Annotated in this window: 56 protein-coding genes, 1 tRNA gene, 1 pseudogene and 1 riboswitch (2 of these 59 cut by a window edge); of the genes and pseudogenes, 32 read left to right on the top strand and 26 right to left on the bottom strand. The window is 72.9% G+C overall.

Annotation, left to right across the window (positions count from 1 at the left end; all coding sequences use genetic code 11):
• Positions 1–131: the start of an SDR family NAD(P)-dependent oxidoreductase gene (locus LDL48_RS28765; protein WP_225258362.1), read on the bottom strand. 553 nt of this gene lie to the left of the window's left edge; 131 of the gene's 684 nt are visible here — the first part of the coding sequence; it begins with the start codon at positions 129–131; its stop codon lies beyond the left edge, outside the window.
• 552 nt (positions 132–683) lie between these two features.
• Here LDL48_RS28765 and LDL48_RS28760 point away from each other — a divergent pair.
• Positions 684–1,685, top strand: a complete 1,002-nt coding sequence (locus LDL48_RS28760; RefSeq protein ID WP_225258361.1) for a sigma-70 family RNA polymerase sigma factor — start codon at positions 684–686, stop codon at positions 1,683–1,685.
• A 60-nt stretch (positions 1,686–1,745) separates the two neighbouring features.
• Here the strand turns inward: LDL48_RS28760 and LDL48_RS28755 are convergent, their stop codons facing one another.
• From LDL48_RS28755 to LDL48_RS28745, 3 genes are all read right to left on the bottom strand, one after another.
• Positions 1,746–2,633, bottom strand: coding sequence for a C40 family peptidase (locus LDL48_RS28755; protein ID WP_225258360.1), 888 nt, complete (start codon positions 2,631–2,633; stop codon positions 1,746–1,748).
• Between the two features lie 86 nt (positions 2,634–2,719).
• Positions 2,720–2,852, bottom strand: a riboswitch (cyclic di-AMP (ydaO/yuaA leader).
• A gap of 234 nt (positions 2,853–3,086) precedes the next feature.
• Entirely contained in the window at positions 3,087–3,404 is a 318-nt protein-coding gene (locus tag LDL48_RS28750) for a DUF3817 domain-containing protein (RefSeq protein ID WP_225258359.1), read from the bottom strand.
• A 36-nt stretch (positions 3,405–3,440) separates the two neighbouring features.
• Positions 3,441–3,845 (bottom strand): hypothetical protein, encoded by a 405-nt coding sequence (locus tag LDL48_RS28745; RefSeq protein WP_225258358.1) that lies wholly within the window; start codon positions 3,843–3,845, stop codon positions 3,441–3,443.
• 94 nt (positions 3,846–3,939) lie between these two features.
• Between LDL48_RS28745 and LDL48_RS28740 the strand changes: the two genes are divergently transcribed.
• A complete protein-coding gene (locus LDL48_RS28740; RefSeq protein WP_225258357.1) occupies positions 3,940–4,182 on the top strand; it encodes a DUF6158 family protein in 243 nt (80 codons plus the stop codon).
• A gap of 11 nt (positions 4,183–4,193) precedes the next feature.
• Positions 4,194–4,796, top strand: coding sequence for a DUF1360 domain-containing protein (locus LDL48_RS28735; protein ID WP_372472210.1), 603 nt, complete (start codon positions 4,194–4,196; stop codon positions 4,794–4,796).
• A gap of 59 nt (positions 4,797–4,855) precedes the next feature.
• On the opposite strand, the gene LDL48_RS28730 is transcribed toward LDL48_RS28735, so the two are convergent.
• Together LDL48_RS28730 and LDL48_RS28725 are read right to left on the bottom strand one after the other, a co-directional pair.
• A complete protein-coding gene (locus LDL48_RS28730; protein ID WP_225258356.1) occupies positions 4,856–5,035 on the bottom strand; it encodes a hypothetical protein in 180 nt (59 codons plus the stop codon).
• Between the two features lie 17 nt (positions 5,036–5,052).
• Positions 5,053–5,250: a hypothetical protein gene (locus tag LDL48_RS28725; RefSeq protein WP_225258355.1), complete on the bottom strand. Its 198-nt coding sequence runs from the start codon at positions 5,248–5,250 to the stop codon at positions 5,053–5,055.
• A 290-nt stretch (positions 5,251–5,540) separates the two neighbouring features.
• Between LDL48_RS28725 and LDL48_RS28720 the strand changes: the two genes are divergently transcribed.
• From LDL48_RS28720 to LDL48_RS28710, 3 genes are all read left to right on the top strand, one after another.
• Positions 5,541–5,753 carry a hypothetical protein gene (locus LDL48_RS28720; RefSeq protein ID WP_225258354.1) on the top strand — a complete coding sequence of 71 codons (213 nt, stop codon included), beginning with the start codon at positions 5,541–5,543 and terminating at the stop codon, positions 5,751–5,753.
• A gap of 101 nt (positions 5,754–5,854) precedes the next feature.
• Positions 5,855–6,604 carry a GAF and ANTAR domain-containing protein gene (locus tag LDL48_RS28715; RefSeq protein WP_225258353.1) on the top strand — a complete coding sequence of 250 codons (750 nt, stop codon included), beginning with the start codon at positions 5,855–5,857 and terminating at the stop codon, positions 6,602–6,604.
• Between the two features lie 142 nt (positions 6,605–6,746).
• Positions 6,747–7,874: an MFS transporter gene (locus LDL48_RS28710; protein ID WP_225258352.1), complete on the top strand. Its 1,128-nt coding sequence runs from the start codon at positions 6,747–6,749 to the stop codon at positions 7,872–7,874.
• 10 nt (positions 7,875–7,884) lie between these two features.
• Here LDL48_RS28710 and LDL48_RS28705 read toward each other — a convergent pair whose 3' ends face one another.
• Genes LDL48_RS28705 through LDL48_RS28690 form a run of 4 tightly spaced genes read right to left on the bottom strand, consistent with a single transcriptional unit; the run spans position 7,885 to position 11,065 of the window.
• Entirely contained in the window at positions 7,885–8,187 is a 303-nt protein-coding gene (locus LDL48_RS28705) for an antibiotic biosynthesis monooxygenase family protein (RefSeq protein ID WP_225258351.1), read from the bottom strand.
• 52 nt (positions 8,188–8,239) lie between these two features.
• Positions 8,240–9,931 (bottom strand): MDR family MFS transporter, encoded by a 1,692-nt coding sequence (locus LDL48_RS28700; RefSeq protein ID WP_225258350.1) that lies wholly within the window; start codon positions 9,929–9,931, stop codon positions 8,240–8,242.
• Complete coding sequence (locus LDL48_RS28695; protein WP_225258349.1) at positions 9,928–10,398, bottom strand: MarR family winged helix-turn-helix transcriptional regulator; 471 nt, start codon at positions 10,396–10,398, stop codon at positions 9,928–9,930. The genes LDL48_RS28700 and LDL48_RS28695 overlap by 4 nt, the downstream gene beginning before the upstream one ends.
• A gap of 52 nt (positions 10,399–10,450) precedes the next feature.
• Positions 10,451–11,065 (bottom strand): class I SAM-dependent methyltransferase, encoded by a 615-nt coding sequence (locus LDL48_RS28690; RefSeq protein WP_225258408.1) that lies wholly within the window; start codon positions 11,063–11,065, stop codon positions 10,451–10,453.
• Between the two features lie 399 nt (positions 11,066–11,464).
• On the opposite strand from LDL48_RS28690, the gene LDL48_RS28685 reads away from it, so the two are divergent.
• Both LDL48_RS28685 and LDL48_RS28680 read left to right on the top strand, forming a co-directional pair.
• Positions 11,465–12,106 (top strand): response regulator, encoded by a 642-nt coding sequence (locus LDL48_RS28685; protein WP_225258348.1) that lies wholly within the window; start codon positions 11,465–11,467, stop codon positions 12,104–12,106.
• 114 nt (positions 12,107–12,220) lie between these two features.
• Entirely contained in the window at positions 12,221–13,735 is a 1,515-nt protein-coding gene (locus LDL48_RS28680) for a hypothetical protein (RefSeq protein WP_225258347.1), read from the top strand.
• A gap of 54 nt (positions 13,736–13,789) precedes the next feature.
• Here the strand turns inward: LDL48_RS28680 and LDL48_RS28675 are convergent, their stop codons facing one another.
• The 3 genes from LDL48_RS28675 to LDL48_RS28665 form a co-directional block, all read right to left on the bottom strand.
• Positions 13,790–15,145, bottom strand: coding sequence for an FAD-binding oxidoreductase (locus tag LDL48_RS28675; RefSeq protein ID WP_225258346.1), 1,356 nt, complete (start codon positions 15,143–15,145; stop codon positions 13,790–13,792).
• A 43-nt stretch (positions 15,146–15,188) separates the two neighbouring features.
• The gene (serA, locus tag LDL48_RS28670; RefSeq protein WP_225258345.1) at positions 15,189–16,403 is read right to left on the bottom strand and encodes a phosphoglycerate dehydrogenase; all 1,215 of its coding nucleotides are present in this window, start codon (positions 16,401–16,403) and stop codon (positions 15,189–15,191) included.
• Positions 16,404–16,479: 76 nt separating this feature from the next.
• On the bottom strand, positions 16,480–17,436 hold the full coding sequence (locus LDL48_RS28665; RefSeq protein ID WP_225258344.1) for a phosphotransferase: 957 nt from the start codon (positions 17,434–17,436) through the stop codon (positions 16,480–16,482).
• Between the two features lie 110 nt (positions 17,437–17,546).
• On the opposite strand from LDL48_RS28665, the gene LDL48_RS28660 reads away from it, so the two are divergent.
• Both LDL48_RS28660 and LDL48_RS28655 read left to right on the top strand, forming a co-directional pair.
• Positions 17,547–18,563, top strand: a complete 1,017-nt coding sequence (locus LDL48_RS28660) for an ATP-binding cassette domain-containing protein (protein WP_225258343.1) — start codon at positions 17,547–17,549, stop codon at positions 18,561–18,563.
• Positions 18,560–19,408, top strand: coding sequence for an ABC transporter permease (locus LDL48_RS28655; RefSeq protein WP_225258342.1), 849 nt, complete (start codon positions 18,560–18,562; stop codon positions 19,406–19,408). The genes LDL48_RS28660 and LDL48_RS28655 overlap by 4 nt, the downstream gene beginning before the upstream one ends.
• A 1,520-nt stretch (positions 19,409–20,928) precedes the next feature.
• Here the strand turns inward: LDL48_RS28655 and LDL48_RS28650 are convergent.
• The 7 genes from LDL48_RS28650 to LDL48_RS28620 all read right to left on the bottom strand — a co-directional run bounded on the left by LDL48_RS28650 (position 20,929) and on the right by LDL48_RS28620 (position 27,468).
• On the bottom strand, positions 20,929–22,182 hold the full coding sequence (locus LDL48_RS28650; protein WP_225258341.1) for a glycosyltransferase 87 family protein: 1,254 nt from the start codon (positions 22,180–22,182) through the stop codon (positions 20,929–20,931).
• A 54-nt stretch (positions 22,183–22,236) separates the two neighbouring features.
• On the bottom strand, positions 22,237–23,571 hold the full coding sequence (locus LDL48_RS28645; RefSeq protein WP_225258340.1) for a hypothetical protein: 1,335 nt from the start codon (positions 23,569–23,571) through the stop codon (positions 22,237–22,239).
• Between the two features lie 461 nt (positions 23,572–24,032).
• A complete protein-coding gene (locus tag LDL48_RS28640) occupies positions 24,033–24,359 on the bottom strand; it encodes a PadR family transcriptional regulator (protein ID WP_225258339.1) in 327 nt (108 codons plus the stop codon).
• Positions 24,360–24,419: 60 nt separating this feature from the next.
• Complete coding sequence (locus LDL48_RS28635) at positions 24,420–24,995, bottom strand: hypothetical protein (protein ID WP_225258338.1); 576 nt, start codon at positions 24,993–24,995, stop codon at positions 24,420–24,422.
• Positions 24,996–25,029: 34 nt separating this feature from the next.
• Positions 25,030–25,665, bottom strand: coding sequence for a dihydrofolate reductase family protein (locus tag LDL48_RS28630; RefSeq protein ID WP_225258337.1), 636 nt, complete (start codon positions 25,663–25,665; stop codon positions 25,030–25,032).
• A 34-nt stretch (positions 25,666–25,699) separates the two neighbouring features.
• Positions 25,700–26,815, bottom strand: coding sequence for a sensor histidine kinase (locus LDL48_RS28625; RefSeq protein WP_225258336.1), 1,116 nt, complete (start codon positions 26,813–26,815; stop codon positions 25,700–25,702).
• Positions 26,812–27,468, bottom strand: a complete 657-nt coding sequence (locus LDL48_RS28620; RefSeq protein ID WP_225258335.1) for a response regulator transcription factor — start codon at positions 27,466–27,468, stop codon at positions 26,812–26,814. The genes LDL48_RS28625 and LDL48_RS28620 overlap by 4 nt, the downstream gene beginning before the upstream one ends.
• 116 nt (positions 27,469–27,584) lie before the next feature.
• Here LDL48_RS28620 and LDL48_RS28615 point away from each other — a divergent pair, with 116 nt between their 5' ends.
• The 7 genes from LDL48_RS28615 (at position 27,585) to LDL48_RS28585 (ending at position 32,098) form a co-directional block, all read left to right on the top strand.
• Positions 27,585–28,121 carry a hypothetical protein gene (locus LDL48_RS28615; RefSeq protein ID WP_225258334.1) on the top strand — a complete coding sequence of 179 codons (537 nt, stop codon included), beginning with the start codon at positions 27,585–27,587 and terminating at the stop codon, positions 28,119–28,121.
• A complete protein-coding gene (locus tag LDL48_RS28610; RefSeq protein WP_225258333.1) occupies positions 28,118–29,176 on the top strand; it encodes a peptidoglycan-binding protein in 1,059 nt (352 codons plus the stop codon). The genes LDL48_RS28615 and LDL48_RS28610 overlap by 4 nt, the downstream gene beginning before the upstream one ends.
• Before the next feature lie 5 nt (positions 29,177–29,181).
• On the top strand, positions 29,182–29,832 hold the full coding sequence (locus LDL48_RS28605; protein WP_225258407.1) for an ABC transporter ATP-binding protein: 651 nt from the start codon (positions 29,182–29,184) through the stop codon (positions 29,830–29,832).
• Positions 29,832–31,025: an ABC transporter permease gene (locus LDL48_RS28600; RefSeq protein WP_225258332.1), complete on the top strand. Its 1,194-nt coding sequence runs from the start codon at positions 29,832–29,834 to the stop codon at positions 31,023–31,025. The genes LDL48_RS28605 and LDL48_RS28600 overlap by 1 nt, the downstream gene beginning before the upstream one ends.
• 52 nt (positions 31,026–31,077) lie before the next feature.
• The gene (locus LDL48_RS28595; protein WP_225258331.1) at positions 31,078–31,332 is read left to right on the top strand and encodes a hypothetical protein; all 255 of its coding nucleotides are present in this window, start codon (positions 31,078–31,080) and stop codon (positions 31,330–31,332) included.
• Positions 31,333–31,509: 177 nt separating this feature from the next.
• Positions 31,510–31,653, top strand: a complete 144-nt coding sequence (locus LDL48_RS28590) for a hypothetical protein (protein WP_225258330.1) — start codon at positions 31,510–31,512, stop codon at positions 31,651–31,653.
• Positions 31,643–32,098, top strand: a complete 456-nt coding sequence (locus LDL48_RS28585) for a hypothetical protein (protein WP_225258329.1) — start codon at positions 31,643–31,645, stop codon at positions 32,096–32,098. The genes LDL48_RS28590 and LDL48_RS28585 overlap by 11 nt, the downstream gene beginning before the upstream one ends.
• A 30-nt stretch (positions 32,099–32,128) precedes the next feature.
• On the opposite strand, the gene LDL48_RS28580 is transcribed toward LDL48_RS28585, so the two are convergent.
• Positions 32,129–32,201: transfer RNA gene (locus LDL48_RS28580), tRNA-Arg, on the bottom strand.
• Between the two features lie 15 nt (positions 32,202–32,216).
• On the bottom strand, positions 32,217–33,236 hold the full coding sequence (locus LDL48_RS28575) for an alpha/beta hydrolase (protein WP_225258328.1): 1,020 nt from the start codon (positions 33,234–33,236) through the stop codon (positions 32,217–32,219).
• 167 nt (positions 33,237–33,403) lie between these two features.
• Between LDL48_RS28575 and ssb the strand changes: the two genes are divergently transcribed.
• The 9 genes and pseudogenes from ssb (at position 33,404) to LDL48_RS28530 (ending at position 43,795) form a co-directional block, all read left to right on the top strand.
• Entirely contained in the window at positions 33,404–34,114 is a 711-nt protein-coding gene (gene ssb / locus LDL48_RS28570; RefSeq protein WP_225258327.1) for a single-stranded DNA-binding protein, read from the top strand.
• A 129-nt stretch (positions 34,115–34,243) separates the two neighbouring features.
• Positions 34,244–35,237 (top strand): annotated as a pseudogene (locus LDL48_RS28565) (cobalamin biosynthesis protein); the annotation flags it as partial.
• A 340-nt stretch (positions 35,238–35,577) separates the two neighbouring features.
• Complete coding sequence (locus LDL48_RS28560; protein ID WP_225258326.1) at positions 35,578–37,158, top strand: cobyric acid synthase; 1,581 nt, start codon at positions 35,578–35,580, stop codon at positions 37,156–37,158.
• Positions 37,155–37,781 carry a uridine kinase family protein gene (locus tag LDL48_RS28555; protein WP_225258325.1) on the top strand — a complete coding sequence of 209 codons (627 nt, stop codon included), beginning with the start codon at positions 37,155–37,157 and terminating at the stop codon, positions 37,779–37,781. The genes LDL48_RS28560 and LDL48_RS28555 overlap by 4 nt, the downstream gene beginning before the upstream one ends.
• 23 nt (positions 37,782–37,804) lie before the next feature.
• Entirely contained in the window at positions 37,805–38,881 is a 1,077-nt protein-coding gene (locus tag LDL48_RS28550) for a M48 family metallopeptidase (protein WP_225258324.1), read from the top strand.
• Positions 38,882–39,030: 149 nt separating this feature from the next.
• Positions 39,031–40,380 (top strand): dipeptidase, encoded by a 1,350-nt coding sequence (locus LDL48_RS28545; protein WP_225258323.1) that lies wholly within the window; start codon positions 39,031–39,033, stop codon positions 40,378–40,380.
• A 10-nt stretch (positions 40,381–40,390) separates the two neighbouring features.
• Positions 40,391–41,854: an FAD-dependent monooxygenase gene (locus tag LDL48_RS28540; RefSeq protein ID WP_225258322.1), complete on the top strand. Its 1,464-nt coding sequence runs from the start codon at positions 40,391–40,393 to the stop codon at positions 41,852–41,854.
• A 66-nt stretch (positions 41,855–41,920) separates the two neighbouring features.
• Positions 41,921–42,127 (top strand): hypothetical protein, encoded by a 207-nt coding sequence (locus LDL48_RS28535; protein ID WP_225258321.1) that lies wholly within the window; start codon positions 41,921–41,923, stop codon positions 42,125–42,127.
• A 135-nt stretch (positions 42,128–42,262) separates the two neighbouring features.
• A complete protein-coding gene (locus tag LDL48_RS28530) occupies positions 42,263–43,795 on the top strand; it encodes an ATP-dependent DNA ligase (protein ID WP_225258320.1) in 1,533 nt (510 codons plus the stop codon).
• A gap of 7 nt (positions 43,796–43,802) precedes the next feature.
• Here LDL48_RS28530 and LDL48_RS28525 read toward each other — a convergent pair whose 3' ends face one another.
• The gene (locus LDL48_RS28525) at positions 43,803–44,225 is read right to left on the bottom strand and encodes a hypothetical protein (protein ID WP_225258406.1); all 423 of its coding nucleotides are present in this window, start codon (positions 44,223–44,225) and stop codon (positions 43,803–43,805) included.
• Between the two features lie 12 nt (positions 44,226–44,237).
• Entirely contained in the window at positions 44,238–45,071 is an 834-nt protein-coding gene (locus LDL48_RS28520) for an SURF1 family cytochrome oxidase biogenesis protein (RefSeq protein ID WP_225258319.1), read from the bottom strand.
• A 271-nt stretch (positions 45,072–45,342) separates the two neighbouring features.
• Here LDL48_RS28520 and LDL48_RS28515 point away from each other — a divergent pair, with 271 nt between their 5' ends.
• The gene (locus LDL48_RS28515; RefSeq protein ID WP_225258318.1) at positions 45,343–46,965 is read left to right on the top strand and encodes a cobyrinic acid a,c-diamide synthase CobB; all 1,623 of its coding nucleotides are present in this window, start codon (positions 45,343–45,345) and stop codon (positions 46,963–46,965) included.
• A gap of 36 nt (positions 46,966–47,001) precedes the next feature.
• Positions 47,002–47,655 (top strand): TIGR03086 family metal-binding protein, encoded by a 654-nt coding sequence (locus LDL48_RS28510; protein WP_225258317.1) that lies wholly within the window; start codon positions 47,002–47,004, stop codon positions 47,653–47,655.
• A gap of 142 nt (positions 47,656–47,797) precedes the next feature.
• Here the strand turns inward: LDL48_RS28510 and LDL48_RS28505 are convergent, their stop codons facing one another.
• Positions 47,798–50,089 (bottom strand): transglycosylase domain-containing protein, encoded by a 2,292-nt coding sequence (locus LDL48_RS28505; protein WP_225258316.1) that lies wholly within the window; start codon positions 50,087–50,089, stop codon positions 47,798–47,800.
• Between the two features lie 83 nt (positions 50,090–50,172).
• On the opposite strand from LDL48_RS28505, the gene cobC reads away from it, so the two are divergent.
• From cobC to LDL48_RS28485, 4 genes are read left to right on the top strand one after another with little or no spacing between them, the layout of a single operon-like run.
• On the top strand, positions 50,173–51,231 hold the full coding sequence (gene cobC, locus LDL48_RS28500) for an Rv2231c family histidinol phosphate aminotransferase CobC (RefSeq protein ID WP_225258315.1): 1,059 nt from the start codon (positions 50,173–50,175) through the stop codon (positions 51,229–51,231).
• Positions 51,228–52,280: a nicotinate-nucleotide--dimethylbenzimidazole phosphoribosyltransferase gene (gene cobT, locus LDL48_RS28495; protein WP_225258314.1), complete on the top strand. Its 1,053-nt coding sequence runs from the start codon at positions 51,228–51,230 to the stop codon at positions 52,278–52,280. The genes cobC and cobT overlap by 4 nt, the downstream gene beginning before the upstream one ends.
• A 44-nt stretch (positions 52,281–52,324) precedes the next feature.
• Entirely contained in the window at positions 52,325–53,464 is a 1,140-nt protein-coding gene (cobA, locus tag LDL48_RS28490) for a uroporphyrinogen-III C-methyltransferase (protein WP_255629279.1), read from the top strand.
• Between the two features lie 28 nt (positions 53,465–53,492).
• The gene (locus LDL48_RS28485) at positions 53,493–53,867 is read left to right on the top strand and encodes a VOC family protein (RefSeq protein ID WP_225258312.1); all 375 of its coding nucleotides are present in this window, start codon (positions 53,493–53,495) and stop codon (positions 53,865–53,867) included.
• On the opposite strand, the gene LDL48_RS28480 is transcribed toward LDL48_RS28485, so the two are convergent.
• On the bottom strand, positions 53,825–54,375 hold the 3' portion of the coding sequence (locus LDL48_RS28480; protein ID WP_225258311.1) for a zinc-binding alcohol dehydrogenase family protein. It continues 460 nt past the right edge of the window; 551 of the gene's 1,011 nt are visible here — the last part of the coding sequence; its start codon lies off the right edge, out of view — the gene reads right to left on this strand; the stop codon is at positions 53,825–53,827. The genes LDL48_RS28485 and LDL48_RS28480 overlap by 43 nt on opposite strands.

Here is a 54,375-nt window from a genome sequence, read left to right as displayed (position 1 = left end):
GCGGGCAGCCGGTCCGCACTGCCGGGACGGATCGGGGCCACCACCCGCCACCCGTCGGTAACGAAAGTGCGAACGACGGCGGCGCCGAGGCCGCCGGTTCCTCCGGTGATGACTACGCTGCGTTCCGCCATGGATGCACCGTAGCGCCCGACGGTGGCTGTGCTTTTCGTCACGTCGGGAGATCGATGCCGGCGGTGTCCGGCACGCGGGCGTCACCCGTCCGTGGGTCCCCCGGATGGGCGAGTGAACTGCGCCGCAGCGTGCCGCATTGTGTCTGTGATCGGAGTTCCGCGGCCGTGACTTGCGCAATCCGCGTGGCAATCGGGTCAGGACGGGCGGCAACCGGTCGATCCTGCACGTGAACCCAAACGGCTACCGGGCCGTACTGGGTGGTGACGGACGTCGCAGCCCCAGTCGTGATGCCCGTCGCTGTGAGGGATGGGAACCGATGGTGTTATGAGAGTCGGGCGAAGGGTATGCGTCTCTGTATGCATCCAGCGCCGGGTGCGGCTCCGAATGCTTCAGTGAGGGCCTCTTCAGTAAGTATGCACGCGGCTCTCAGCTAGCGCTCAGGCATTCGTGACACTTTCGACTCACCAACCGGAATCAGTGCAGGGCGCGATCTGTTGTTTACAGGTGTCAGCAACCGCAACGCACGATCTGCTGACGTTACGGGAGGGCTGATGGACACAGGTATTGCCCGTAACAGGGTTAGTGAAGGCAATGAGGGGACCGTGGGCAACGTGGAGAAGAACACCGTGATGCGGACCGATGAGGTCGCCGAGGAGCGCGACCTCGTCGGAGTCTACCTGCACGAGATCTCCCGGACGCCGCTGTTGGACGCCGCCCGAGAGGTTGATCTCTCCAAGGCAATCGAGGCCGGTCTCTATGCCGAGCACCTCCTCGAGGAGGGAACCGTCCGCCGCGGCATCAGCCGGGAGGAACTGGAGCGCCTGGTCGTCGAGGGTCAGCGGGCGAAGGACCTGTTCATCCGGGCGAACCTGCGACTCGTCGTGTCGATCGCCCGCCGGTACGTGCGCTCGGGCATGCCGATGCTGGACCTGATCCAGGAGGGCAACACGGGCCTGGTCCGCGCCGTGGAGAAGTTCGACTACGAGCGCGGCTACAAGTTCAGCACCTACGCCACCTGGTGGATCCGCCAGGCGATCAGCCGGGCGATCGCGCAGCAGGAGCGCACCGTGCGCCTGCCCGTGCACCTCGTCGAGGACGTCAACCGGATGCGCAACGTCACCCGCCAGCTGGTGCGTGAACTCGGCGCCGACCCGGAACCGGAGCAGATCGCGAAGGCGCTCGGCGTGACCGTGGAGCGCGTCAACGAGCTCACCCGCTGGGCCCAGGACACCGTGTCGCTGGACACGCCGGTCGGCGACGACGGCGACACCAACCTGGGCGACCTGGTTGCCGACAGCGACGCGCCGTCGCCCGAGGAGATCGTGCTGACCGCCCTGGAGCGGCAGCGCATCGAGGGCCTGCTCAACCACCTCGACGACCGGTCGGCGGGCATCATGCGCGCCCGCTACGGGCTCGAGGACGGGCGGGAGCACTCGCTGACCGAGGTGGCGTCGCGGTTCTCGCTGTCCCGCGAGCGCATCCGCCAGCTGGAGATCCAGGCGCTGGGCCGGCTGCGTGAGCTGGCCCGGGCCGAGGGCCTGCAGGCGGCCTGATCCACCGTACGCAAAAGGGCCGGTTCCCCACCGAGGGAACCGGCCCTTGACGCTGCCCGGCTATCTCACCCGGCCGTAGCTGTGCGGCGTCATGATGTCCATGTCCCGCTTCTTCACCGGCTGACCGGCGCGCGAGGCATCGATGATCTGGCCGCCACCGACGTACAGGCCGACGTGTTTGAGACTGCGGTAGAACACCAGATCGCCCGGTTGGAGATCGGAGCGGCTGATCCGGATGGTGGCGCTGTACTGCGCGGAGGCTTGGTGGGGCAACGACTTGCCACCCTTGTTCCACGCCGCCATCGTCAGACCGGAGCAGTCGTACGTGTTGGGTCCGGCGTCGCCGAATCCGTACATCTTGCCGATCTGGTTGTAGGCGAAGCTCACCGCCTTGCCGGCCGAGCCGGGGATGGACGGGATGTCGCCGGTGTACCGGCTGCCCTTTTCGGTGGGCGAGCCGTACGCGGCGGTGCGCATCTTGTACAGCTTCTTGAGGTCCGCCTGGATCTTCTTCTTGCGCTTGTCCAGCTCTTTGGCCTCGGCGTTCTGCTTCGCCCTGGTGGCCTCGAGGGCGGTCTGCCGCTCCCGATAGGTCTTCGTGGTCTCCAGGTACGCGTTGATCTCGCGCTGCCGGGTGCGCGACATCTGCTCGACGACGCTCATCCGTTCGAGCAGGCTCCCGGGACCCTCCAGGATGACGTTCACGGTGCCTACCTGGCCGCCCTTGTAGGCGGAGGCGGCGATGACGCCGAGCTGGGCGGCGGCCGCGTCGTGTGCCTTCTTGGCCGGCGCGATCGAGGCGGCGAGTTTCTTCTCGTCCGAGGCCGTCTTCTTCAGGCTGATGCGCAGCTTGTTGTACGCCTCGGTGACGTCCTCGAGGTCGTCGGACGCCTTGTCGATCTTCTTGTTGATCTCATCCTTGGACGGGGCCGCGTGGGCCGCCGTCATGGTGCCTCCGGAGATCGCGACCGCCAGGACGGCGACCACCAGGGCCCGGAGCCTCGTGCGGGCGTGTGACAACGGTATGTGGCCTTTCTTCCGCTATGGCCGCCTACCGGGTTAGCTGACAGATTCGGGCGGGAAGAAGGCCCTACCGCGCGAGCGCGGATTCACCTCAGTAACTCGGTGGGTCCCCGGTTCGCCGGGCGTCGCGGGCGTCGGCCCGGGGGGTGGGCCCACGTCGCGCCGCCTCGGTGATTCGGCAGCATCGACCCGGCGCCACGTCAGTGCGATGGCTGCGGACCGGATCAACCGCATCAACTTATCGATGTTCGGAATTAGCGCAAGAGGCGGGGTAGTGACTTGCACCAATAGCGTGAGTCATCCGAATGATCCCGATAACGCGGAGCTATTGCGAGGTTTCGTAGCGTCACATAAACGCGACAAAAAGAGTTGACCGGACTATTCGACTAGGGCCGGCTCCCGGTTGCCCACCCAGGTCCGGGTGACCTTGCGTTCCGCCCAGAACGACAGGAACGGAACCGTGCCGGCCAGCATCACCAGCGCCATCCGCCCCAGCGACCAGCCCGCCCGGCGGCCCAGGTCGAACGTCAGGACCAGGTAGACCATGAACAGGAAGCCGTGGAACGGGCCCACCGCCGCGACCACGGTGTCGTTGTCGCCTAGGTACTTGAGCGGCATGCCGACCACGACCAGCGCAATCAGGACCACGCCGACGATCCAGGCGATGATCCGGTATCGGGTGAGGGCTCCCTGCACGATCCACGTCCTTCTGGTCTGTTCGTCGCTGCGGCGTTACCGGGCGGGGCCCGGATAGTCGGCCGGTCCGGCGCCGGGGTGGGCGGCCAGCCAGGCAAGATAATCGTTGTACGCGTCCAGTTCCGGGTCGGTGCCGGTCGCCGGGGCCGCTCGGCTCGCCACCCGGATCGGGCGGCCGATGCCCACCGGAGCGTCCGGGTCCGGTGCGGCCGGCGGCGGCGCGACCGGCTGCCCGGCCCGGTGCTCGTGCTGCACCTCGCGGATCCAGAGGAACACCACGAACCCCGCGAAGACCGGCCACTGGAACGCGTAACCCCAGCTCAGCGAGTTGCCGTCGGCGGCGCGGGTGTACTGCCACCAGCCCAGTCCCAGAAAGCCGCCGGTGAGCACGAGCGCGACCGCGTGACGTGCGATCCACGCCGGGGTCAACAGCCCTTTCATGCCCCGAGCGTACCGGCGCGGGTTTGGCATCGGCCCGCCCGGGCAACCGTGCTGGCACAGGGTTATCGCGCTTGAGAGGTGCGGGAGGTACGACATGGCCGAGGACGGCGACGACGTGATGGTCTCCGAGACGGGCATCGACCCGGCCGGGCTCGCCGACGACGATCTGTTCCGCGAACTGGGCAGCCTGCACCGGACCCGGCTGCACACGCTGCGGCACGGTCCGGACGCGGCGCTGGAGAACCACTTCCGGCGGACGGCCGAGCTGGAGGCCGAGTATCTGACCCGGTTCCCCGGCCGGGAGGTCGACCCGAGCCGTCTGACCCAGGACTTCTGAGGAGAACTCCGATGCTGCGATCCGTCCGGGCCGGGCTCACCGGTCTGCGCAAGGCGTACGCGCCGCACGAGCACCGACCGCTGGACGGCTACGTGGTGGCGATGGGCGGATTCGGCGTCCTGGCCGCCAGCCTGGCCGCCGCGGCGAAGGTCACCGGCAAGCCGGTGCCGGACCGCCCGTCGGCCCAGGACGTGGTGCTGATCTCCCTGGCCACGCACAAGGTGAGCCGGTTGATCGCCAAGGACGCGGTGACCAGCCCGCTGCGCGCGCCGTTCACCCGGTACGCCGAGCCGAGCGGCGCGGCCGAACTCAACGAGGAGGTACGCGATCAGGGCAGCTCGATCCGCCACTCGATCGGCGAACTGATCACCTGCCCGTTCTGCATGGCCGTGTGGGTGGCCACCGGCTTCACCGGCGGGCTGGTGCTGGCGCCCCGGCTCACCCGGCTGGCCGCGACCGCGATGACCGCGGTGGCGGTGTCCGACTTCCTCCAGATGGCGTACAGCATCGCCAAGGAGGCGGCCGAGGGCGACGGCCCCGAGCCGGAGGAGTCCGAGCCGGAGGAGTCCGGATCCGCGCCGGCGCTGAACGGGCGGAGCCCGGCCCAGGCCTGAGCCGACGAGAACGGCCCCGGCGCGGACGCCGGGGCCGTTCTCGTACGTATGGGGTGGACTTACGGCGGGCCGTCGGAGTCCATGCCGCTCCATCCCTTCGGGCTCTCCGACTCGGCGTCGTCCCGTTCGCCGGGGATGGTCTTGTCCACCACCGTGTCGGCGTGCTCGGACGCGAAGTCGCTGTCGCCGTCCGTGACGTCCTCGTCGCCGAACGCCTCGAGGTGCTCGTGCTGGGTCATGGTGTGGCCTCCGGTCGTCAGGGAAGTGTGCGCAGTGCCTCGGCCGCCTCGTCCTGGGCGTACTCGCCCTCGGGCAGGGCGTCGATCCGGGTCAGCGCGGTCGCCGGCAGGTCCGCGGCCAGGGCGCCGCGCTGCAGGTCGGCACTGGTCAGGCGCTCCTGGCCGACGTAGGCGTCGTCGAGGAACTCGTCCAGTACGCGGAAATCGTCACTCACGGCAGGTCGTCTACCCGCAGTCCGGCTGGGCAAACGATCGGTGTGGCCTGGGTCACATCGGCTGATGGAATCGCGGCGGGGCGCCGACAGTTGTGACGGGTGTCGGTGTGTCCAGTGTCCCCGGGCCTCACCCATTGCCTTCACGGAATACCGTTCGGCTGGAGCCGTGTTGAGCCACTCGCCGCGAGGCGACATGCACACCGACACCCTGCGCCGCCTCCGATCCCGGGGGCGGCGCACTTGTTGGCCCGCACCGGTTACCTCGCACCCGTTCGGGTATGCCGATCACCATGACCGAAGAGAACGACGACCGGGTCGGGCAGCGCGCGGCCGACCTGTTGCCCGAAGAGCGTGTCACCGGCAGCGAAGACCCGAAAGCGCAGGCGGAGGCCATTCTGGCCGACTCCGACGCCCGGGAGGCGGACCTGGAGGCCGCGCCGGACTCGTTCCTGGAACACCGCACGTCGGCCCAGACGGTCATACCGGGAGAAGGCGCCCGGTAGTGCACATGGCTTCCATGCCGGCCGCCGACCATGGCAGTATCCGTCGGGTGTCTGCCCCGCAACGGCGCTCCGGGCGACTGGTCACGCGCCGCGTCCCGCCGGTGACCGAGCAACCGGCATTCCCGTTGACGCAGTTCGTGGTGCGGCCGCCCGGCGGCGGACTGCACGCGGTCGAACTGGCCGCGCAGCTGCATGAACTCTCCGTCCAGCTGCTCACCGCCGACGGCGTCGGCCAGGCGCTGGACCGGCTGGTCACCTTTGCCGCCGTCGCGGTGCCCGGGGCGCTGCGCTGCTCCGTCGTGCTGATCGGCGACGGCGAACCGCTGACCCGGGCCGCGGCCGGTGCCGGTGCCGGTGCCGAGAAGCTCGACGACCTGCAGTACACGCTGGGCCACGGTCCCGGTCTGGAGTCGGCCCGGACCCGGTCCCTGGTCACCGTGCCCGACCTGGCCGCCGACACCCGGTGGCCGGACCTCGCCGCATGCGCCCGCGCCGACGGGGTGGGTGCGGTGGCGGCCGTTCCGCTGGACGTGCCGCGCTCGTCCGTCGGCTCGCTCAGCGTGTACCTGGCCGAGCCGGGCGGCGCCGACCCGGAACTGCTGATCACCATCATGGCGCTCAGTAATCAGGCCGAGGTGCTGCTCGGCGAGTTGCGCCGGCGCGAGGCGCACAGCGAGGGTGCGATCGTCGACCGGGCGGTCGGCGTGATCATCGCGCAGCGCGGGTGCGGCGTGCACGAGGCGTACGACGTACTCCAGGAGACCTCGCAGCGGCTCGGCCTGGACCGGCGCGCGGTGGCCGAGCGGCTGATCGCCGCCGCGGCCCGCCGCGGCGACTCCGCAACCGGTTAACCGGTTGACGGTGCCGGGCCGGCGGTGGCACCGTCGGCGCATGGCCGATGCCACCCGACACCCCGTTTGACCTGGTCGGCGCGATGCCGCCGCCGCCCGTGTCGCCCGCCGTCTGTACGCGGTCCGGGCCTGCGAGGACGGTGTGCTCCTCTACCCGGTGTACGTGCTGCTGTTCGCGGACGCCGGACTCTCCACCGGCCAGATCTCGTCACTGTTCGTGCTCTGGTCCGCGGTGTCGTTCACCTTCGAGGTGCCCTCCGGCGCCTGGGCGGACACCTGGTCCCGCCGCCGCCTGTACACCCTCGGCGCGCTGCTCACCGCTGCCGGGTACGCCACCTGGACGCTGTGGGCCACGTACCCCGGCTTTGCGCTGGGTTTCGTGCTCTGGGGTCTGGGCGGGGCGCTCGCCTCGGGCACGCTGGAAGCCCTGGTCTATGACGAGCTGGCCGCGGCCGGGGCCACCGACCGGTATCCCCGCATCGCCGGTCGCGGCGGCACGGTCGCGATCCTGGCCATGCTGGTGGCCACGACGGCCGCCGCGCCGGCCTACGCCTGGGGCGGCTATCCGCTGGTCGGCGCGCTGAGCGTGGCCGTCACCGCGGCGGGCGGACTGCTCGCGCTGGGGTTCCCGGAGACGCCACGTCAGCAGGACGCGGACGAGTACGGCGGCGTGCGGGGTTACGCCGACACGTTGCGGGCCGGTCTGCGCGAGGTGCGGGGGAGCCGCCGGGTGGCGTGGGCGGTGGCGATCGGCGCTCTGGTGCCGGGCTTCACCGCGCTGGACGAGTACCTGCCGCTGCTGTCCCGGGCCGCGGGTGCGCCGACCACCCTGGTGCCGCTGCTGTTCGCCCTGCCGGCCCTGGCCATGGCGGTCGGCAGCGCGCTCGCCGGGCGCTGGGCCGCGATCTCCCCGGCCGGGCTGTCCGGGCTGCTGGCCGCCGCGGCCGTGCTGCTCGCGACCGGAGCGCTGAGCCGGCACCTGGCCGGGATGCTGCCGATCGCGGTGGCGTTCGGCCTGCTGCAGTTCGCCATCATCGTGACCGAGACCCGCCTGCAGGACGCGATCGGCAGTGCCACCCGGGCCACCGTGCTGTCGGTGAGCGGGTTCGCATCGGAGGTGGTCGCGGTCGGGCTGTACGGGTTCGTCGGGGCCGGCGCGGCGGTGGCGCCGGTGGCGGTGCTGTTCGCCCTGCTGGCGGTGCCGTTGCTGGGCACGGCGGCGGCGGTGCGGTGCCGCCTTCCGCGCACCGACCCGGCGCACCGGACGTGACGCGGCCGGCTCAGTCGCCGGTCCGCTGGACCACCTCGAACTCCAGCAGGCCGGCGCCGGACGCCACCGGGCGGCTGCGTTCGCCCGCGTGGGCCTGCCGGCCGGAGCCCGCCGACCAGGCCTGGTAGGCGTCCTCGGACTCCCACCGGGTGTACACGAAGTACCGGGTCTCGCCGGCCACCGGGCGCAGCAGCTCGAACGCGAGGAAGCCGGGGGCGCTCTCCACCGCGCCCTGGCGGGCGGCGAAACGGCGTTCCAGCTCGGGTCCGCCGCCCTCGGGCACATCGATCGCGTTGATCTTCACAACAGCCATGCCGCCACGCTACTGCGCGGCGGCATGGCTGCGGTGCGGGCGGGGCCGGTGGTCAGCCGCGCCCGGGACGGTCCGCGGCCGCGGGCAGGGCGTCCGCCGGGCCGCCCGTGGTCTCCACCGGCAGCGCGTTCGCGGCGGCGCCGGCCGCGGCGTCCTCCAGGCGCTGCTGCTGCGCGGAACGCATGGACAGCGGGATCTCCGGCAGGAAGAAGACCACCACGAGGCCGACCACCATGACCGCGAGCGCCAGCAGGTACACGACCTGGATGCCGTCGGAGAAGCCGACCTTGAACGGGTGCGCGATTGCGTCCGGCAGGCCGCTCAGGAACGAGGTGTCGTTCAGGTCACCGCCCCCGGCGAGGCCGGACGGTGGCTGCACCCCGGCCGTCCGGTACGCGTCCCCGATCTTGTCGGGCAGCACGTTGAACAGCACGGACAGGAAGATCGCGGTGCCCAGCGTGCCGCCCATGCTGCGGAAGAACGTCACCGAGCTGGTGGCCACGCCGATCTCCCGCGGAGAGACCGCGTTCTGCACCGCGGTGATCATCGGCTGCATGTTGCCGCCCAGGCCGAGACCCATCAGCAGCATGATCAGCATGGTCCGCCAGAGCGGGGTGTCGGCGCCGATGGTGGCGAACAGGCCCAGCGCCGCGGCCATCAGGACGCTGCCCACGATCGGGAAGATGCGGTACCGGCCGGTGCGGGCGATGAGCTGACCCGCCACGATCGAGCCGGCCATGATGCCCAGCACGAACGGGATCATCTGCAGCCCGGCGACGGTCGGCGAGGCACCCTTCACGATCTGCAGGTACAGCGGGACGGTCATCAGGCCACCGAACATGGCCATGCCGAGGATGGTGCTGGAGGCGGACCCGACCGCGACCGTGCGGTTGCGGAACAGCCGCAGCGGCAGCAGCGCCTCGTCCTTGTACGCCCGCTCGGCCAGCAGGAACGCCACCAGGCCGACCGCGCCGATGACGTAGCAGAGCAGCGCCCGGCCGGAGCCCCAGCCCCAGTCGCGGCCCTGCTCGGCCACGGTGAGCAGCGGCACCAGGCCGACCACCAGCGCGATCGCGCCGGGCCAGTCGATGCGGTGGTTGGTGCGGGTGTGCGGCAGGTGCAGCACCCGGGCCACCACGATCATGGCGGCGATCCCGATCGGGACGTTCAGGTAGAAGACCCAGCGCCAGCCGTCCACCCAGAGGATGGTGTCCGCACCGGCGAAGAAGCCGCCCAGGATCGGGCCGATCACGCTGGCGGTGCCGAAGACGGCCAGGAAGTAGCCCTGGTACTTGGCGCGTTCCCGGGGCGGGACGATGTCGCCGATGATGGCCAGGGCCAGGGACATCAGGCCGCCGGCGCCGATGCCCTGGATGGCCCGGAACGCGGCCAGTTCGTACATGCTCTGGGACAGGCCGCAGAGGATCGAGCCGACGATGAACACGGCGATCGCGAACAGGAAGAACGGCCGCCGCCCGTAGATGTCGGAGAGCTTGCCGTACAGCGGTGTGGAGATCGTCGAGGTGATCAGGAACGCCGTGGTGGCCCACGCCTGGATGTTGAAGCCCTGCAGGTCGTCGGCGATGGTGCGGGTCGCGGTGGCCATGATGGTCTGGTCCAGCGCGGCCAGGAACATGCCCATCATCAGGCCGATCAGCACCGTGATGACCTGGCGGTGGGTGAACTCCCCGGTGGCCCGGGCGGCCGGCGAACCGGCTGCCGGAGCGGTGGTGGAATTGCTCATGAGGTCTCCCGTGATGCGGTCGAGGGGCTGCGCAGGAGTTCCTCGACGGAGCTGTTGAACAGGGCGAACAGGTCGACGAACGCGTCGACGCGGTCCTCCGGCCAGTCGCTGAGTACGCGGCTGAGCAGCGCGTGGCGTGCCTCGTGCAGGTGGCGGCAGGCGTCGTCGCCGCGGTCGGTGACGGCCAGCCGGGAGGCTCGGCCGTCGGCCGGATCTGCCTCCCGTCGCGCCAGGCCCGCCTTGACCAGTTGCGCCGCCTGCCGGCTGACCGTCGACGGGTCGGCACCCTTGATCTCGGCGAGGTCGGTGATCCGCATCGGCCCGTGGCTGCTCAGCGGGAACAACAGCATCAGCGCCGAGAACTCGGCGCCGAAGTCGCCGGTGCTCATCATCGCCTTGGCACGACCGCCGAGTCGGGCGAATCGCGTCAGCTCACTGGCGAGGCGGGTGGTGCTGTCCGGTTCCACGTTCGTTCCGTCCGTTGCCTGGGGTCGACGACTAGATGCGTGCAGCCTACAACTAGTTGGTTGATGAACGTAGTGTGTTCCGCATCTCCCACACGCCGGTGACCAGCGTCTCCGCGTCCTCCAGGGCGGCCGGCACCGGTACCGGATACTCCGCCAACCGGTCGAACAACCGAGACGGGAAGTACCCACGGCCGGGGTCGCCAACCAGCACGCGGGCGTCCCGGTCCCGGGCCGCGCGCAACAACCCGGTCATCTCGCCGGCCACCCGGGGGCTGTAGAACACGTCCCCGGCCAGCACCACGTCCGGCTCCGGCACGGCTGCGGCGAGCGTGACGCCGTTGGCCGTGGCGTTCCGCCGCGCGGCGGCCACCGCGGCCGGATCCACGTCCTCCGCGCCGACCTCGGCGGCACCCGCCCGGGCCGCGGCGATCGCCGCCACCCCGGAGCCGGTCGCCAGGTCCAGGACGCGCCTGCCGCGGACCGCCTCGGGGTGGTCGAGGAGGAACCGGGCCAGCGCCTGCCCGCCGGCCCAGACGAACGCCCAGAACGGCGGCGGCTGCTCGCTGCGGAACTCGCCGCCGGTCAGATCGAACAGCCCCACCGACCGGTCGGCCAGGTGCAGGGAGATCTCCGGAGCCAGGGGTACGGGTACCAGTGCGGTCGCGATCACGGCGCGATTGTCGTCCCTCCCGGGACCGGTCGCGTCCGATATGAGTCGTGTCACGTTGTGCTTGGTGGGTGGAATGTCCGCGGGCCGCCGGGGCCAGGTGAGACGCGCCGCAAAAGGGGCAGATAACCCTCCACGGTGGTCGGAGGTCCGCCCCGGCGCGCACCGGTGCATCTCGCCATGGAGCGCCAGCAATGCAAGGATGTCCCGCGCCGCCCCGGTCGGCGGTGAGGGGGTCACTCCGCCGAAAGACCTGTTACCCCAACCGGTCGGCCTCATCCGCCCGGCGGGCGTACCGGCCGATCGGTGCCGCCTCGCGGACGGGATTCGACTGTTAATACGGCGGGAAAACGCAGTGCGCAACCATAGACTTCGGCGACTGTTCTAGGGAGGTGGCGAATGGGTGACACGGCGATCACCGTGCTCGTCGTAGACGGCCACCAGACCTTCGTGGATGTTCTGGGCGAGGCGCTGCGGGGCCAGCCCGACCTGAGCTACGTGGGGCACGCCCGGACCGGGCAGGAGGCTTTGCACCTGGTCGCCGAGCTGCGACCGGACGTGGTCCTGCTCGACCCGGAGCTGTCCGACACCGACGGCATCGCCATCGCGGAACTGATGCGCCACCGCTGGCCGGACACCCGGGTGGTGGTGCTGACCGCCAGCAACGAGGCCGCCCTGGTGGGGCGCGCCACCGCGGCCGGTGCGGCCGGCTTCCTGACCAAGAACGGCCCGCTCGGCGACGTGCTGAACGCGGTGCACACGGCGCACGGCGGCGGCATGACGGTCTCCACCGACATCCTGGCCCGGCTGCTGCGCAGCACCGCGCCGGTGGTCGGCCCGCGTCCCGGCGGCCTGACCGCGCGTGAACACGAGGTGCTGGAGCTGATGGCCGCCGGGCTGGACCCGCGCGCCATCGCCCGGCGGCTGGGGATCAGCGTGCACACCTGCCGCGGGCACGTGAAGGCGCTGCTCGCGAAGCTGGGCGTGCACAGCCAGCTGGAGGCCGTCGCGGCGGCGCGCCAGCGGGGCCTCATCCAGTAGCGGTAACGCAGAGTAATTCACGTCCTCACTCATCCGTTAGCGGCCGCGGTACGTACCACATCGCGGAGTGCCGGGAGCAGAACGCCGGCGCCGGCGCGATTTGGAGGACATCGCGTGGAACCTGCACCTGCCGATGACGCCGCGAACGTCCGCGGACCGTCCGATGTGGCCCTGGCCGACCTGCCGTCCACCTCCGGAGCCCATTGGGCGCACCGGGACGAGATCCAGCACCGTCCGGCGGGTGCGCCGTTCCGGCGGCCACCCGCGGTCAACTCCTTCCCGGACGAGGGCCGGAGCGCGTCCCAGCAACCGGACGGTTGGGACGCCTTCGCACCTTCCGACAATTCCGGGGGAAACGAAGCGGTCTGGGAAACATTCGGCGAACTGCCCAAAGTGGACGACTCCGACCGTCCGGCCGCAGGCCCGCAGGAGCTTCTCGTGCCGGCCTCCACGACCGCACCGAGCCGGATCTCGTTCGGCGTGACCGACGAGCCCATCGGCGGGCCACGCAACGCGCCCACGTCGCCGGCCGGCCCCTACGGCGGGCCGCGCAGCACCTCCACCGCACCGGCCGGAGCGTTCGGTGGGCCGCGCAGCACCTCCACCTCCCCGGCGGGAGCGTTCGACGGGCCGGGCAACGCCTCAGCGCCGGCCGGAGCGTTCGGCGCGGCGGCGGAACCGGGCGGGGAACCGTGGGACGCCAATGCCCCGTCCCCGGTCCGGTGGCTGGGGGCCGCGCACACGCCGCCGTCCGGCGTACCCGGCGTCGGCGATGTCCTGGGCGGCGAAGGCCGCGAGATCCGGCCGCACCGGGCCGGCCGCGGCGACCACGCCCCGTCCGCCGGCCCGCAGGAGGCGCCGTCCGGCGCCGTCCCGCACCGCTCCCGCGCGGTCACCATCGCCACCGTCGCGCTCAGCACCGTGGTGCTGCTCGCCGGCGGACTCGCCGGCGTGGTGTTCTTCGCCGGCCCGGACAGCGACCTGACCTCCGTGCTCCGGCTCGGTGCCGGCACCGCCCGCCAGGACAACGTCGCCACCGCGCCGCTGGCCGGCCGGACCGCCGCCAGCTTCGAGATGGCCGCGGCCACCACCAAGGTCACGGTGCGCACCCAGGACCTCGGGGACGACCTGTACCGGATCACCGCCGCCGACGAGGCTGGCACCGTGCCGCAGCCGGTGGTCAGCGACGACCGGGTGCAGCTACAGCTCTCCTCGGACGGCGAGCGCACCAGCGGCGCCGTCGAGGTGCTGCTCAGCACGAAGATCACCTGGAGCCTGCGGTTCGTCGGGGCGGCCGACGAGCAGATCCTCGACCTCACCGGCGGCCGGGTCAGCTCCGTGGACCTGGCCGGCGGCACCCGCCGCGTGGACCTGACGCTCGCCCAGCCGACCGGCACGGTGCCGGTCCGGGTCACCGGCGCCATCGACGACCTGTCCGTCACCTCGCCGTCCGGCAACCCGGTCCGGGTGCAGGTCGGAGGCGGCGCCAAGACCGTCACCGCCGGCGAGCGGACGCTGCGCGACGTGCCCGCCGGCTCCACGCTGACGCCCAAGGACTGGGCGGCGCCGAACCGGTACGACGTCGACGCAGCCGCCCGCCTCACCCTGCTGGCGGTGCGCACGTCCTAAGCCTGTTTCGGAACCCGGCCAGGGCTACGGCGTGGCCGGGTTCCGAAACAGGCCTTAGTTCAGCAGCACGCCCGGATTCAACGTGCCGGCCGGGTCCAGGGCGCCCTTGATCCGGCGCATCGCGGCGATCTCGGCGTCCGAGCGGGACAGCGACAGCCACCGGGTCTTCGCCCGGCCCACGCCGTGCTCCGAGCTGATGCTGCCGCGCCGCTGGGCGACCAGGCGCAGCACCGCGTCGCTGACCTGTTCCGCGTCGGCGCCCGCGTCCAGCACGTTGACGTGCAGGTTGCCCTCGCCGAGGTGCCCGAAGATGATCACGCGGGCGCCGGGCGCGGCCGCCGACACGGTGCCCGGAAGGTCGTCGACCAGGCCGGACAGTTCGCGCAGCGGCACGCTGACGTCCAGCTTCACCGGCAGCCCGGCGGCGCTGATCGCCTCGGTGTGCGTCTCGCGGTACGCCCACAGCTTCGCCACGCCGGTCGCGTCCGACGCCACCGTGGCATCCTCGACCGCCGGGCACTCGCCGAGCACCTCGAGCAACTCGTCGGTGGGGTCGGTCCGGGCCGAGCACTCCAGCACCACGAACGCCGGGTACGACTCGGCGAACGGTGCCGCCAGCTTGCCGTGTGCGCGTACCAGATCGAGGCCCTCGGCCAGGAACAGCTCGGCCGCGGACAGCGACGGCAGCCCGGCCCGCGCGGCGGCCAGCAACTGCAGCGCGGCCGGTACCCCGGCGACCGCCACCAGCGCCACGGCCCGGGCCGGCAGCAGCGGCACCAGGCGCAGCCGCACCTTGGTGATCACCGCGAGCGTGCCCTCGCTGCCGGCCAGCAGCTGGGTCAGGTCGTACCCCGTGTTGTCCTTGGCCAGACCGCCCAGCCGGCTCACCACCGTGCCGTCCGCGAGGACGGCCTCGATCCCGGTGAGCTGCTCGCGCATGCTGCCGTAACGGACCACCCGCAGCCCGCCGGCGTTCGTCGCCACCAGGCCGCCGACCGTGGCGGCCGACCGGGCCGCCAGGTCCACGCCCACGTCCAGGCCGTGCGGACGGGCGTGCTGCTGCAGCTTCTCCAGCGTCACGCCGGCACCCGCGGTGACCTGACCCTCCAGCACGTCCACGTCGTCCAGGGCAGTGAGCCGCCCCAGGTTCAGCAGCACCTCGCCGCCGGCCGGCACGGCGCCGCCGACCAGACCGGTGTTGCCGCCCTGCACGGTGATCGGCACGCCCGCGTCCGCGCAGGTACGCACCACCGCGGCGACCTCCGCGGTGCTCGCCGGGCGCACCACGCAGCGGGCCTCGCCGGTGAAGCGCCGGGTCCAGTCCGTCTCGTACTGCGACTTCAGGTCCTCATCGACCGCGACGTGCGGCGCGCCGACGATCTCCCGCAGCCGGTCCTCCAGGTCGCTCACCGCTCGCCTCCGCCGCGCCGTCCGGTCGGCCGCCTCGCCGCGCTCATGACAGCACCCGCAGGCGGACCGTCTGGTCCATGCCGCGCAGCCGGTCGAGCACCGCGTCGCTGTAGTCGCCGCTGATGTCGGTGATCAGGTAGCCGTACTCGCCGCGGGTGCTCAGCAGCTGGCCCTCGACGTTCACCTGGTGCTCGGCCAGGATGCTGTTCACCTGGGCGAGCACGCCGGGCATGTTGATGTGCACGTGCACGACGCGGCTCATGGCGGGCTGCTGCGGCAGGGCGACGCTGGGCAGGTTGACGCTCAGCGTGGTGTTGCCCTCTTGCACGAAGTGCACCAGCTTGTTGGCCACGAAGTCGCCGATGTCGGACTGCGCCTCCTCGGTGGAGCCGCCGATGTGCGGGGTGAGGATGACGTTCGGCAGCCCGCGCAGCTCGGACACGAACTCGTCGCCGCGGCCCTTCGGCTCGGTCGGGAACACGTCCACCGCCGCGCCGGACAGGTGGCCGCCGACCAGCGACTCGCGCAGCGCCACGTGGTCCACCACGATGCCGCGGGAGAGGTTGAGGAAGATGCTGCCCGGGCGCATCTTGGCGAACTGCTCGGCGCCGAAGAAGCCGGCGTTGCCGGGCCGGCCGTCCACGTGCAGCGTCACCACGTCGGAGACCTCGAGCAACTCGTCCAGGCTGGCGCAGCGCTGGGCGTTGCCGAGGGCCAGCTTGTCCGCGGTGTCGTAGAAGGACACGTGCATGCCCAGGTTCTCCGCGAGCACCGAGAGCTGGGTGCCGATGTTGCCGTACCCGACGATGCCGAGCCGCCGGCCGCGGATCTCGTGGCTGCCGTCGGCGGCCTTGTCCCAGACGCCGTTGTGCATCCCGGCGTTCTTCTCGGTCAGCCGGCGGGTCAGCGCGATGATCTCGGAGACCGCCAGCTCGACCACCGAGCGGGTGTTGGAGAACGGCGCGTTGAACACGGCGATGCCGTGCGAGGCGGCCGCGGTCAGGTCGATCTGGTCGGTACCGATGCAGAACGCGCCGATCGCCACCAGGCTGTCCGCGGCCTCCAGAACCTTCGCGGTGACCTTGGTCTTGGAGCGGATGCCGAGCAGCTGCACCCCGTCCAGGCGCTCGATCAGCTCGGCCTCGTCCAGCGCGTTGCGTACGGACTCGACCTGGTAACCCTCCGCCTCGAACCGCGCGACCGCGTCGGCATGGATGCTCTCCAGCAGCAGGACTCGTACCTTGGCTTGGTCGATCATCACTTTCCGTTTCCGAATGAGGTGTCCGAAGTCGTCCGGGCCGCCGCGCCGAAGCCCAGTTCACAGGGTCCCCAGCCTAATGCGCCGGATTGCCCGACCCGCTCGGGTGTGCCGCAGGTCCCAGCCGCTGCCGGAGCCACGGCAGCAGCGCGTCAGCCTGCAGGCGCTGGAACGCCCGGAGCGTGGGCAGGCCCGGCGGCGGCGGCAACCGGCCGGCGTTGGTGAAGGCCCCGGCGAATCCGGCGATCACGTCCACCGCGTGGCCCGGGTCGACGCCGGCCAGCACGGGGTCGGCGTCGCCGCCGTACACGATCACGTTGAGCGCCAGCAGCACGGTGTCCAGCCAGTCCGGCCCGATGCAGCCCCACGGCCAGTCCACCACCACGATGCCGCCGTCCGGGCGGATGAGGATGTTGTCGGCCCGGATGTCCAGGTGGGTGAGCGTCTCACCGGTGCCGATCGCGGCCAGGCCGCGCGCCGCTGCGGCCCGCAGGTCGTCGGAGTGCGCGGCGGCCCACGGGTCCAGGTCCGCGGGCGGGTCGGCCGCGACGGCCGCCCATCCGTGGAAGCCCGAGGCCGCGTGGTCGGTGGCGCGCGGCGCGTCGGGCAGCGGCGCCGGGGTGAGCATCCGGGCCAGCCGGCGCAGCGCGCCGGTCACCGCCTCCAGTTCGTCCGGCACCCAGGGGGTACGCGGATGCCGGCCCTCGACGTCCTCCAGGACCAGCGCCACCCACTCGCCGTCGTCGAAGCTGCCCAGCATGCGGGGCGTCGGCGCGTCGGCCGGCAGCGCGGCGGTGACCCGCGCCTCGTCCCGGGCCATCTCCGTCGCCCGGGTGTTCTGTGCCGTGCTGACCGCCTTGACGAAGGCACGTTCACCCGAAGCGGTGACCACCCGGTCGGCGGTGCCCGGGGAGAAGCCGCCGGACTGCGACCGGGCCGCGACCACCGGCGAGCCGAGCAGGTCCTCGACCGCCGCCCGCACGTGTCCGGGCAGATCCAGCCAGCCGATGCGGGAGCCGATCGCGGGAATCATCCGTCGATGGTGGCAATGCCGGCGAGATGTGGCACCGGATTTTCCGGCGCCGCAAAATTGTCACACCCGTACGGCACGATGCGAACCATGCCCAACGGAGGGTTCCACTCATGAGCGCACCGGCCATTGAGACGTCCGGTCTCGTCAAGGTTTTCGGAGACAACCGCGCGGTCGACGGTGTCGACCTGACCGTGCCCGCCGGCACGGTCTACGGCCTGCTGGGCCCCAACGGCGCAGGCAAGACCACGGTGGTACGCATGCTCGCCACCCTCCTGCGCCCCGACGGCGGCACCGCCACGGTGTTCGGCCACGACGTGGTGCGGCAGGCCGACGCGGTGCGCGGCCGGGTCAGCCTCACCGGGCAGTACGCCTCGGTCGACGAGGACCTGACCGGCACGGAGAATCTGGTCCTGCTGGCCCGCCTGCTCGGCTACTCCAAGGCGCAGGCGCGCGAGCGGGCGGCGCAGCTGCTGGCGGCGTTCGGCCTGACCGAGGCGGCCGACCGCCAGGTGAAGAAATACTCGGGCGGCATGCGCCGCCGGATCGACATCGGCGCCAGCATCCTCAACACCCCCGACCTGCTCTTCCTCGACGAGCCCACCACCGGGCTCGATCCGCGCAGTCGCAACCAGGTGTGGGACATCGTGCGCATGGTGGTCGCCAACGGCACCACGGTGCTGCTCACCACGCAGTATCTGGACGAGGCCGACCAGCTGGCCGGGCGGATCGCGGTGATCGACCGGGGCAAGGTGATCGCCGAGGGCACCCCGGGCCAGCTGAAGGCGTCGGTCGGCGCCGGCACCGTGCACGTCCGGCTGCGCGACGCCGAGCAACGGCCGGCCGCCGAGCGGGTGCTCGCCGAGGCCCTGGGCACGACGGTCCAGCAGGAGCCCGACCCGCTGGCACTGACCGCGCGGGCGGACGCCGGCGGCTCCGACCGGGGCGCCGCCGAGCACGCCGCCCGGGCCCTGGCCGCGCTCGCCGAGGCCGGCATCGTGGTGGACGACTTCTCCCTCGGCCAGCCCAGCCTGGACGAGGTCTTCCTGGCCCTGACCGATCGCCCGGCCACCGATCCGGCGGCCGGTCCGGACACCGACTCCACCGCCGAGAAGGAGGCCGTGGCATGAGCACCGCGACGCAGACCCCCGAAGCCTCCGCCTACACGCCGTCCGCTGAGACGATCGGCGCCGTGCTGGCCCGCGGCGACCGGCCGAAACGCCCGAGCGCCTGGGCGGCGTCGCTGACCTTCGGCTGGCGCGCCCTGCTGAAGATCAAGCACGTGCCCGAGCAGCTGTTCGACGTCACCGCGTTCCCGATCATCATGACGCTGATGTTCACGTACCTGTTCGGCGGCGCCCTGGCCGGCTCCACCCGGGACTACCTGCAGTTCTTCCTGCCCGGCATCATGGTCACCAGCGTCGTCATGATCACCATGTACACCGGCATCGGCCTCAACACCGACATCGAGAAGGGCGTCTTCGACCGCTTCCGCACCCTGCCGGTGTGGCGCCCCGCCGCCCTGGTCGGCATGATCTTCGGCGACGTGCTCCGCTACATCCTCGCCGCCACCACGATCGTGCTGGTCGGCCTGATCCTCGGCTTCCGGCCCCAGGGCGGCGTGACCGGCGTCCTCGGCGGCATCGCCCTGCTCGTGGTCTTCTCGTTCGCCTTCTCCTGGGTGTGGACGATGTTCGGCCTGTTCCTGCGCTCCGAGAAGTCCGTGATGGGAGTGAGCATGCTGGTGCTCTTCCCGCTCACCTTCCTCAGCAACGTCTTCGTCGACCCGCGCACCATGCCCGGCTGGCTCCAGGCGTTCGTCGACATCAACCCGATCAGCCACCTGGTGACCGCGATCCGCTCCATCATGGACGGCGACTGGAACATGGGCGAGATCACCTGGACCCTGGTGGCGAGCGGGGTGCTGGTTGCGGTCTTCGGCACCCTGACCATGCGCCTCTACAACCGCAAATGACGGATCCCGGGCGGAGGCCGGCGCGAGCTTCCGCGTATTCCGCACCGGCTTCGAGTGCTTCTCGACCGGCGGCCGCCAGTGCCGGAACGGACGTCGATTCCTGGCCGGAGCGGCTGCGGGTGGCGGCGGAGGAGTCCTTGCGGCGTCGTCACCGGCGGTCGGCGGAGCGCCGGGAGCGGGCGGCGCGGCGCGCCCGGGGGATGAGCGAACGGCACGGCTGGCGGATGGCTCGGCTGGACGCCCGCGCGGCGTCCGCTGGGGTGGCGCGCGGTCGGGGGTCGGCGATGCGGCGGGAGCGTTCTGGTGATCGGGGCGCTTCCGGATCGGCCGGTTGATCCTTCGCCTGGGTGGACTTGTTCAGGAACTTGGCGGACGTTGCGGCCGGTGGTGATGGAGCATCTGGAGGCCGGCCGCTGGGGCCGAGCCATCACTTTGTGCGTTGCGTGGCGTCGCGGTGGTGGCAGGGTCGCATCACCCGGGATTTTCGGGCGCATAGCTCCCGGATCACCGCAGTTCGGCGAGGGCGGAGTGGTGCACTCAGCAGGTCGCCAGGTCGCCAGGTCGCCAGGTCGCCAGGTCGCCAGGTCGCCAGGTCGCCAGGTCGCCAGGTCGCCAGGTCGCCAGGTCGCCAGGTCGCCAGGTCGCCAGGTCGCCAGGTCGCCAGGTCTCCGGGTGCGGAGGTCGGCGTTTCTACTGCACGTGGCGCCAGGGGTGGCGGCGTGTGTGGTTTGCGGGTGCGGAGCGTGCCGCATCTCTGCACGCGGTGTTCGGGGTGGCGGCGTGTGTGGTTTGCGGGTGCGGAGCGCGCCGGTCCTCCACACGTCTTGGCAGGGGAACGCGCTGTCGCGGGGGCAAATCGGGCGCATGGCCGCTTGCGTGCCGGCGTGGGGCCGAAGTCGTGCGGCTGTGGGCGATATACGAATAGGCGATACACGACCCCTAGTCCACAAGATCGCGGCCGGCAAAGCGCAGGCGTCGGTTGGTACATGAACGGGCGATGGGGCTCGCCGGAAGCGCGGCCACGACACTGCGGGTTCCCCAGCCGCCTGCCGTCCGGCTCCGCTGCTTCCGCGAGCCGGCGCTGCACCCGACACCGGCAACCACCTCACCCGCCGAGGGGTCGCGCGTGGTTCCACCGGCGTGGCCTTTCCTAAGTGCGGAGGGCGCCGTAGCGATGCACGCCGGGTTTGGGCGATGTCGTGTGTGGGGTCTCCGGGTGCACAGGGCGCCGCAGTTCTGCACGCCGGACCGGGGTGATGGCGGCGGCGTCGAGTTGCGGCACGCAGCGCGCCCCTGCGCCACACGCCCCAGCCGCTAAAGGGGACGGCATCGGGCGTCTGGCGGTCCGCAGCCAGCGGAAAGGGAAGTCGTGCCGTGTGGTCGAGATACGAATATCGAGGCGGAATGCGACCTCAGTTGCACAAGATCTATCGGCCACATGCCGCGGTTGGCTGCGTACGGGCGACGGGGCCGACTGCGGTGAGAGCGGACCCGATGGCGCGCAACTCACGCAGCCGCCACTACTCGGCGGCGCGGGGAGCGGGCCGCCTCGCCGCGCTGACGGGTGAGGGAACGCCCGGCGGTGCTGCCGTCGTCGCGCGCCGGACCCCATCGCCCCGGGCCCCATCGCCCCGGACCTGGCCGGACCGGTCCGGGTTCGTGCGGGTGGACCTGACGAACGGCACCGCCGCGGCGATCGTGATCGCCAGCACCAGGCGGGCGTTGGTCCAGAGCGGGGTGCCGAGCGCGGTCACCGGCAGCACCATGACGGCCACCACCGTCGCCGTCCACATCCGGGCGACCCAGGCGGGGCCGCGCACCGGAAGCAGCGCGGCGAGCACCAGCCAGATCTGGTGATGGGTCCAGGAGACCGGGGACAGCACCACGCTCGCGGCGCCCGCCACGACCGTTGCGGAGAGCCAGTCGCCGCTTCTCGCCAGTCGTGCCCCGCGGCGCAGCGCCACCGCGGCAACCGTGCCGCCGATGAGCAGCACCAGCGCTGAGCGCAGGGAGACCGGCAGCTCGAAACGCATCAGGGCGCCGTTCAGCGACTGGTTGCCGGCCGAGGTGATGTAGCCGAGCCGGCTCACCTGGAACATCTCGGTGGTCCAGAACCGCCACGAGTCGCCCGGCAGCGCGAGCGCGGCGACCGCGGCGCAACCGGCGAAGGTGGCGGTTGCGGTGAGAGCCGCCGTGCGCCGGCCCGCGTACCAGAGCAGCGGGATGAAGATCAGGGGAGTCAGTTTGACGGCGGCGGTGAAGCCGATCAGGGCGCCGTGCCAGGGGGTGCGGCGCAGCGCCAGGAGATCGAGCGTGATGAGGCCGGCCAGGAAGAGGCTGACCTGGCCGTACTTCAGGTCGGAGGACACCGGCGCGGACAGCATGAGCATCAGCGCGAGCGCCGCGGCGACGGTGGGGCGGCGGTCGCCGGCTTCGGCGAGGGTGCGGGGTTCGTGGGCCCGTGCCACCAGCCGGGCCAGGCCGAGGACGGTGGCGACGGTGGCGAGGGACCAGGCGAGTTGCAACGGGAGCGTGGGCAGCCAGGTCAGCGGGGTGAACAGCAGCGCGGCGAACGGCGGGTAGGTGAAGGGTGCGTTGCCGCGGATGAAGTCGTACAGGCTGGCGCCGTCGGTCAGGCCGGCGACCGCGCCCAGGTACACCGACAGGTCGGAGAGTCGCACGTCGGCGGGGCGGCGCAGGGCCGCGTACGCGGTGAGGGCCGCGACCACGGCGGCGCCCAGCCAGAGGACGGTCGGAGCGGCTCGTCTACCCATACTCGAAACTCTACATAGGGTGGGGCGCCGGGTCGAGATCTCGTGGCGGGACCGTTATTCGGGGCGAGGGGTCGCGGCGGCGACGGCGCGCATCACCAGGACGGCCGCCAGCAGCGCGACGGCACCGCGGCCGGCCGGGTGTGCCGCGAAACCGAAACCGAACACGGTCGAGTTGTCCAGCATCCGGTGGAGCGTCACCTCGGCCGTGGCGCCGGACCACAGCAGGAGATGGCAGACGGCCAGACCGGCGAGGGCGGCCACCGTGCCGGCCATCACGCGCACTGCGGCCTGCGGCACTGCGGCCTGCGGCACTGCGGCCTGCGGTGCTGCGGTCTGCGGTGCTGCGGTCTGCGGTGCTGCGGTCTGCGGTGCTGCGGTCTGCGGTGCTGCGGTCTGCGGTGCTGCGGCCTGCGGCTCCGTGGCTCGCGGTGCTGCTGCCTGCGGCTCCGTGGCTTGCGGCTCCGTGGCTTGCGGCTCCGTGGCTTGCGGCTCCGTGGCTTGCGGCTCCGTGGCTTGCGGCTCCGTGGCGCGCGGCTCCACGGCGCCGACGGCCTCGGTGGCTTCGGCGGGGTGGGGGCGGAGGGCGGACGCCAGGACTGCAGTGGTGCAGAGGAGCAGCGGCCCGGCCATCACGGCGGCGTTCGCGAGCAGGATGTCGGAGGCGTGGAACGCCGGGCCGACCGCCTGCAGGCTGCCGAATGCCGCGGTGCCGTCGGCGAAGTACCGGCCGAAGTCCGTGATGCCGCCCGGCAGCAACGCCAGCGGGAACCAGGTGGGCGCCGAGGTCGCGGCCACGCCCAGCGCGTCCGCGGCGTGCAGCGAGCCGGCAATCGTGGCGAGGTCCGGCACGGCCAGGCCCCCGCCGGCCGCGAGCACGGCAGCCCGGCGTCGCCGGCCCGTCGCGGTCAGGTGCGCGATGTACCGGGCCAGGACGGCCGTGAGCGCGGTCCAGGTGACGACGGCCGGCCCGATGTCGAGGACGCCCATGAACGGCATCACCGGGATGCGGTTGCCGGCCAGCAGGAAGGCGAACGCGGCGGCGCCCACCAGGACGGCGGAGACGCGTACCCGGGCACCGATCGCGGCGCACGCCACCGCGGCGCCGGTCAGCAGCAGCGGCGCGAGGGAGTCGGTGGCGCGGGCCGCGTTGACCAGGGCGGCGGCCAGCAGGGTGAGGCCCGCGGCGACCGATGCGGTCCGGCCGAGGCCGGCCGCCCGGCCCCGCCAGGAGGGTTCGTCGACCGCGGGGGAGAGCACCAGGCTGCCGGCGAAGACCAGTTTCCGGTACGCCGGTGCGGCCGTCCCGGGCGTGTCCAGCGCGGCCAACTCGGCGTGCCACTCGTCCCGCATCGTCGCGGAGAGGTCGGCGGGCCACCGGCGTGCGGCCACGGCCACGCCCACCCGCGCCAGCCGGTCAACGACCCCGCCGCGAGCCCGGCGCCGGGCCGGCCCCTGCGGTCCGCCTGGGGAGTCCGCGGCGCCCCGGTGGTGCGAGGACCTTGGCGGTTCGCCCGTGGAGTCGGCGGTGTCCTGGTGTCGTAGGGGCCTCGGGGGTTTGCCCGTGGAGTCGGCGGTGTCCTGGTGTCGCGGGGGCCTCGGGGGTTTGCCCGTGGAGTCGGCGGTGTCCTGGTGTCGCGGGGGCCTCGGGGGTTTGCCCGTGGAGTCGGCGGTGTCCTGGTGTCGCGGGGGCCTCGGGGGTTCGCCCGTGGAGTCGGCGGTGTTCCGGTGTCGCGGGGGCCTCGGGGGTTCGCCCGTGGAGTCGGCGGTGTCCCGGTGTCGCGGGGACATCGGGGGGTTGCCCGCGGAGTCCGTGGTGCTCCGGGGTGGGGCCGACCGCGGGGACGGCGTCATCACGCCTCCCGGGCGTGGCCGACCGGGCCGGTGACGCGGGACATCTGCTGCTGCATGAGCGCCACCTCGCGCCGCGCCTCGATGGCGCCGTCCGCGGTCAGCCGGTAGTAGCGGCGGCTCGGCCGGCCCTCGGCTGCCGGGTCGATGTCCTCCCAGCGGGACTCCACCCAACCGGCCCGTTCCAGCCGGACCAGGATGGGATAGAGCGTGCCGCTGGGCAGGCCGGTGTCCTGCATGAGCTGCAGGCCGTAGCGGTCGGCGGTGGGGTCGGCGAGCAGGGCCGCGACGACCTTGAGTACCGACATCGTCATCCGTGGCCCAGCCATGTCCGGCATCCTACATAGGGTCCGCCCCCTGGCACCAGGCGAACGGCCACCGGACCGTGTCTAGTCGTCCGCGAACGCCTGCCGCTTGCACTCGTTGATCTTCGGCGAATCGAAGTCCCCGTTCGGCCCGATCTCGGTGAGGCCGAACTCGGCGGTGTCCGGGTCGGGCACGGTGAGGCGGTACCCCTGCTTCTTCGCGCACTGGTACCACTCGCGGTTGTTGTCGCGGTAGGCCGAGGGATTCGTGCGGGCCTGTCGCGCGTCGAAGTCCTCGGGTTCCTTGGCGGCGCAGGCCGCCAGCGCCGGCTTCGACCCGCTGTCCAGCAGGGCCTTCTTGAACTCGCCGGTGCCCGGATCGCGGAAGGCCGGTCCGCCCTTCTCGACGAGGCACCTGGCCCACTCGTCGACCAGCCGGTCCCTATCCTCGTCGGTGGCGTCCAGCGGGACCAGGGGCCGCTGATCGTTGACGTCGCCCGCGGGCGACGACGGTGCGGCGGGTGCGCCGGCGCTGCGCAGGGAGGCCACCGGCGCCTCGTCGCCGCCGGGGTCGTCGGAACAGCCGGCGAGCAGGCACAGCGAGGCCGCCGCGAGAGCGAGCCACCGGCGGCCGGAGTGCTTGGTCGAGATGATGATCATGGCCGGATGGTGCTCGACGGATGTGAGGATCCTGTCAGCGGATGAGGCGGTAGTGCGCCACACCCTCGGATGCCACGAACTCGGCCACCCGGTAGGTGCTGACCAGGTCGTCGTCGAGCAGCCGCTCGCCGCCGCCGAGCAGGATCGGCACCACCGCGATGTGCAGCTCGTCGACCAGGCCGGCGCGCAGGTACTCCCGGATGGTGGCGGCCCCGCCACCCAGGCGGACGTCGCGCCCGCCGGCCGCCTCGACGGCCCGGTCCAGCGCCGCCCGGATGCCGTCCGTGACGAAGTGGAACGTGGTGCCGCCGGACATGCTCACCGACGGCCGTGGGTGATGGGTCAGGACGAAGACATCGTGACGGTACGGCGGTTCGTCCCCCCACCAGCCGGTCCACGACTCGTCCGGCCACTCGCCGCGGATCGGCCCGAACATGTTGCGGCCCATGATGGTCGCGCCGATGTTCTCGTTGCCGGCCCGCAGGAAACGGTCGTCGATACCCTCGTCGCCGCCGTCCTGGCCCATCGAGGCCCGCCCGGTACGGGTCTGCCACATCCACGAGTGCAGGTCCTCGCCGCCCCGGCCGAGCGGGTCGGTCCGGGTCTGCTTGGGACCGGCGGCGTACCCGTCCAGCGACGTGGCGATGTTGTGCGCCCGCAGCTTCGGCACCGGCGTGCTCCCTTCGTACCCCCGGGTCTGGACTCTAGGCCCCGGGCAGGGTGACCGTCACCACCAACCCGCCGTCCTCGCGGGGTTCGGCCTGCACGTCGCCGCCGTGGGCGCGGGCCACCGCGCGCACGATCGACAGCCCCAGCCCGGCACCGCCCGGCGTGGCGAGCCGGTCTGCCCCGAGCCGGCGGAACGGCTCGAACAGGCCGGGCACCTCGTATCGGGGCACCACCGGTCCGGTGTTGCTGACCTGGAGGAACACGGTCCGGTCGGGCCGGCTGCCGGTCTCCACCCGGACCCAGCCGCCGTCCGGCAGGTTGTGCCGCTGCCCGTTCTCCACCAGGTTCTGGACGAGCCGTTCCAGCAGCACCGGGTTGCCCAACACCGGTGCCTCGGCGGCCTTGACGATGACCGACGGCGACGCCACGTGGTCGACGATGTCGGCGATGTCCACGTAGGACTGTTCGGTCACCGTACGTTCAGACTGGGCCAGGACCAGCAGCCCCTCGATGAGGCGGCCGTGGCGTTCGTTGATCGCCAGCAGCGTGGCGCCCAGTTGGCGTACCTCCGGCGACACGGCCGGCGGCGACATGGCCACCTCGATCAGGGTGCGGTTCAGGGTGAGCGGCGTCCGCAGCTCGTGCGAGGCGTTCGCGATGAACCGCCGCTGGCCGTCGAACGACTCGTCCAGCCGGGCCAGCATCAGGTCGAACGTGTCGGCCAGCTGTTTGACCTCGTCGTCCGGCCCGTCCATGGCGATGCGTTCGTGCAGCGACTCGCCGCCGGCCGGGGCGAACGCGATCCGGCGGGCGGTGTCGGTGATCCGGTGCAGCGGCTGCAGCAGGCGCCCGGCCACCAGCCAGCCCAGCGCGATCGCCGCGGCGCTGACCACGATCAGGGCGATCCCGCCCTGGGTGAGCACGGTGTTCAGGGCGCTGTCCCGGGTGTCGGTGGCGAACCGGTGGATCAAGGTGGGGCCGGCCGGGACGGGCCCGTCGGTGCGGGGCGGCAGCGTGGTGCGGATGAGCGCGTCGCCGGTCGGCAGCCGCTGGGACACCAGCGCATACGTCACGCCGAGCAGCACCAGGCCGGCCAGCACGAACAGCCCGCCGTACACCAGCGTCAGGCGTCCCCGCACGGTGAGTCTCATGAGATCCGGTACCCCACTCCCGGCTCGGTCAGCACCACCGGCGGATCGCCCAGTTTGCGGCGCAACTTCAGGATCGTCATGCGTACCGCGTGGGTGAACGGATCCGCGTTCTCGTCCCACGCCTTCTCCAGCAGATGTTCCGCGGAGACCGCCGTGCCGTCCGCGCGCAGCAGTTCCGCCAGCACCGCGAACTCCTTGCGGGACAGCGGCACGTACCGGCCGTCCCGGTACACCTCGCGGCGGTACTGGTCCAGGCTGATCCCGGCGCGCCGCAGCACCGGCGGGGCGGCCGGCCGGGCACGCCGGCCCAGCGCCGCCACCCGCGCGGTCAGCTCGCGCAGCGCGAACGGCTTGGGCAGGTAGTCGTCCGCGCCCAGGGCCAGGCCGCTGACCCGGTCGTCGACCGCGGCCGCGGCGGTCAGCATCAGCACCCGCAGCGCGGTGTCCCGGGCGACCAGCGTCCGGCACACGTCGTCGCCGTGCACCACCGGCAGGTCCCGGTCCAGCACCACCACGTCGTAGTCGTGCACGTCGAGGCGTTCCAGCGCCGCGCCGCCGTCGTTCACCACGTCGACCGCGTGCGCCTCGCGCCGCAGCCCCTCGGCCACCGCGTCGGCGAGCAGCGGCTCGTCCTCGACCACCAGGATGCGCATCCCCCCATGGTGACCCACGGTGATGTCACTTCACCGTCACTGTTTTCGCTGACGGCCGGGAAACCCGCCGCCGCGTTCACTTCGTCGCAGGACGAGAGGGGAACGAGATGCGACGGATGATGGCGGTTCTGGTGCTGGTGGCGGTGGGCATCGCCGGCTGCGCGGAACCCGACGACCCGGGCGGCGGCGTGGCCAGCATCGGCAGCGCGACCCCGTCCGCTCCGGCCCCGACCGACGGGGGCGCGGCCGGGGAGGACGGCGGGCTGAAGCACGCGCAGTGCATGCGCGAGCAGGGCATGAGCTGGTTCAAGGACCCGGAACCAGGGCAGCGTGGGCTGCGGATCGTCGTGCCGCAGGGGCAGGACCCGGCGAAGGTGGACGCCGCGATGGAGGCGTGCAAGAAGTTTCTGCCGAACGGCGGCCAGCCCCGCAAACTGGACCCGGCCGACGTCGAACGGGCGCGGCAGATGGCGAAGTGCATGCGGGAGAACGGCGTACCGAACTTCCCCGACCCCGGCCCCAACGGCGAGGGCCGGATCAACAAGGGCATGCTCGGCGTGGGCCCGGAGGATCCGGCGTTCCAGGCGGCGGAGAAGGCGTGCGCCCGGTTCCGGCCCAGCAACGCACCCCGGCGGTCGGGGAGTGGCTCGTGAGCCGGCGGGGAAAGGCGGTGGCCGCGATCGGCACGGTCGGCGTCGCGGCCGCGGCCGCCGTCGCGGTGGTCAACCTGCCGGACGCCGAGGGCGGCGGCGCTCCGCGCAACGCGATGCCGCCGGCCACGGCCGAGGTGACGCGCCAGACCCTGGTGGACACGGCGACCCGAAACGGCGAGCTGGGGTACGGCGAGGCGACCGCGCAGCACAGCCGGTCGGCCGGCACCGTGACCGGGCTGCCCGGCACCGGCGCCACGGTGACCCGGGGGAAGGCGCTGTACCGCATCGACGACGACCCGGTGGTGCTGCTGTACGGCAAGCTGCCGGCGTACCGCACGCTGGTGCCGGGGACCGAGGGCCGGGACGTCGCGCAGTTCGAGAAGAACCTGTGGGCGTTGGGGTACCGCGGTTTCACGGTGGACGACACGTACACCGAGGCCACCGCCGACGCGGTCCGTGACTGGCAGGACGACCTCGGGGTGCCGGAGACCGGCACGCTCGACCCGGCCCGCGTGGTGCACGCACCGCACGCGGTACGGGTGGACAGCCGCCGCGTCGCGGTCGGCGACGTGGCGCGGCCGGGCACCGAACTGCTCACCACCACCGGCACGTCCCGGGTCGCCACGGTCGGCCTGGACGTGGCCGACCAGCGCCTCGCCAAGGTCGGCGCCAAGGTGACGGTGACCCTGCCGGACGGCAGCACCGCCCCCGGGACGATCGCGGACGCCGAGACCGTGGTGGAGGCGGCCACCGAGCCGGGCGGCGAGGACACCACCACGGTCCAGGTGACCGTGACGTTCACCGGCGGCCGGAAGCCGTCCGGGCTGGACGCGGCGTCGGTGGACGTGGCGTTCACCGCGGCGGAACGCCGCAACGTGCTGACCGTCCCGGTGGCGGCGCTGCTCGCGCTGGCCGAGGGCGGGTACGGCGTCCAAGTCGTCGACGGCGGCACCACCCGCCTGGTGGCCGTGGAGACCGGGCTGTTCGCGGACGGCCGGGTCGAGGTGTCCGGCGGTGGGCTGGCCGCCGGCATGCGGGTCGGGGTGCCGTCGTGACCGCGGTGGTGGAACTGGACCGGGTGACCAAGTCGTACCCGGGCGGCGTCACCGCGCTGCACGACGTCACCCTGCGGGTGGACCGCGGCGAGTTCGTCGCCATCGTGGGGCCGTCCGGCTCCGGCAAGTCCACGATGCTGCACCTGATCGGGACGCTGGACCGGCCGTCCGCCGGCGACGTGCGGATCGACGGGTACGACGTCGCGCTGCTCTCCGACCGGGAACTGTCCGCGCTGCGGGCACGCCGGATCGGGTTCGTGTTCCAGCACTTCCACCTGGCGCCGGGGCGGGACGCGCTGCACAACGTGGCGGACGGGCTGCTCTACTCCGGCGTACCGGAGAAGGAGCGGTTGCGGCGCGCCGAGGCCGCACTGGCCCGGGTCGGCCTGGCCGACCGGATGCGGCACCGGCCGCACCAGCTCTCCGGCGGCGAACGGCAGCGCGTCGCGGTGGCCCGGGCGGTGGTGGGCGAGCCGACGCTGCTGCTCGCCGACGAACCCACCGGCAACCTGGACTCGGTGTCCGGCGCCGAGGTGGTCGACCTGCTCCGGGACCTGCACGCCGCCGGGACCACGGTGCTGGTCATCACGCACGACCGGGAGGTGGCCGGGAGCCTGCCGCGGCAGGTGCCCATGCGCGACGGGCGGGTGATCTGATGGCGACGCTGTCACCGGCCCGGCTGCGCCTCGCCGACGTGCTCCGGGTGGGCGGGAGCGGCCTGCGTACCCGTCCGCTGCGGGCGTTCCTGTCCGCGCTGGGCATCGCCATCGGCATCGCGGCGATGACCGCGGTGGTGGGCATCTCCGCCTCCAGCCGCGCCGACCTGGACCGCGCCCTGGCCGCGCTCGGCACCAACCTGCTCACCGTCGGGCCGGGCAACACGATGTTCGGCGACGCGGCCAAGCTGCCCGCCGAGTCGGTGGCGATGATCTCCCGGATCGGACCGGTCCGGGAGGTCGCCGCCACCGGCACGGTCGCCGGCGCCCAGGTCTACCGCAGCGACCGGATCCCGGCCGCGGAGACCGGCGGCATCTCGGTGCAGGCCGCGCACCTGGACCTGCCGGGTACGGTCGGCGCCGCACTGGCGGACGGCATCTGGCTGAACGCGGCGACCGCCCGGTATCCGGCCGTGGTGCTGGGTGCCACCGCGGCCCGCCGGCTCGGCATCGGCGGCGCGGGCCCCCAGGTGCTGCTGGGCAGCCGGTGGTTCACGGTCGTCGGGGTGCTCGAACCGGTGCCGCTGGCGTCCGAGCTGGACTCGGCGGCGCTGGTCGGCTGGCCGGCCGCGGAGACGTACCTGAACTTCGACGGATACCCGACCACCGTCTACACCCGGTCGGTGGACGCCCACGTGCCGGCGGTCCGCGGGGTGCTGGCGGCCACCGCGAACCCGGAGAACCCGAACGAGGTCGAGGTGTCCCGGCCGTCCGACGCGCTGGCCGCGCAGAAGGCCACCGACCGGACGTTCACCGCGCTGCTGCTCGGTCTGGGCGCGGTGGCGTTGCTGGTCGGCGGCATCGGGGTGGCCAACACCATGGTCATCTCGGTGCTGGAACGGCGGGCCGAGATCGGGCTGCGCCGCTCCCTGGGCGCCACCCGGGGCCAGATCCGCGGCCAGTTCGTCGCCGAGTCGCTGCTGCTGTCGCTGCTCGGCGGCGCGGCCGGGGTGCTGCTCGGTGCGGCGGTCACGGCCGGGTACGCGCTGGTGCAGACGTGGCCGACGGTGGTACCGGTGTGGGTGCTCGGCGGCGGCGTGGCGGCGACCGTACTGATCGGGGCGCTGGCCGGGCTGTATCCGGCGATCCGGGCCGCCCGCCTGCCACCCACCGAGGCGCTGTCGGCGCCGTGAGCCGGGCGATCGTTCGCTAAGATCCACGCCGTTACGTCATCTGGGGGGTCACATGGCATCGATCGAGGAGATCGTCTCCGCGCTGCAGTCGACGAAGGACAAGATCGAGGAGTCCGTGAGCGAGGCCAGCGCCGCCGAATCGATCACCGACGAGCTGATCGGTGTCATGGCCGGAGCCGGCATGACGGACAAAGTGGCGGAGCTGAGCGCCGTCAAGGAGGCCATCGGCGCGCTGCGCACCCATTTGCAGGGCGGGGTCGGCATGGCGGAAGGGGTCGTCAACCAGGCGCAGACCGCCGGCGGTTGAAGGGCTGACGGTCGCTCCGGCACGTCGCCACCCACGGCATCCGCGCCGGACGGCGAATCGGCTCCGGTCGCGGGCGGCCCGACAAGAAGCAGCGTCGGGCGGTCCACCACGGCGGAGGCTCCGCGGTGGCATCGGCCGGCCCACGAGATCATGGCCTACAGCCCGAAAGTCACCGCCATGGCGATCGGCCTGGCCGGGGTGCTCGTCAGCCCGAACAAGTGGGTCGGTGGGTTGTTCGTCGTCGGCGGCGGATTGGTGGACACGGTTTCCACGTTCTGGAGCCGGCGTATTGAAGACCGGAGGCGCCGCGATGGAGATTGATCCGCGCATCGAAGAACACGTCCGGGAGGCGTACCGGGGGATCATCGGCCGGGACGGCGACCGGATGGTGGCGGCCTTTCACGGGCTGGGAGCCGACGACGCCGCCAAGGCCGTCGCCTACGGCGTCTTCGTGCTCGGCTATATCGTCAATGACGTGTTCCGCAACGGCGCGACCGACGCGGACCTTCGGCAGCTCGCCGGGAAGATCATCGAGAGCGAGTCGGACTGGATCAACCTGCGCGGTGCCGACGACGTCGCCGGAGTCCTGCGGTCCGCCGCGACCGGGGAGGTGACCTTCCCCGGTGTGCCCCCCGCCGACGTGATCGGTCACGTGTTCGTGGCCGGCGGTTACCTGCTCGGCGTGTATCGCCGCGCCGATCAGGAGTGGTGGGACTACCTGGACGAGATCTGGGCGGTCCTGCTCACCCTGCCCCCACAGCAGTGAGCCCGGCACGGCTCGCCGAGAAAGGAACGGCGCGCCCGGCAGGATTCGAACCTGCGACCGGTGGATTAGAAGTCCACTGCTCTATCCGCTGAGCTACGAGCGCACTGGCCAGCACATACTAGGCGGTCGCCCCGGTCTTGTCGTCCGCGAAGTCTTCCGGCGCGGGCGGCACCTCGATCTCCGGCGTGTCGGCGCCCGGCAGGTACGCGTCCGTCCACCGCCCCAGCTCGCGGAACACCTCGGTGCGTACCTCCTTGCCGGAGAGTGTGAGGTCGTGCATGCCGCCGTCGAACCGCGCGATCGTGACGTGCGGGCCGAGTCGGGGCGCCCACCGGACGATGTGCTCGACGTCCAGGACCGCGTCGGCCAGGTGGACGTCGTCGTGCCAGCTTCGGCCGCGGAAGGTGCGGGAGGAACAGGCCACCAGCACCGGTACGTCGATGGACAGGCCGGACCGCAACCGGTTCTGACCACGGCGGATCGCGGCCAGCCAGCCGGCCCGCACCGGGAAACCGAGGATCGGCTTCCAGGCCAGATCGTACGTCCATTCACCACGGTGCTCGGTGTGCAGACTCTGGCCGTACAGCCCGAGGGCCTTGAGCGGCACGATCCGGTACGGCGCCCGCTTGCTGCTGCGGCACACCGCCGTCGCCACCGGCCGCCGTAGCAGCCACGGCGCGTTGAAGTCGAAGAACGGGCTGTTCAGGAACAGGCCGTCGACCATACCCTGGCCCTGCCGCGAGTGCGACCACAGCGACATGATCAGACCACCGGTGGAGTGCCCGCCGACCAGGAGTTGATCGTGGCCGTCGACCTCGCGGATGATCCGGGCCGCCTCGTCCAGTTCCGGGTAGTAGTCGGTGAGGCTGCGGCAGAAGTTCGGGGTCTGGTGCGGGAGCAGGCTGCGGCCGTACTTGCGCAGGTCGAGGGCGTAGAAGTCCCAGCCCCGTTCGACGAAGAAGTCGGCCAGGTGGGTCTGGAAGAAATAGTCGACGAATCCGTGTACGTAGAGCACGGCCCGCCGCGTCGGCGTCTCGCTGCGCCGCCGCACCAGGGTGGCGATGACCGGCCCCTCGTCGTCGGTGCCCAGATCGATGGTGTGCCGCTCGTACGGCGAGCCCAGGACGTCCGGTTCCACGACGTCAGGTTACCCGCCGGTACCCGCATCCGCGCCATACCAGATCAACCGTGAACCTTCGGCCCATCCACAGCGCGCGGCCGTCCACAGGCCCCGGAGTACCGCCCGCCGCGCCCGGCCCGATCCCGGCAGGCTGCTGAAGCACATCGAGCCGTGAGGAGACGCACATGTTCGACACGCACATCGTCCTGGTGGGCAACGTGCTCACCGCCCCCGAGTGGCGCCGCACCACCAAGACGCAGACGCTGGTGGTCAACTTCCGGGTGGCGTCCACGTCGCGCCGCTTCGACCGGGAGAACGGCCGCTGGGTCGACGGCGACAGCCTGCGCGTCCGGGTCAACTGCTGGCGCAGGCTGGCCGAGGGCGTGGCCGCCTCGATCACGGTGGGGGACCCGGTGGTCGTGGTGGGCCGGCTCTACACCCGCGACTGGACGGACGCCGAGAACCAACCGCGCACCAGCTACGAGATGGAGGCGGTCGCGGTCGGGCCCGACCTGGCCCGCGGCAAGGCCCGTTTCTTCCGCTCCAAGCCGGCGCCGGCGACCAGCGCGGCCGACGGGCCCGAGGCGGAGGGCATGGTGCGCGGCGAGACGGCCGAGCCGGTCGCGGACGCGCCGATCGGTTACGGCGAGGGCGTACCGGAGGGAGACGAGCCGGTCTTCGCCGAGTTCCCCGACGGCGTCGACCCGGTGGTGGCGGTGGCCGGTGCGGAACTGGGCGAACCTGCGCTCGCCGGCGGCCCGCCCCCGGACGACTCGGAGCCGGCCGGGATGGAGCCGGCCGAGATGGAGATCGCGGTGGAGTCGCTCGGGGCCGACACCGCGGAGAGCCCGCGCCGCGGTCGGCGTGGCGGTCGGCGCCAGCCGGTACCGGCCTGATGCCCGTACCGCACTTGCCCGCACCGCACTGAAGACCCCGCCGTCCCGGGGCCGGCATTCCCCCGTGGGTCCCGGGACGGCGGCACCAGGCAGACTGGGCTGGAGCACGTTCAACGGGGAGGTGACCGGGTGCCGCGCACATCCGGCGACGCGGCCGGGCTGGTGGCGGGTTATCTGCTCGACGCCGTCCTGGGCGATCCGCGACGGTTCCATCCGGTGGCCGGTTTCGGCCGGGCGGCCGGGGCGCTGGAACGCCGGCTGTATCCCTCAACCGGCCCTTCCCAGACGTCGACGTCCGCGTCGGCGTCGACCTCGGTCGCTGCTCAGGCGTTGGCGGCTGGTGCGGCGTACACCGCGGTTGCGGTCGGCGTGCCGGTTGCTGTCGGTGCGGTCGCGGCGGTGGCGACCCGGCGACGGCCGGTGGCCCGCGCCGTCCTCGTCGCGGCCGCGACCTGGACCGTGCTCGGCGGGCGCACCCTGCGGCGGGAGGCCACGTTCATGGCCGGGCACCTGGACCGCGGCGACCTGCCCGCGGCCCGGGACCGCCTCGGCCACCTCTGCGGCCGCGACCCGACCAAGCTGGACCAGCCGGAACTCGCCCGTGCCACCGTCGAGTCCGTCGCCGAGAACACGTCCGACGCCGTGGTGGCACCGCTGTTCTGGGGCGGCGTGGCCGGACTGCCGGGCCTCCTCGGCTACCGCGCGGCGAACACGCTGGACGCCATGGTCGGGCACCGCTCGCCGCGGTACGCCCGCTTCGGCACCCCCTCGGCCCGGCTCGACGACCTGCTGAACCTGCTCCCGTCCCGGCTGACCGGCCTGCTCACGGTGGCGGTGGCGCCGGTGGCGGGCGGGACACCGGCGGAGACGCTGCGGGTGTGGCGGCGGGACCGCAACGATCACCCGTCACCCAACGCCGGCCAGTGCGAGTCGGCGATGGCGGGGGCGCTCGGGGTCCGGCTGGGCGGGCGGAACGTGTACTTCGGGCGTACCGAGACCCGGCCCTTCCTGGGCGACGGCCCGCGCCCGTCGGCGCGACACCTGCGCCGGGCGGCCCGGCTGTCCGGCGCGGTCGGCGCGACCGCCCTCACGATCGCGGCCGGCCTGGCGGCGGCCCGCCCCTCGAGCCGAGCGGCCGTCCTGCCGGCGGCGCGCTCCTTGAGCCGAGCGGGCGTCCTGCCGGCGGCGCGCTCCTTGAGCCGAGCGGGCGTCCTGCCGGCGGCGCGCTCCTTGAGCCGAGCGGGCGTCCTGCCGGCGGCGCGCTCCTTGAGCCGAGCGGGCGTCCTGCCGGCGGCGCGCTCCTTGAGCCGAGCGGGCGTCCTGCCGGCGGCGCGCTCCTTGAGCCGAGCGGGCGTCCTGCCGGCGGCGCGCTCCTTGAGCCGAGCGGCCGTCCTGCCGGCGGCGCGCTCCTTGAGCCGAGCGGGCGGACTTCTGGCGCGTGTCCGTGGGCGGGGGAGGGTGGGATGAGCGGCGGGTTGCTGGTCGCCGGGACGACGTCGGACGCCGGCAAGAGCGTGCTCACCGCGGGCATCTGCCGCTGGCTGCACCGGCGCGGGGTCAAGGTGGCCCCGTTCAAGGCGCAGAACATGTCCAACAACTCGGTGGTGGTGGTCGGGCCGGACGGCCGCGGCGGCGAGATCGGCCGGGCCCAGGCCATGCAGGCGGCGGCGTGCGGGGTGGCGCCGGACATCCGCTTCAACCCGGTGCTGCTCAAGCCGGGCAGTGACCGGTCCAGCCAGGTGGTGCTGCTCGGCGAGGCGGTCGACACGGTGACCGCGGCGAACTACCGCTCGCTGCGGCCCCGGCTCGCCGAGACGGCGTACGCGGCGCTGGCCGAACTCCGCACCGAGTACGACGCGGTGATCTGCGAGGGTGCGGGCAGCCCGGCCGAGATCAACCTGCGGTCCGGGGACTTCGTCAACATGGGCCTGGCCCGGCACGCGGGACTGCCGGCGATCGTGGTCGGCGACATCGACCGGGGTGGAGTGTTCGCCGCGCTGTTCGGCACGGTCGCCCTGCTCAGCCCGGAGGATCAGGCGCTGGTCAACGGCTTCGTGATCAACAAGTTCCGCGGCGATCCGGGTCTGCTGCGCCCCGGGCTCGACATGATCACCGCGGTCACCGGGCGGCCGGTGCACGGCGTCCTGCCGTTCCACCTCGACGTGTGGCTGGACGCGGAGGACTCGCTGGCGTACGGACGTACCCTCGGCCGGCCCGGACCGCCGCACGGAACCGCCTGGCTGCGGGTCGCGGTGATCCGGCTGCCGCGCATCTCGAACGCCACCGACGCCGAGGCCCTGGCCGCCGAACCCGGGGTGCAGGTGCGGCTCACCATCGAACCGGCCGACATCGCCGACGCCGACCTGGTGGTCATCCCCGGTTCCAAGGCCACCGTGCACGACCTGGACTGGCTGCGCGAGACCGGCCTGGCCGACGCGATCCGGGTGCACGCCGCCGCCGGAAAGCCGCTGCTCGGCCTCTGCGGCGGCTTCCAGATGCTGGCCCGGACCATCACCGACGAGGTGGAGAGCGGGCGCGGCACGGTGCCCGGCCTCGGCATGTTGCCGGTCGACATCGCCTTCGGCGCCCGTAAGACGCTGGCCCGCTCGACCGGGTCCGGCTGCGGCGCGCCGGTGCGCGGCTACGAGATCCACCACGGGTACGTGTCGAGCGGCGCCCCCGAACCGCTCCTCCGCTACGACGACGGGCGACCCGAGGGCGCCGTGCGGGGCGCGGTGAGCGGCACCCATTGGCACGGGGCGTTCGAGTCCGACGAGTTCCGCCGCCGGTACCTCACCGAGGCGGCGCGGTTGGCCGGCCGGCACGGCTTCGCGGTGGCACCGGACACCCGGTTCGCCGAGGTACGGGAACGAGCCCTGGACGTACTCGGTGATCTGGTCGAGGAGCACCTCGACACGGACGCGCTGTGGCGGCTCGTCGAGCACGGCCCGGCGCCGGGTCTCCCGTTCGTCCCGCCGGGCGCTCCACTCACTCCACCCATTCCGCCCGACGGCGGTCCGTCCGGCGGCCCGTCGCGACGATGACCGCCGGGACCTACGCCGACCTCGCCGTGCTGGTCCGCGGCCGCCCGCCGCGGCTCGGCGACGTGCGCCTCGTCGCCGTCGACGGACCGAGCGGCGCCGGCAAGACCGTGTTCGCCGGGCGGCTCGCGGCGGCCCTGGCGGCCCCGGTCGTGCACACCGACGACCTGCTCGACGGCTGGGCCGGCCAGTTCACCTTCTGGGACCGGCTCGAGGAACAGGTGTTGCGTCCGCTGCGGCACGGCCGGCCCGCCCGGTACCAGCGGTACTCCTGGTACCGGCGGCAGTTCTCCGGACCTCCGGTGGTGGTGCCGCCGGCTCCGGTCGTCGTCCTCGAGGGGGTCAGCGCCGCCCGTCACGCACTCCGGCCCGAACTGACCCTGGCCGTCTTCGTGCAGGCGCCGTCGGAACTGCGGCTGTCCCGGGCCCTGGCACGCGACCATGGTGACGACGTTGCGTTCCAGGCGTACCTTGAGCGCTGGCGCGCCGCCGAGGACCGGCATTTCGCCGAGGACCGGACTGCCGCCCACGCCGACCTGGTGGTCGACGGAGCGGCGGAAGGACCGGCCGACCGGTTCGAGGTGCTCCGGCGCGGCCACGCGACTGGGCCACGAACGCTTGCGTGAGCAGCGGGAACGGGGACGGGACGATGACGACCGAGGAGAACCGCCCGACGCGCCGGCGCGTGGCGCTGACCGGAATCAGCTCCCGCGCCTGGGAACACCCGGCCGACCGGGGTGCCCTCACCGCCCTGCGTGAACTGCGCGGTTTCGACGACGTGGTGAAGACGTTCTTCGGCATGTGGAACGAGCGCGGCTTCCGCCTGTCGTTCCTGGCCGGCTCCATCCGGGTCGACCACCGGCAGTACCCGCGGGTCTACCAGCGCTTCACCGAGGCCGCCAGCACGCTGGACGTGGCCGAACTCCCCGAGCTGTACGTGAGCCAGTCGCCGATGATCGGCGGCCAGGCGATCGGCATGGACAAGCCGTTCATCGTGGTCACCACGGCCGCCGTGGAGAAGCTGGACGACGACGAGTTGCGGGCGCTGCTCGGACACGAGATCGGCCACGTGCGCAGCGGCCACGCCGTCTACAAGACGATCATGATGATCCTGACCAAGTGGGCGGCGAGCCTGAGCTGGCTGCCGGTCGGCGCACTGGCGCTGCGGGCGATCATCGTGGCGATGTTCGAATGGTGGCGCAAGGCGGAACTGTCCGCGGACCGGGCCGGACTGCTCGCCGGCCAGGACCCGGCGGCGTCCCTGCGGCTGCTGATGAAGCTCGCCGGCGGCGGGGACCTGTCCCAGATCGACACGGCGGCGTTCCTGGAACAGGCCGCCGAGTACGAGAGCGGCGGCGACCTCCGGGACAGCATCCACAAGCTGGGCATGACCGCGTGGAGCAGCCACCCGGTGCCGGTGGCCCGCGCGTCCGAGCTGCGGAAATGGATCGACTCCGGCGAGTACGCGCGCATCCTCGGCGGTGACTACCCGCGCCGCGACGGCGACGACAACGCCTCGGTGAGCGAGGACGTCAAAGCAGCGGCGGAGTCGTACCGGCAGAGCTTCACCACGTCCCAGGACCCGCTGGTGGGTCTGCTGCGCAAGCTCGGAGACGGCGCCGCTGATCTCGCCGGGACGGCGGCTCGTGGGGCGCGTTCCTGGGCGAGCAACGCGGGTCGCACCCGGCGTCCCGAGGACGACGATCCCACGACGCCCACCGCCTGACCGGGACTCGATCCGGCGGCCGGTTGCCGGGCGGCTGGCGCGTGCGCCGAGCAGCACGCCCCCACCGGCGGGCAGCGACGACCGGGTGGGCTCGGTGGCCGGGACCGGGTGGGGCGTGACGGTCGGGGGAAACGGCCTAGGATCGGCGGATGAGCCTCTCTGACGACGACCTGCGCGCCGCCGTGGCGCGGGAACTGCCTGGGGTCCGTGCCGACCTGGAACGCCTCGTCCGGATCCCGGGGGTCGCGTTCGACGGCTTCGATCATGCCCAGGTGGAACGCTCCGCCGAGGCCGTCGCGGACCTGCTGCGGGGCTGCGGCCTGGACACCCAGATCGTCCGCCGGGGCGGGCAGCCGGCCGTCATCGGCCGCAAGGCGGCCCCGGCGGGTGCGCCGACCGTCCTGCTGTACGCGCACCACGACGTGCAGCCGGCCGGCGACCCGGCGCTCTGGACCAGCCGGCCGTTCGAGCCGGAGGAGCGGGACGGCCGGCTCTACGGTCGCGGTGCGGCCGACGACAAGGCCGGGGTGATGGCGCACGTGGCGGCGCTGCGGGCGTTCGGTGAGCAACTGCCGGTGGGCGTGGTGGTGTTCGTGGAGGGCGAGGAGGAGTACGGTTCCGTCTCCCTCGACGCCATTCTGGCCGAGTTCCGCGAGGAGTTGCGCTCCGACGTCATCGTGATCGCCGACTCCGGCAACTGGGACGTCGGCGTACCGGCGCTCACCACCTCGCTGCGCGGCCTGGTCAACTGCTTCGTCGAGGTACGGACGCTGCGGAACGCCGTGCACAGCGGCATGTTCGGCGGCCCGGTGCCGGATGCGCTCACCGTGCTGGCCCGGCTCATCACGACGCTGCACGACGAGGACGGCGAGCCGGCCGTGGACGGGCTGGTGGGTCGCGAGGGTGCGTCCGTCGACTACCCGCAGGACCGGTTCCGGCACGAGGCCGGCGTGCTGGACGGCGTCAAGCTGATCGGCAACGGCACCATCACCGACCGGATCTGGACCAAGCCGGCCATCACCGTGCTGGGCATCGACGCGCCGGCCACCCGGGAGGCCGCCAACGCCCTCCAGCCGGTCGCGAAGGCGAAGCTCAGCATCCGGCTGGCGCCGGGCGACGACGCCAAGAGTGCGTACGCCGCGGTCCGCTCGCACCTGGAGAAGTACGTGCCGTGGGGCGCGCACGTCGAGGTCAGCCTGGAGAGCGACGGCGCACCGTGCGTCATCGACGCGACCGGCCCGGCGTACGACGCGGCCCGCTCCGCCTTCCGCACCGCGTGGGACGGCGTCGACCCGGTCGACATGGGCGTCGGCGGCTCCATCCCGTTCATCGCCACGTTCCAGGACCTGTTCCCGGACGCGGCCATCCTGGTCACCGGCGTCGAGGACCCGTACGCCGGCGCGCACGCACCCAACGAAAGTCTGCACCTCGGCGAGTTCGCCCGGGTCTGCCTCGCCGAGGCGTTGCTGCTGCGGAACGTGGCGGCCCTGGACAGATAGCGAGGTCACGATGGCCGAGGTGAACTGCGACGTCCTGGTGGTCGGCGCCGGTCCGACCGGGTTGATGCTGGCCAACTGGCTGACCACGCTCGGCGTCGACGTGGTCGTGGTGGACGGCAAGTCCGGACCCACCCGGGAGTCGCGTGCGCTGGTGCTGCAGGCGCGCAGCATCGAGATCTACGACCAGCTCGGCCTCTCCGACGTGGTTCTGGACCCGGCGCAGCGGGCCGCCGCGGTGGCTCCCGGCTTCGGTGACCGGGTGTTCGGCAAGGTGCCGCTGGGCGCGTTCGGGGACGGGCTCACGCCGTACCCCTGGATCCAGGTTCTCGAACAGAGCCGCAACGAGCAGATTTTGTACGCCAACCTGCAGAAACTCGGCACCGAGGTGCGCTGGGGCGCGGCCGTGGCGGAGCTGCGGCAGACCACGGACGGGGTGGCGGCCACGGTCGGTGGCGACGTGGTGCGGGCGCGGTTCTGCGTGGGTGCGGACGGGGCGAACTCGATCGTCCGGCGTACCCGGCAGATCGATTTCGCGGGTGTCACCAACCCGCACCTCTTCTATGTGATCGACGCGGCCGCGGTCGGCGGCCTGGTCGAGGGCGCGATCAACGTGCGGCCCGGCACCGAGGACTTCCTGCTGGCGTTCCCGATGACCGGCCGGGGCAACTGGCGCCTGATCGGTCTGGCCCGGGACTCCGACGGCGACGGTGAGATCAGCGAGTCGGACGCCCGGAGCCGGATCCGCAGCGGCTTCGCGGTCACCTACGAGCAGGCGCGCTGGTTCGCCACCTACCGGGTGCACCATCGGGTCGCTGCCACCTTCCGCGACGGACCGTTCTTCCTGGTCGGGGACGCCGCGCACGTGCACTCGCCGGTCGGCGGCCAGGGCATGAACACCGGCCTGCAGGACGCGCACAATCTGGCGTTCAAGCTCGCCGACGTGCTGCAGGGCCGGGCCGGCGACGGCTGGCTGGACCGCTACCAGGCGGAACGTCGTCCGGTCGCGCAGACGCTGGTCGCCACCACGGACCGGCTGTTCGGCTTCGTCACGTCGCAGCGCCTGGGCCTGCGGGCGGTACGCCGGCTGGCGGTGCCGCTGTTCGCGCCGGTCGGCGTGCGCGCGCTGCCCCGGTCCGGGGTCGGTCCGCGGCTGTTCCAGTACATCTCCCAGCTGCGCATCCACTACCGGATGGGCCCCGGCAACGGACGGGACCCGGTGGTCGGCCGCCGGCTGCCGTGGACCGGCGGCAACTTCGCGGTGCTGCGGTCGCTGCGCTGGCAGATCCACGGGTACGGCGGGATCGACGCCGCTCAGGTGCCGGATCTCGGTCTTCCGGTCCACCTGTTCGACGAGGCGCCGGGGACGGAACTGCGTCCGGGCCGGCTGTACCTGGTCCGTCCGGACGGTTTCGTCGCGGCCGAGGCGGTGCCCGCCGACGCGGCCGAGGCGTTCCGGTCCGCCCTGCCCGGGTAGCGGTTTCTTCCCACCGGATCGGGTGATCGGCTGCAGGGCGGAGATCATTCCTGATAGGATTCGAACATGAGTTCGAACGATGCGATCACCCGGCTGCGTGCCGCGGTCAGCGCTCTGGGGGACGTCGACGTCTCCGGGTGGGACGACACCGCCCTCAATGAACACCTTGCCGAGCTTTCCACCGCCCTGTGCGAGGTGGACGCCGAGCTGAGTCGCGTGTCCGACGCGATCCGGGCCCGCGGCTTCCGGGTGGTCGAACCCGTCGCCGCCTGACCGGACGAGAGCCATCCGGCCGGCTCTCCCCAGTCGGCCGGCACCCCGGCGTGGCCCGCCGCCCGACCGTTTCGACGGGGGAGCGTGTCGGACGGCGGGCCGCCAAATGTCGTACCCAACTGCCAGGATGACCTGGTGCTCTTCCTCGACGTGGCCGCCACCTCGGCGGCCGTGACCGCCACCTCGGGTCGCAAAGCCAAGATCGAGCTGCTCGCCGACGCGCTCCGGCGGCTCGATCCGGACGAGTTGGCGGCCGGGTCCGCCTATCTGGCCGGCGAGCTGCGCCAGCGGCAGACCGGCGTCGGCTATGCGAGCCTGCGTGACCTGCCCGCACCCGCCGCCGACGCCACGCTCACCGTGGGCGCGGTCGACGCCGCCATCGCCGAGATCGCGGTGGTCGCGGGCACCGGATCGCAGGCTCGGCGGCGTCAGTTGCTCGGCGCGCTCTTCGGTGCGGCCACCGCCGACGAGCAGCGGCTCCTGGTCGCGCTGTTCGGTGGTGAACTGCGCCAGGGCGCGCAGGCGGGGTTGCTCGCCGACGCGATCGCCCGGGCCGCCGAGGTGCCGGTCACCGCGGTGCGCCGCGCGCTGCTGCTCTCCGGCGACCTCAAGCACGTCGCGGTGACCGCGCTGACCCGGGGCGCGGCGGCGCTCGCCGAGATCAGCCTGCGCGTCGGCACACCGCTCACGCCGATGCTGGCGCAGAGCGCCACCGACGTCTCCGCGGCGTTGCTGGCCACCGGCACCCCCGCCACCGTCGACGTGAAACTGGACGGCATCCGCATCCAGGTGCACCGCTCCGACGACGACGTCGCCGTGTTCACCCGCAGCCTGGACGACATCACCACCCGGGTGCCGGAGGTCGTCGCCGCGGTCCGCGCGCTGCCGGTGCGCGACATCGTGCTCGACGGCGAGGCGATGGCGCTCGACGACCGGGGGCGGCCGCGACCGTTCCAGGAGACGTCGAGCCGCGCGATGACCCGCGGCGGCGGCACCGCACCGAGTGCCGGGCCGGCGCTCACGCCGTACTTCTTCGATCTGCTCCACCTCGACGGCACCGACCTGCTGGACGAGCCGGGCCGGGTGCGCTGGGCCGCGCTGGCCGACGCGTTGCCCGCCGCGTTGCTGGTGGGGCGGCGCACCGTCACGTCCGAGGAGGAGGGTGCGGCAGCGTTCGCCGAGGCGCTCGCCGCCGGTCAGGAAGGCGTGATGATCAAGGCGCCCGAGGCGCCGTACGACGTGGGCCGCCGCGGTTCGGCCTGGGTGAAGGTCAAGCCCCGGCACACGCTCGACCTCGTGGTGCTGGCCGTCGAATGGGGGCACGGCCGCCGCCGGGGGTGGCTGTCCAATCTGCACCTGGGCGCCCGCGACCCGCGGACCGGCGGGTTCGTGATGTTGGGCAAGACGTTCAAGGGGCTCACCGACGAGCTGCTGCGATGGCAGACCGAGCGGTTCAAGGAGCTGGCCGTCGACGACAACGGCTGGGTCGTCACGGTGCGCCCGGAGCAGGTGGTGGAGATCGCGTTCGACGGCGTGCAGACCTCGCCGCGCTACCCGGGCGGTGTGGCGCTGCGGTTCGCCCGGGTGCTGCGCTATCGCGACGACAAACCCGCCGCGGAGGCGGACACCATCGACATGGTCAAGGCGATCGGGATGCCGGCGGGCTGACCCGGTCCTACAGGGCGGCCAGCGAGCGTACGTAGTTGACCTGCTGGTGGACGTAGGTGACCTGGCTCTGGTCGGTCACCGCGATGCGGGCTACGTACTGCCGCGTGCCGTTGGTCACCACCACCTGCACCGTGCCGCGCTGGATCGTCTCCTTGGCCAGCAGGAACAACAGGCTGAACACGGTCAGCACGCAGAACCCGACGATGGCCGCGACGATCGCCCAGCGCGGAATCCGCTGCTCACCGTGCCAGTAGTCACTGACCTGCCAGGTCGAGCCGGCGAGCGGGATCTCCCCGGCCGGCGTGTGCACCACCGTGGACGTCACCGCGATCTCGCCGATCTGCACGATCACCGGGCCCGGTGCGGCCGGGGCGAACGGTTCCGACGCCGGCGGCTGCGGCACGCTCCACGGATCGCTCGGGGTCGACATCACGCTGGCACCTTAACCCGGGCCGCCGGCACCCGCCGTGGGCGCGGCGGCCCGGTCCGCCTCGGCGACCCGGTCGACGGCGGCCGGCTTCGGCCCGTCGCCGAGCGCCTCCCGGCGGGCCTGCCAGCCGAACGTCACCAGCGCCATCACCGCGAACAGCCACCACTGCACGGCGTAACCGCCGTTCTGCCACGCATCCTCGTGTTCGACCGGGATCGCCACGAACGTCGGGTCGGCCGGCGGGGTCTGCGAGTCGAGCAGCACGTACCCGCCGTACACCGGGTAGGGCATCTCCTTCGCCAGGTGCGGCACGGAGATCCGCCGGGTGTCGATCCGGCCGTCGCGGCGTTCCAGCGGCGCGGGCCGGCTCTCCGACAGGTGGATCCGGCCCACCACCGTGACCGTCCCGGCCGGCGCCGGCGGCACCGTCGGCGCGGCCACCGCGCCGCCCGGGGCCGGCGGCACCCACCCGCGGTCGACCAGGACCGCGGTGCCGTCGGCCAGCACCAGCGGGGTGACGATCTCGAAGCCGACGGCCCGGTCCACGGTGCGTCCCCGGGCCTGGATCTCGTGCGCCGGGTCGTAGCGGCCGGTGACGGTGACCTTGGTCCATGCCAGGTCCTTGCCGGGGCCGGGCCCGGCGGTGCCCGCACCCGCCGGCCGGGCCAGCACCGTAGTCAGCGGCACGGAGGAACCCGCCTCGGCGGCGTCGATGCGGTCGTTGATCGCGCTGCGTTCCCGGTAGCGGTCCAACTGCCAGTTGCCCAGAAACACCATGACCACCGCGGCGGCCACGGCCAGCGCCGCGGCGGCCAGCCAGCGCGGCGTCAGCAGGAACCGGTACACACCACGAGGCTACCGGGCGCCCGCGACGCGCCCGCGCCGACCGGTGTCGCCGGTACACCAGCGTCGCGCCCGGGCCGGCCCCGGCCGGCGGGACCAGCTCGGGCTCGGTGCCTGGCGTGACGGCCGGGTGCCCTCGGTCGCCGGTCGGCGCGCGGGTACGACCGTCCGCTGGGACGACGGACTCTGTGGGCGGGTCGGCCGGAGCACCGCCGGGTAGGGTGCGACATCCGGCCGTCACCATCAGCGGTGCGCCGGAAGGGGGATTGCATCGATGACCGCCCAACCACGCCTGGTGGTGAGCGCGCCCTCGTCGGGGCACGGCAAGACCGCGATCGCGGTCGGACTGCTCGCGGCGTACGCGGCCCGTGGCGTCCCGGCCGCCGGATTCAAGGTAGGCCCGGACCACACCGACGCCGCGTACCTCGGCCTGGCGGCGGGCCGGCCCGGCCGCAACCTGGACCCGCGCCTGGTCGGCGCGCAGCGCATCGCGCCGCTGTTCGCGCACGGCGCCTCCGGATCGCAGATCGCGGTCATCGAGGGCGCGATGGGCCTGTTCGACAGCCTGACCGGACAACCCGAGATCGACGGTACGGCGGCGGTCGCCGCGGCCCTGCACGCGCCGGTCGCCCTGGTGGTGGACGTGGCCGCGATGGGGCATTCGGTGGCCGCGCTGGTGCACGGGTTCCGGATGTTCGACGAGATGGTGCACCTCGGCGGCGTGATCCTGAACCGGGTGGCGTCGCCCCGGCACGAGCATCTGCTGCGCAGCGCGCTGGACGACATCGGCATGCCGGTGCTGGGTGCCCTGCGCCGCGGTGACCTGCCGAGCGTGTTGCCGCCCCGGGGGCACGGCCCGGTGCCGGTGGCGCACCTGGCCGTGGACGCCAACCGCGCGGTACGCCGCCTCGGCGAGGCGGTCGCGGACGCGATCGACCTGGACCGGATGCTGGCGCTGGCGAAGGCGGCACCGGCGCTGCCCGGCCCGGTGTGGTCGCCGGGCGAGGCGGTCGGCGCGCCGGCCGAGGGAGAGCGGCCGGTGATCGCGATCGCCGGCGGGCCGGGTGCCACCTACACGTACGTGGAGGTGGCCGAGTTGCTGACCGCCGCCGGTGCGGACGTGACGGTCTTCGATCCGCTGCGGGACGAGACGCTGCCGCCGGGGGTACGCGGTCTGATGATCGGTGCCGGCCTGCCGGAGGGGTACGCCGAGGAGCTGTCCGCGAACCGCCGGCTCTGCAACGCGGTGGCCCGGCTGGCGCACGACGGCCGGCCGGTGATCGCGGAGGGTGTGGGCCTGCCGTGGCTGGCCCGGGACTTCGACGGCCGCCCGATGTGCGCGGTGCTGGACGCGTCCGCGGTGACGGGTGATCAGACCGTGGCCGGGTACCGCGAGGCGACCGCGCCGGTGACCTCGCCGCTGGCTCCGGCCGGGGCCCGGATCACCGGGTACAAGCAGCACCGGGCCGTGGTGTCGCCGCGCGCCGGGCAGGTGCCGGCGTGGACGTGGGCGGGTGGCAACCCGGAGGGGTTCGTGCAGAACCAGGTGCACGCGTCGCAGCTGGGCCTGCACTGGGCCGGTGCGCCGGAGATCGCCCGCCGGCTGGTCGCCGCCGCGTCGGCCGGGCCGCACCGCCCGGACGGGCCGCATCGCTCCGACGGGCCGCATCGTCCGGACGGTCCGCATCGTCCGGACGGTCCGCATCGTCCGGACGGTCCGCATCGTCCGGACGGGCCGCATCGCTCGGACGGGCCGGGCGGTCACCCGGTGACCGGGTTCGCCGGTGTGCCGCTTCCCGGCGGGCCGCTGGCGGCCGTCGGCGCGGGTCCGGGTCCGGGACCGGCCCGGGAGGGTGACGGCGACGGCGATACGGCGGATGTCGTATCCCACCCGTAACGTTGGGGTAACGACGCTGACCGAAGGAGGCTCGCCGTGGCCGACCGTGTGCCGCTGGACTTCGACCCGCCGGTTCGTCAGCTGAGAGCGCTGCTCCTGGGCGTCTCCGCCGAGGATCTGTCCGCGGCCACGCCCTGCCCGGACTGGACCGTCGGCGCGCTCCTCGATCACATCATCGGGTTGTCCTGGGCGTTCGCGCAGGCCGCCCGGAAGGGCACCGACGCGCCGGGCGGCTCCACCCCGCCGCCGGAGCCGTCCGCGGCCAACCTGCCGCCGCACTGGCGCAGCCGCCTGCCGGCGATGCTGGAGGACCTGGTCACGGCGTGGAAGGACCCGGTGTCCTGGACCGGCACGGCGCGGGCCGGTGGGGTGACGATGCCGGCGGCCGAGATGGGCATGGTGGCGGTCAACGAGATCGTCATGCACGGCTGGGATCTGGCGCAGGCCACCGGTCAGGAGTTCGCGGTGGATCCGCGCATCCTGGAGACCCTGATCGAGTTCCTGTCCCGGGGCCCGGCGGAGGGCACGCCCGGGATGTTCGGGCCGGTGGTGCCGTTGACCGGCGAGGCCGCGCTGCTGGATCAGGCGCTGGCGCTGGCCGGACGGGACCCGTCCTGGCGGCGCAGCCGCCGCCAGGCCGTGCCGCGCCCACGGACGAGCACCGACCGCACCCGCCCGGCCCGCACGTAACGGCGCGCCGACCGCAACCCGCCTGGCCCAGGCTTGACGGCGCGCCCGACCGCAACCGCCCGGCCCTCGCCTGACGGCGCGCCGACCGCAACCGCCCGGCCGGCACCTAACGGCGCGCCGACCGCAACCGCCCGGCCGGCACCTAACGGCGGTTCGAGCGGCGCCGGTCGTCCGAGCGGGACTGGTCGTCGTCCGAGCGGGACCGGTCGTCGTCCGAGCGGGACCGGTCGTCGTCCGAGCGGGATCGGCCGCCGTCCGAGCCGGACCGGTCGTCCGAGCGGGACGAGCTGCCCACCAGGTATGCGGGCGGGCGGGTGAACTTCATCTTCTTCTTGCCCTTGAGCGCGTCCTTCAGCGTCTCCGCGACCGTGAACTTGGAGATGGTGCCGCGGCCGGGCCCGGCGACATTGTCCGGGTTGTCCGGGTCGGCGACGAAGGCGGCCGCCGCGAGCTGCGGGGTGTAGCCGATGAACCAGGCGGTCTTGCTGGCGTCGGTGGTGCCGCTCTTGCCGGCCACCGGGCGCTTCATCGTGGCGTACACCATCGGCGAGGTTCCCGAGCCGCCGCAGCCGCCCTCGGCGGCGCCGTAACCGGTGACGCAGCGCGCCGCGTCGGTCGCGGCCCGCGCCACGTGCGGCGACACCGCCTGGTGGCAGCGCGGCGCGGCGACGTTGACGCCCTTGTGCGTGGCCGGGGTGCCGTCCGACCTGACCACGGCGCGGACCGGCAGGGGCTGGCAGTACTTGCCCTCGGCGGCCAGGGTGGCGGCCACGTTCGCCATTTCGACCGGCGTGGCGTCGCTGACTCCGAGCGTGAACGAGCCCCATTTGCGGGCCTGGTCCGGTGCGGCCATCGTCCGGTCGATCTCGGTACGCCACCGCAGGCCGAGCCGTTCCGCCATGCGCACCGCCTTCTCCGCGCCGATCTTCTGCTCCAGCCACACGAAGTACGTGTTCACCGACTTGCCGAACCCGGTCCACATGGTGTGCCGGCCGGTCATCGACTTGCTGGAGTTCTTGGGGCACCAGTTGTCGCCGCACGCGGACGGGCCGGGCGAGGTGATGTACTTGGTGCGCAGCCGTGCCGGGGCGTTGAACGAGGTGGACAGCGTCCGGCCCTCCTCGAGCGCGGCCAGCAGGGTGAAGGTCTTGAACGTGGAGCCGGCCTGGTAGCCCGCCATGTCGCCGCCGCCGAGCAGCGGGTTCACGGTGTTCGGGTAGTTGCCCTTCAGCCCGTCCTTCCGCTTGGCCCGGTCGGTGTGCTTGCCGTTGTTGTCCTGGTTGAGCGAGTAGCGCCGGTTCACCGCCATGGCCTTGATCCGGCCGGTGCCCGGCTCGATCACCACCTCGCCGTGGGCGAACTTGCTGCGCCTGCGCTCCTTCTCCAGCACGTGCTTCAGGGCCGACGCCTGGATCTTGGGGTCGATGGTGGTGATGATCCGGTATCCGCCGCGGCGCAGGTTCGTCTCCCGCTCCTGTGCGGTGGCGCCGAACGCGGGCTGCTCCAGCCACCAGTTCCGGAAGTAGCCGCAGAAGAAGCCCCAGTCGTTGTGCGCGGAGGGCATCGAGACGCAGTCGTTGGCCGGCGTGGTCAGGCGCAGCCTGATCTTCGACTGGCGCGCCGCGGTGGCCTCGGCGGCGGTGATGGCCCCGATCTTGCGCATCTGGTCGATGACGTAGTTGCGCCGGGCGGTGGCGGCGGACCGGTTGCCCTCCGCCGGGTCGAACGCGGTGGGCGCCTTGACCAGGCCGGCCAACAGCGCCGCCTCGGTCAGGTCGAGCTTGGCCGGCGACTTGGAGAAGAAGACCTGGGAGGCGGCGAAGATGCCGTACGCGCGGTGGCCGAAGTACGCCGAGTTCAGGTAGCGCTCCAGGATCTCCTGCTTGGAGATGCGCTTCTCCAGTTCGATGGCGAGGCGCATCTCGCGCATCTTGCGCGCCGGGGTCTGCTTGGTGGCGTCGATGGCCTCCTGCGGGGTCTGCGCGCCGTCCCGCAGCGCCATCCGCACGTACTGCATGGTCAGCGTGGAGGCGCCCTGGGACACCGCGCCGGCCTGCTGGTTGGCCACGAACGCCCGGGCCACGCCCTTGGCGTCGACGCCGTTGTGCTCGAAGAACCGCTGGTCCTCGGACGCCACGATGGCCTTGAGCAGGTACGGCGACATGGCGGCGAGCGGGGTCGGCTTGCGATGTTCCTCGTAGAACATGGTGAGCAGGGTGCGGCCGTCGTTGGCGTACACGTAGCTGGTCTGCGCGGACGGGGCCACGGTCAGCTCGACGGGCATGTTCTGCAACGCGTCCGAGCCCGCCTTGATCCCGAAACCGGCCACGGCGGCGAGCGGGTACGCCAGACCGGCGACCACGACCCCGGCGATCAGTCCGGCGCGAAGGAGGGGGGCGATCCGGGCCAGGGCGGCAAAGGGGAGGCTCTTCACCCTTCGAAGGTATGACAAAACCCCTCATGTTCGGACGGAACAGCCGAAGTAAGGCCAGCAAATCGGTCCGGCATGCTGAGTGGATGACGATCGACCACGACCTCGGACACCACGGCGACGCCGAGGTCGGGCCCGGTCTGATCGACCTGGCGGTCAACGTGCGGTCGGCACCGCTCCCGGACTGGCTGGCCGGGCCGGTGGCGGCGTCCCTCGGGCACCTCGCCGCGTACCCGGACGCCCGGCAGGCGACCGCGGCGGTCGCCGCCCGGCACCGGCGCGACCCGGCCGACGTGCTGCTCACCGCGGGCGCCGCACAGGCGTTCGTGCTGCTCGCCCAGGCGCTGCGCGGCGCGCGCCGGCCGGTCGTGCTGCATCCGCAGTTCACCGAGCCGGAGGCCGCGCTGCGCCACGCCGGCCACCGGGTGGAGCGCGTGCTGCTGCCGGCCGCCGACGGATTCCGGCTGGACCGGTCGCTGGTGCCCGACGACGCCGATCTGGTGTTCGTGGGCAACCCGACCAACCCCACGTCGGTCCTGCACCCGGCCGCGGACCTGGCCGCGCTCACCCGGCCCGGGCGGATCCTGGTGGTGGACGAGGCGTTCGCGGACACCACCTACCGGCCGGGGGTGGCGGGCGAGCCCGAGTCGCTGGCCGCCCGCGCCGACCTGCCCGGGCTGGTGGTGCTGCGCAGCCTCACCAAGACCTGGGGACTGGCCGGTCTGCGGATCGGCTACCTGCTCGCCCCGGCCGACCTGGTCGCCCGGCTGGCCACCGCGCAGCCGCTGTGGGCGGTCTCCACGCCGGCGCTCGCCGCGGCCACGGCCTGCGCGTCGCCGACCGCGGTCGCGGCGGAACGCGAGATCGCCGCCCGGCTCGCGGCCGACCGCCGCCACCTGGTCGACGGCCTGGCCGGCGTGCCGGGCGTCACTGTCGCCGGGGAGCCGGCCAGCGCGTTCGTCGCCGTCCACCTGGCCGGCGCCGACCGCATCCGGGTTGACCTGCGCCGACGCGGCTGGGCGGTGCGGCGCGGGGACACCTTTCCGGGGCTGGGCCCCGACTGGCTGCGGATCGCGGTACGCGACACTGCCACTACGGAGAAGTTCCTGACCGTCCTGACCCACGTGATCAAGGAGCACCAGTGAGCCTGGAGACCACGCTCGCGGCCATCCGGCCGGCGGACCCGGCGGCCATGGCGGCAGCCCGCGACCTGCAGGCCCGGCTGACCAAGCCGGCGGGATCGCTGGGCGCGCTCGAAGAGTTGTCGGTACGCCTGGCCGGCCTCGCCGGCACCTGTCCTCCGCCGCTGCCCGAACCGGCCACGGTCGCCGTGTTCGCCGGTGACCACGGCGTGCACGCGCAGGGCGTCTCGCCGTGGCCGCAGGAGGTCACCGCGCAGATGGTGGCGAACTTCGTGGCCGGGGGAGCGGTGGTCAACGCGTTCGCCCGGCAGGCCGGCGCGTCCGTGATGGTGATCGACGTCGGGGTGGCGATCCCGCTGCACGGCGGTGACAACCTGCTGGACGCGAACGTCCGCCGCGGCACCCGCGACTTCACCGAGGCGCCGGCGATGACACCGGAGGAGGCGCGGACCGCGCTCGAGACCGGCATCTCGGTGGCCGGCGCTCTGGTCGACGGCGGCGCCGCCTGCCTGCTCACCGGCGACATGGGCATCGCCAACACGACGCCGGCGGCCGCGCTGATCGCGGCGTTCACCGGCGCCGACCCGGCCGAGGTGACCGGCCGCGGCACCGGGATCGACGACCCGACGTACGCCCGCAAGATCGAAGTGGTGACCCGCGCCCTGGCCCGGCACCGGCCCGACCCGGCCGAGCCGCTCGCCGCGCTGGCCGCGGTCGGCGGCCTGGAGCACGCGGCGCTGGCAGGTTTCATGCTGGGGGCCGCCGCGCGCCGGGTGCCGGTCGTCCTGGACGGGGTGATCGCCGCCTCCGCGGCCCTGGTGGCGGCCGCGTTCGCGCCGGACTCGGTGGACGCGATGGTGGCCGGGCACCGCTCGGTCGAGCCCGGTGCCGGCGTCGCGCTGGCCCGGCTCGGGCTGACCCCGATGCTCGACCTCGGCATGCGGCTCGGCGAGGGGAGCGGCGCGGTGCTGGCACTGCCGGTGGTCGCCGGCGCGGTCCGGGTGCTGCACGAGGTGGCCACGTTCGATGCGGCGGGGGTCTCGGAGAAGTGAACCTCTATCCGCTCGCGTTGCGTCTCGAGGGCCGGCGGGTGCTGATGGTCGGCGGCGGGGCGGTGGCCACCCGGCGGGTGCCCGCGCTGCTGGCCGCCGGTGCGGTGGTCGACGTGGTGTCGCCGGAACTGACGCCGGCGCTGCGGGCGCACGCCGACGCCGGCCGGGTCACCTGGATCGCGCGCCGGTTCCAGCCGTCCGACGTCGACGGTGCCTGGGTGGTCCAGGTCGCGGTGGACGATCCGGCGGCCGCGGCGGAGGTCAGTACGGCGGCGGAGGAGCGGCGGGTGTTCTGCGTACGCGCGGACGACCGGGACGCCGCCACCGCCTGGACCCCGGCCGTCACCCGGCACGGCCCGGTCACCGTGGCGGTCACCGACGACGGCGACCGGCGCCGGGCCCTGGCGGTCCGTGACCTGGTCGCCAACGCGCTGGAGTCGGCGCCGCCGGACCGGGCCGCGCACACCGGGGTGGCGCTGGTCGGCGCCGGGCCGGGCGACCCGGAACTCATCACCGTGAAGGGCCGCCGCCTGCTCGCCGCCGCCGACGTGGTGGTGGCCGACCGGCTGGTGCCCGGCCTGCTGCTCGGCGAACTCCGGCCGGACGTGGAGTTCGTGGACGCGGCGAAGATCCCGTACGGCCCGTCCGCGGCGCAGGAGGAGATCAACCGGATTCTGGTGGACCGGGCCCGGGCCGGGAAGTTCGTGGTCCGGCTCAAGGGCGGCGATCCGTACGTGTTCGGCCGCGGCGGCGAGGAGGCGATCGCCTGTGCCGAGGCCGGCGTGCCGGTGCTCGTCGTACCCGGCGTGACCAGCTCGATCGCGGCGCCCGCGCTGGCCGGCATCCCGGTCACCCATCGCGGCGTGGCGCACGAGTTCACCGTGGTCTCCGGTCACGTGTCCCCGGACCACCCGGCCTCGCTGGTGGAGTGGGGCGCGCTGGCCCGGATGCGCGGCACGCTGGTGGTGCTGATGGGCCTGAAGAACCTGCCGGAGATCGCCAAGCGGCTGATCGCCGAGGGCAAGGACCCGCGGACCCCGGCCGCGCTGGTGCAGGAGGGTTCCACCACCGCGCAGCGCCTGTTGCGCAGCACGCTCGGCGACGCGGCCACGGACGCCGCGGCGGCCGGCATCCGGCCGCCCGCGGTCGTGGTGATCGGCGATGTGGTGACCACACTGGAGTGAGACTGTGACGGTTGGGTAACTGACAGATATGTACGGGCGACCTCAGATGATGCTGGCGGGCGTCGTTCTCGACTCCCCGGACGCCAAAGAGCTGGCGGCCTTCTACCACCGCCTGCTGGGCTGGACCGTGGTCCAGGACCAGCCGGACTGGGTCAAACTGGGTGCACCGGACGGCGGGCCGGCCCTGTCGTTCCAGACCGAGTCCCGGTACGTCCGGCCGGTGTGGCCGGCCGGTCCCGGCGATCCCCAGATGAGCGTCCACCTCGACATCCAGGTGGACGACCTGGAGGCGGCGGGCCGGCACGCCGAGAAGGCCGGCGCCGTGCTGGCCGAGTACCAGCCGCAGGACGACGTCCGCGTCTACCTCGACCCGGCCGGCCACCCGTTCTGCCTGTTCGTCTGACGGCCGGTGCGCCCGTCGGCGTCCGGACGCCGGGTGAGCACGATCCGCCGGCTGCTGTCGGCCGGACGCGACCACGCGCGTTCGACGTCGGGCAGGGCGACGGGGTCGGGCTCCACGGCGAACGTGCCGCGGGCTATCTCGGCGGCCACGGCGGGAATCTCGGCGGCCATCTCGGCGCCGGTCAGCGATCCCTGGCCACTGCCGACGAGCTGCAGTCTGGACGATCGCAGCGCGCCGGCCGGGAGTGCCGCCCGCGCACCGGCCATCTCGCCGAGGTTCACCCAGGTCAGCGGCCGGAGCGGAGCGGTGCGCCCGGCGACCAGGGCGGCCATCGCCGTGGTGGCCGGTTCACCCCACAGGAAGTCGAGCACCACGTCCACCTCGGGGCCGAGCCGGCCGATGGTCTCGGGTGCGCCGATCACGGCGGTCGCGGTGGCGCCGGGGACCGCGGCGAGGCGCTCGGGGTCGCGTCCGGCGGCGATCACCTGGCCGGCCCCGAGCAGCCGGC

Source organism: Jidongwangia harbinensis, assembly GCF_020216025.1.
Taxonomy (GTDB): Bacteria; Actinomycetota; Actinomycetes; order Mycobacteriales; family Micromonosporaceae; genus Actinoplanes; species Actinoplanes harbinensis.
This window is presented reverse-complemented; position numbering and strand designations above follow the sequence as displayed.

What these genes read in the sequence shown, in the direction of transcription:
- LDL48_RS28705 (WP_225258351.1), bottom strand. Translation starts at nt 8,187, where the DNA reads ATGGCTGTTGTGAAGATCAACGCGATCGATGTGCCCGAGGGCGGCGGA.
- LDL48_RS28740 (WP_225258357.1), top strand. Translation starts at nt 3,940, where the DNA reads ATGGCCGAGGACGGCGACGACGTGATGGTCTCCGAGACGGGCATCGAC.
- LDL48_RS28635 (WP_225258338.1), bottom strand. Translation starts at nt 24,995, where the DNA reads ATGATCATCATCTCGACCAAGCACTCCGGCCGCCGGTGGCTCGCTCTC.
- LDL48_RS28540 (WP_225258322.1), top strand. Translation starts at nt 40,391, where the DNA reads ATGGCCGAGGTGAACTGCGACGTCCTGGTGGTCGGCGCCGGTCCGACC.
- LDL48_RS28590 (WP_225258330.1), top strand. Translation starts at nt 31,510, where the DNA reads ATGGCGATCGGCCTGGCCGGGGTGCTCGTCAGCCCGAACAAGTGGGTC.
- cobC (WP_225258315.1), top strand. Translation starts at nt 50,173, where the DNA reads ATGACGATCGACCACGACCTCGGACACCACGGCGACGCCGAGGTCGGG.
- LDL48_RS28655 (WP_225258342.1), top strand. Translation starts at nt 18,560, where the DNA reads ATGAGCACCGCGACGCAGACCCCCGAAGCCTCCGCCTACACGCCGTCC.
- LDL48_RS28625 (WP_225258336.1), bottom strand. Translation starts at nt 26,815, where the DNA reads ATGAGACTCACCGTGCGGGGACGCCTGACGCTGGTGTACGGCGGGCTG.
- LDL48_RS28760 (WP_225258361.1), top strand. Translation starts at nt 684, where the DNA reads ATGGACACAGGTATTGCCCGTAACAGGGTTAGTGAAGGCAATGAGGGG.
- LDL48_RS28545 (WP_225258323.1), top strand. Translation starts at nt 39,031, where the DNA reads ATGAGCCTCTCTGACGACGACCTGCGCGCCGCCGTGGCGCGGGAACTG.
- LDL48_RS28585 (WP_225258329.1), top strand. Translation starts at nt 31,643, where the DNA reads ATGGAGATTGATCCGCGCATCGAAGAACACGTCCGGGAGGCGTACCGG.
- LDL48_RS28515 (WP_225258318.1), top strand. Translation starts at nt 45,343, where the DNA reads ATGACCGCCCAACCACGCCTGGTGGTGAGCGCGCCCTCGTCGGGGCAC.
- LDL48_RS28660 (WP_225258343.1), top strand. Translation starts at nt 17,547, where the DNA reads ATGAGCGCACCGGCCATTGAGACGTCCGGTCTCGTCAAGGTTTTCGGA.
- LDL48_RS28485 (WP_225258312.1), top strand. Translation starts at nt 53,493, where the DNA reads ATGTACGGGCGACCTCAGATGATGCTGGCGGGCGTCGTTCTCGACTCC.
- serA (WP_225258345.1), bottom strand. Translation starts at nt 16,403, where the DNA reads ATGATCGACCAAGCCAAGGTACGAGTCCTGCTGCTGGAGAGCATCCAT.
- LDL48_RS28700 (WP_225258350.1), bottom strand. Translation starts at nt 9,931, where the DNA reads ATGAGCAATTCCACCACCGCTCCGGCAGCCGGTTCGCCGGCCGCCCGG.
- LDL48_RS28730 (WP_225258356.1), bottom strand. Translation starts at nt 5,035, where the DNA reads ATGACCCAGCACGAGCACCTCGAGGCGTTCGGCGACGAGGACGTCACG.
- LDL48_RS28595 (WP_225258331.1), top strand. Translation starts at nt 31,078, where the DNA reads ATGGCATCGATCGAGGAGATCGTCTCCGCGCTGCAGTCGACGAAGGAC.
- LDL48_RS28640 (WP_225258339.1), bottom strand. Translation starts at nt 24,359, where the DNA reads ATGGCTGGGCCACGGATGACGATGTCGGTACTCAAGGTCGTCGCGGCC.
- LDL48_RS28665 (WP_225258344.1), bottom strand. Translation starts at nt 17,436, where the DNA reads ATGATTCCCGCGATCGGCTCCCGCATCGGCTGGCTGGATCTGCCCGGA.
- LDL48_RS28745 (WP_225258358.1), bottom strand. Translation starts at nt 3,845, where the DNA reads ATGAAAGGGCTGTTGACCCCGGCGTGGATCGCACGTCACGCGGTCGCG.
- LDL48_RS28735 (WP_372472210.1), top strand. Translation starts at nt 4,194, where the DNA reads ATGCTGCGATCCGTCCGGGCCGGGCTCACCGGTCTGCGCAAGGCGTAC.
- LDL48_RS28615 (WP_225258334.1), top strand. Translation starts at nt 27,585, where the DNA reads ATGATGGCGGTTCTGGTGCTGGTGGCGGTGGGCATCGCCGGCTGCGCG.
- LDL48_RS28525 (WP_225258406.1), bottom strand. Translation starts at nt 44,225, where the DNA reads ATGTCGACCCCGAGCGATCCGTGGAGCGTGCCGCAGCCGCCGGCGTCG.
- LDL48_RS28600 (WP_225258332.1), top strand. Translation starts at nt 29,832, where the DNA reads ATGGCGACGCTGTCACCGGCCCGGCTGCGCCTCGCCGACGTGCTCCGG.
- LDL48_RS28555 (WP_225258325.1), top strand. Translation starts at nt 37,155, where the DNA reads ATGACCGCCGGGACCTACGCCGACCTCGCCGTGCTGGTCCGCGGCCGC.
- LDL48_RS28685 (WP_225258348.1), top strand. Translation starts at nt 11,465, where the DNA reads ATGGGTGACACGGCGATCACCGTGCTCGTCGTAGACGGCCACCAGACC.
- LDL48_RS28720 (WP_225258354.1), top strand. Translation starts at nt 5,541, where the DNA reads ATGACCGAAGAGAACGACGACCGGGTCGGGCAGCGCGCGGCCGACCTG.
- cobA (WP_255629279.1), top strand. Translation starts at nt 52,325, where the DNA reads ATGGTCGGCGGCGGGGCGGTGGCCACCCGGCGGGTGCCCGCGCTGCTG.
- ssb (WP_225258327.1), top strand. Translation starts at nt 33,404, where the DNA reads ATGTTCGACACGCACATCGTCCTGGTGGGCAACGTGCTCACCGCCCCC.
- LDL48_RS28560 (WP_225258326.1), top strand. Translation starts at nt 35,578, where the DNA reads ATGAGCGGCGGGTTGCTGGTCGCCGGGACGACGTCGGACGCCGGCAAG.
- LDL48_RS28755 (WP_225258360.1), bottom strand. Translation starts at nt 2,633, where the DNA reads ATGACGGCGGCCCACGCGGCCCCGTCCAAGGATGAGATCAACAAGAAG.
- LDL48_RS28620 (WP_225258335.1), bottom strand. Translation starts at nt 27,468, where the DNA reads ATGCGCATCCTGGTGGTCGAGGACGAGCCGCTGCTCGCCGACGCGGTG.
- LDL48_RS28650 (WP_225258341.1), bottom strand. Translation starts at nt 22,182, where the DNA reads ATGGGTAGACGAGCCGCTCCGACCGTCCTCTGGCTGGGCGCCGCCGTG.
- LDL48_RS28535 (WP_225258321.1), top strand. Translation starts at nt 41,921, where the DNA reads ATGAGTTCGAACGATGCGATCACCCGGCTGCGTGCCGCGGTCAGCGCT.
- LDL48_RS28550 (WP_225258324.1), top strand. Translation starts at nt 37,805, where the DNA reads ATGACGACCGAGGAGAACCGCCCGACGCGCCGGCGCGTGGCGCTGACC.